52 protein-coding genes and 1 pseudogene (2 of these 53 running past the window's edge) are annotated in these 55,908 nt (G+C 66.1%); 29 read left to right on the top strand and 24 right to left on the bottom strand.

What is annotated here, in order from left to right; translation table 11 throughout:
- Positions 1-1,547, top strand: partial view of an inorganic phosphate transporter gene (locus CFE50_RS10490; protein WP_286733295.1) — the 3' portion only. The gene continues 64 nt to the left of window position 1, outside the view; the window shows 1,547 of its 1,611 coding nt (coding positions 65-1,611); its start codon lies beyond the left edge, outside the window; the stop codon is at positions 1,545-1,547.
- Here CFE50_RS10490 and CFE50_RS10485 read toward each other — a convergent pair.
- The gene (locus CFE50_RS10485) at positions 1,515-2,399 is read right to left on the bottom strand and encodes a LysR family transcriptional regulator (RefSeq protein WP_145152843.1); all 885 of its coding nucleotides are present in this window, start codon (positions 2,397-2,399) and stop codon (positions 1,515-1,517) included. The two genes, CFE50_RS10490 and CFE50_RS10485, sit on opposite strands and share 33 nt — an antisense overlap.
- Before the next feature lie 151 nt (positions 2,400-2,550).
- On the opposite strand from CFE50_RS10485, the gene CFE50_RS10480 reads away from it, so the two are divergent.
- On the top strand, positions 2,551-2,976 hold the full coding sequence (locus CFE50_RS10480; RefSeq protein ID WP_058790091.1) for a VOC family protein: 426 nt from the start codon (positions 2,551-2,553) through the stop codon (positions 2,974-2,976).
- Between the two features lie 280 nt (positions 2,977-3,256).
- Here the strand turns inward: CFE50_RS10480 and CFE50_RS10475 are convergent, their stop codons facing one another.
- On the bottom strand, positions 3,257-4,585 hold the full coding sequence (locus CFE50_RS10475) for a hypothetical protein (RefSeq protein ID WP_286733289.1): 1,329 nt from the start codon (positions 4,583-4,585) through the stop codon (positions 3,257-3,259).
- Between the two features lie 128 nt (positions 4,586-4,713).
- Between CFE50_RS10475 and CFE50_RS10470 the strand changes: the two genes are divergently transcribed.
- The 3 genes from CFE50_RS10470 to CFE50_RS10460 all read left to right on the top strand — a co-directional run bounded on the left by CFE50_RS10470 (position 4,714) and on the right by CFE50_RS10460 (position 8,729).
- A complete protein-coding gene (locus CFE50_RS10470) occupies positions 4,714-5,706 on the top strand; it encodes a helix-turn-helix transcriptional regulator (protein WP_286733287.1) in 993 nt (330 codons plus the stop codon).
- A 233-nt stretch (positions 5,707-5,939) separates the two neighbouring features.
- Complete coding sequence (locus CFE50_RS10465; RefSeq protein ID WP_286733284.1) at positions 5,940-6,635, top strand: hypothetical protein; 696 nt, start codon at positions 5,940-5,942, stop codon at positions 6,633-6,635.
- A gap of 795 nt (positions 6,636-7,430) precedes the next feature.
- Positions 7,431-8,729, top strand: a complete 1,299-nt coding sequence (locus tag CFE50_RS10460; RefSeq protein ID WP_007162583.1) for a flavohemoglobin expression-modulating QEGLA motif protein — start codon at positions 7,431-7,433, stop codon at positions 8,727-8,729.
- Between the two features lie 72 nt (positions 8,730-8,801).
- Here CFE50_RS10460 and CFE50_RS10455 read toward each other — a convergent pair whose 3' ends face one another.
- Entirely contained in the window at positions 8,802-10,724 is a 1,923-nt protein-coding gene (locus CFE50_RS10455; protein ID WP_286733281.1) for an AAA family ATPase, read from the bottom strand.
- 196 nt (positions 10,725-10,920) lie between these two features.
- Between CFE50_RS10455 and CFE50_RS10450 the strand changes: the two genes are divergently transcribed.
- Positions 10,921-11,694, top strand: coding sequence for an SIR2 family NAD-dependent protein deacylase (locus tag CFE50_RS10450; RefSeq protein ID WP_286733279.1), 774 nt, complete (start codon positions 10,921-10,923; stop codon positions 11,692-11,694).
- A 4-nt stretch (positions 11,695-11,698) separates the two neighbouring features.
- Here the strand turns inward: CFE50_RS10450 and CFE50_RS10445 are convergent, their stop codons facing one another.
- Entirely contained in the window at positions 11,699-12,466 is a 768-nt protein-coding gene (locus CFE50_RS10445) for a hypothetical protein (RefSeq protein WP_108582963.1), read from the bottom strand.
- A gap of 152 nt (positions 12,467-12,618) precedes the next feature.
- On the opposite strand from CFE50_RS10445, the gene CFE50_RS10440 reads away from it, so the two are divergent.
- Entirely contained in the window at positions 12,619-12,873 is a 255-nt protein-coding gene (locus tag CFE50_RS10440; protein ID WP_241809241.1) for a hypothetical protein, read from the top strand.
- Positions 12,874-12,940: 67 nt separating this feature from the next.
- Here the strand turns inward: CFE50_RS10440 and CFE50_RS10435 are convergent, their stop codons facing one another.
- Positions 12,941-13,213 (bottom strand): DUF1652 domain-containing protein, encoded by a 273-nt coding sequence (locus tag CFE50_RS10435; RefSeq protein ID WP_007162578.1) that lies wholly within the window; start codon positions 13,211-13,213, stop codon positions 12,941-12,943.
- A 124-nt stretch (positions 13,214-13,337) separates the two neighbouring features.
- Positions 13,338-14,150 (bottom strand): HDOD domain-containing protein, encoded by an 813-nt coding sequence (locus CFE50_RS10430; protein ID WP_241809254.1) that lies wholly within the window; start codon positions 14,148-14,150, stop codon positions 13,338-13,340.
- 341 nt (positions 14,151-14,491) lie between these two features.
- Between CFE50_RS10430 and CFE50_RS10425 the strand changes: the two genes are divergently transcribed.
- Positions 14,492-15,511, top strand: coding sequence for a GGDEF domain-containing protein (locus CFE50_RS10425; RefSeq protein ID WP_286733274.1), 1,020 nt, complete (start codon positions 14,492-14,494; stop codon positions 15,509-15,511).
- A gap of 6 nt (positions 15,512-15,517) precedes the next feature.
- Here CFE50_RS10425 and CFE50_RS10420 read toward each other — a convergent pair whose 3' ends face one another.
- A complete protein-coding gene (locus CFE50_RS10420; protein WP_286733273.1) occupies positions 15,518-17,053 on the bottom strand; it encodes a GGDEF domain-containing protein in 1,536 nt (511 codons plus the stop codon).
- Between the two features lie 205 nt (positions 17,054-17,258).
- On the opposite strand from CFE50_RS10420, the gene CFE50_RS10415 reads away from it, so the two are divergent.
- Positions 17,259-17,519 (top strand): hypothetical protein, encoded by a 261-nt coding sequence (locus CFE50_RS10415; RefSeq protein WP_007162574.1) that lies wholly within the window; start codon positions 17,259-17,261, stop codon positions 17,517-17,519.
- Positions 17,520-17,540: 21 nt separating this feature from the next.
- Here the strand turns inward: CFE50_RS10415 and CFE50_RS10410 are convergent, their stop codons facing one another.
- Together CFE50_RS10410 and betT are read right to left on the bottom strand one after the other, a co-directional pair.
- Positions 17,541-18,611, bottom strand: coding sequence for an AbrB family transcriptional regulator (locus tag CFE50_RS10410; protein WP_241809244.1), 1,071 nt, complete (start codon positions 18,609-18,611; stop codon positions 17,541-17,543).
- Positions 18,612-18,741: 130 nt separating this feature from the next.
- Complete coding sequence (gene betT / locus CFE50_RS10405) at positions 18,742-20,706, bottom strand: choline BCCT transporter BetT (protein ID WP_085982657.1); 1,965 nt, start codon at positions 20,704-20,706, stop codon at positions 18,742-18,744.
- Between the two features lie 247 nt (positions 20,707-20,953).
- On the opposite strand from betT, the gene CFE50_RS10400 reads away from it, so the two are divergent.
- The 3 genes from CFE50_RS10400 (at position 20,954) to CFE50_RS10390 (ending at position 22,060) form a co-directional block, all read left to right on the top strand.
- Positions 20,954-21,358, top strand: a complete 405-nt coding sequence (locus CFE50_RS10400) for a response regulator (RefSeq protein ID WP_286733271.1) — start codon at positions 20,954-20,956, stop codon at positions 21,356-21,358.
- A gap of 73 nt (positions 21,359-21,431) precedes the next feature.
- On the top strand, positions 21,432-21,722 hold the full coding sequence (locus CFE50_RS10395; RefSeq protein WP_145152867.1) for a nucleotidyltransferase family protein: 291 nt from the start codon (positions 21,432-21,434) through the stop codon (positions 21,720-21,722).
- Complete coding sequence (locus CFE50_RS10390; RefSeq protein WP_241809245.1) at positions 21,719-22,060, top strand: HepT-like ribonuclease domain-containing protein; 342 nt, start codon at positions 21,719-21,721, stop codon at positions 22,058-22,060. Before CFE50_RS10395 ends, CFE50_RS10390 begins: the two co-directional genes overlap by 4 nt.
- A 320-nt stretch (positions 22,061-22,380) precedes the next feature.
- Here the strand turns inward: CFE50_RS10390 and CFE50_RS10385 are convergent, their stop codons facing one another.
- The 5 genes and pseudogenes from CFE50_RS10385 to CFE50_RS10370 all read right to left on the bottom strand — a co-directional run bounded on the left by CFE50_RS10385 (position 22,381) and on the right by CFE50_RS10370 (position 28,096).
- Positions 22,381-24,210 (bottom strand): glycoside hydrolase family 15 protein, encoded by a 1,830-nt coding sequence (locus tag CFE50_RS10385; protein WP_077171752.1) that lies wholly within the window; start codon positions 24,208-24,210, stop codon positions 22,381-22,383.
- The gene (locus CFE50_RS10380) at positions 24,203-25,006 is read right to left on the bottom strand and encodes a glucose 1-dehydrogenase (RefSeq protein WP_077171753.1); all 804 of its coding nucleotides are present in this window, start codon (positions 25,004-25,006) and stop codon (positions 24,203-24,205) included. Before CFE50_RS10380 ends, CFE50_RS10385 begins: the two co-directional genes overlap by 8 nt.
- A gap of 85 nt (positions 25,007-25,091) precedes the next feature.
- Positions 25,092-25,826, bottom strand: coding sequence for a methyl-accepting chemotaxis protein (locus CFE50_RS22810; RefSeq protein WP_502694696.1), 735 nt, complete (start codon positions 25,824-25,826; stop codon positions 25,092-25,094).
- 390 nt (positions 25,827-26,216) lie between these two features.
- Positions 26,217-26,720: pseudogene (locus CFE50_RS22805) on the bottom strand (MCP four helix bundle domain-containing protein); the annotation flags it as partial.
- 146 nt (positions 26,721-26,866) lie between these two features.
- Entirely contained in the window at positions 26,867-28,096 is a 1,230-nt protein-coding gene (locus CFE50_RS10370) for an MFS transporter (RefSeq protein WP_286733261.1), read from the bottom strand.
- A gap of 303 nt (positions 28,097-28,399) precedes the next feature.
- Here CFE50_RS10370 and CFE50_RS10365 point away from each other — a divergent pair, with 303 nt between their 5' ends.
- From CFE50_RS10365 to CFE50_RS10350, 4 genes are all read left to right on the top strand, one after another.
- Positions 28,400-29,845: a cytochrome ubiquinol oxidase subunit I gene (locus CFE50_RS10365; protein WP_181086181.1), complete on the top strand. Its 1,446-nt coding sequence runs from the start codon at positions 28,400-28,402 to the stop codon at positions 29,843-29,845.
- Positions 29,842-30,864, top strand: a complete 1,023-nt coding sequence (gene cydB / locus CFE50_RS10360) for a cytochrome d ubiquinol oxidase subunit II (protein WP_007162565.1) — start codon at positions 29,842-29,844, stop codon at positions 30,862-30,864. Before CFE50_RS10365 ends, cydB begins: the two co-directional genes overlap by 4 nt.
- Complete coding sequence (locus CFE50_RS10355; RefSeq protein ID WP_017640936.1) at positions 30,864-31,025, top strand: DUF2474 domain-containing protein; 162 nt, start codon at positions 30,864-30,866, stop codon at positions 31,023-31,025. Before cydB ends, CFE50_RS10355 begins: the two co-directional genes overlap by 1 nt.
- 1,045 nt (positions 31,026-32,070) lie before the next feature.
- Entirely contained in the window at positions 32,071-32,964 is an 894-nt protein-coding gene (locus CFE50_RS10350) for a proline iminopeptidase-family hydrolase (protein ID WP_286733252.1), read from the top strand.
- Here the strand turns inward: CFE50_RS10350 and CFE50_RS10345 are convergent.
- Together CFE50_RS10345 and CFE50_RS10340 are read right to left on the bottom strand one after the other, a co-directional pair.
- Entirely contained in the window at positions 32,961-34,337 is a 1,377-nt protein-coding gene (locus CFE50_RS10345) for a GTPase/DUF3482 domain-containing protein (RefSeq protein ID WP_286733249.1), read from the bottom strand. The two genes, CFE50_RS10350 and CFE50_RS10345, sit on opposite strands and share 4 nt — an antisense overlap.
- Positions 34,334-35,722 carry a DUF2868 domain-containing protein gene (locus CFE50_RS10340; RefSeq protein WP_286733248.1) on the bottom strand — a complete coding sequence of 463 codons (1,389 nt, stop codon included), beginning with the start codon at positions 35,720-35,722 and terminating at the stop codon, positions 34,334-34,336. Before CFE50_RS10340 ends, CFE50_RS10345 begins: the two co-directional genes overlap by 4 nt.
- A gap of 81 nt (positions 35,723-35,803) precedes the next feature.
- Between CFE50_RS10340 and CFE50_RS10335 the strand changes: the two genes are divergently transcribed.
- Together CFE50_RS10335 and CFE50_RS10330 are read left to right on the top strand one after the other, a co-directional pair.
- Positions 35,804-36,319 (top strand): dihydrofolate reductase, encoded by a 516-nt coding sequence (locus CFE50_RS10335; RefSeq protein ID WP_027601329.1) that lies wholly within the window; start codon positions 35,804-35,806, stop codon positions 36,317-36,319.
- Positions 36,320-36,440: 121 nt separating this feature from the next.
- Positions 36,441-37,343, top strand: coding sequence for a hypothetical protein (locus CFE50_RS10330; RefSeq protein WP_286733365.1), 903 nt, complete (start codon positions 36,441-36,443; stop codon positions 37,341-37,343).
- A gap of 117 nt (positions 37,344-37,460) precedes the next feature.
- Here the strand turns inward: CFE50_RS10330 and CFE50_RS10325 are convergent, their stop codons facing one another.
- The 4 genes from CFE50_RS10325 to CFE50_RS10310 form a co-directional block, all read right to left on the bottom strand.
- Entirely contained in the window at positions 37,461-37,898 is a 438-nt protein-coding gene (locus tag CFE50_RS10325) for a hypothetical protein (RefSeq protein ID WP_007162558.1), read from the bottom strand.
- A 321-nt stretch (positions 37,899-38,219) separates the two neighbouring features.
- Positions 38,220-39,227: a nucleoid-associated protein YejK gene (gene yejK, locus CFE50_RS10320; RefSeq protein ID WP_286733243.1), complete on the bottom strand. Its 1,008-nt coding sequence runs from the start codon at positions 39,225-39,227 to the stop codon at positions 38,220-38,222.
- Between the two features lie 221 nt (positions 39,228-39,448).
- The gene (locus CFE50_RS10315) at positions 39,449-40,324 is read right to left on the bottom strand and encodes a GntR family transcriptional regulator (protein ID WP_027601326.1); all 876 of its coding nucleotides are present in this window, start codon (positions 40,322-40,324) and stop codon (positions 39,449-39,451) included.
- 88 nt (positions 40,325-40,412) lie between these two features.
- Positions 40,413-41,867 carry an amino acid permease gene (locus CFE50_RS10310; RefSeq protein ID WP_286733240.1) on the bottom strand — a complete coding sequence of 485 codons (1,455 nt, stop codon included), beginning with the start codon at positions 41,865-41,867 and terminating at the stop codon, positions 40,413-40,415.
- 218 nt (positions 41,868-42,085) lie between these two features.
- Here CFE50_RS10310 and CFE50_RS10305 point away from each other — a divergent pair, with 218 nt between their 5' ends.
- Positions 42,086-43,129, top strand: coding sequence for a GlxA family transcriptional regulator (locus CFE50_RS10305; protein ID WP_286733239.1), 1,044 nt, complete (start codon positions 42,086-42,088; stop codon positions 43,127-43,129).
- 22 nt (positions 43,130-43,151) lie between these two features.
- Here CFE50_RS10305 and CFE50_RS10300 read toward each other — a convergent pair whose 3' ends face one another.
- Genes CFE50_RS10300 through CFE50_RS10290 form a run of 3 tightly spaced genes read right to left on the bottom strand, consistent with a single transcriptional unit; the run spans position 43,152 to position 44,716 of the window.
- A complete protein-coding gene (locus tag CFE50_RS10300) occupies positions 43,152-43,454 on the bottom strand; it encodes an addiction module antidote protein (protein WP_286733237.1) in 303 nt (100 codons plus the stop codon).
- An 11-nt stretch (positions 43,455-43,465) separates the two neighbouring features.
- Positions 43,466-43,756, bottom strand: a complete 291-nt coding sequence (locus CFE50_RS10295; protein ID WP_278439185.1) for a type II toxin-antitoxin system RelE/ParE family toxin — start codon at positions 43,754-43,756, stop codon at positions 43,466-43,468.
- Between the two features lie 42 nt (positions 43,757-43,798).
- Positions 43,799-44,716: a DMT family transporter gene (locus CFE50_RS10290; RefSeq protein ID WP_286733235.1), complete on the bottom strand. Its 918-nt coding sequence runs from the start codon at positions 44,714-44,716 to the stop codon at positions 43,799-43,801.
- Between the two features lie 97 nt (positions 44,717-44,813).
- On the opposite strand from CFE50_RS10290, the gene CFE50_RS10285 reads away from it, so the two are divergent.
- The 9 genes from CFE50_RS10285 to CFE50_RS10245 all read left to right on the top strand — a co-directional run bounded on the left by CFE50_RS10285 (position 44,814) and on the right by CFE50_RS10245 (position 54,970).
- A complete protein-coding gene (locus tag CFE50_RS10285) occupies positions 44,814-45,674 on the top strand; it encodes a LysR family transcriptional regulator (protein WP_241809671.1) in 861 nt (286 codons plus the stop codon).
- 166 nt (positions 45,675-45,840) lie between these two features.
- Positions 45,841-47,031 (top strand): MFS transporter, encoded by a 1,191-nt coding sequence (locus tag CFE50_RS10280; RefSeq protein WP_144947192.1) that lies wholly within the window; start codon positions 45,841-45,843, stop codon positions 47,029-47,031.
- Between the two features lie 217 nt (positions 47,032-47,248).
- The gene (ugpB, locus tag CFE50_RS10275) at positions 47,249-48,565 is read left to right on the top strand and encodes a sn-glycerol-3-phosphate ABC transporter substrate-binding protein UgpB (RefSeq protein ID WP_241809670.1); all 1,317 of its coding nucleotides are present in this window, start codon (positions 47,249-47,251) and stop codon (positions 48,563-48,565) included.
- Positions 48,566-48,640: 75 nt separating this feature from the next.
- Positions 48,641-49,528 carry a sn-glycerol-3-phosphate ABC transporter permease UgpA gene (ugpA, locus tag CFE50_RS10270; protein WP_241809669.1) on the top strand — a complete coding sequence of 296 codons (888 nt, stop codon included), beginning with the start codon at positions 48,641-48,643 and terminating at the stop codon, positions 49,526-49,528.
- Entirely contained in the window at positions 49,525-50,370 is an 846-nt protein-coding gene (gene ugpE, locus CFE50_RS10265) for a sn-glycerol-3-phosphate ABC transporter permease UgpE (RefSeq protein ID WP_027601319.1), read from the top strand. The genes ugpA and ugpE overlap by 4 nt, the downstream gene beginning before the upstream one ends.
- Positions 50,371-50,372: 2 nt before the next feature.
- A complete protein-coding gene (locus CFE50_RS10260; protein ID WP_286733229.1) occupies positions 50,373-51,455 on the top strand; it encodes a sn-glycerol-3-phosphate import ATP-binding protein UgpC in 1,083 nt (360 codons plus the stop codon).
- A 194-nt stretch (positions 51,456-51,649) separates the two neighbouring features.
- On the top strand, positions 51,650-52,855 hold the full coding sequence (gene sbcD / locus CFE50_RS10255; protein ID WP_286733364.1) for an exonuclease subunit SbcD: 1,206 nt from the start codon (positions 51,650-51,652) through the stop codon (positions 52,853-52,855).
- A 100-nt stretch (positions 52,856-52,955) separates the two neighbouring features.
- The gene (locus CFE50_RS10250; protein ID WP_241809667.1) at positions 52,956-53,795 is read left to right on the top strand and encodes an SRPBCC family protein; all 840 of its coding nucleotides are present in this window, start codon (positions 52,956-52,958) and stop codon (positions 53,793-53,795) included.
- Positions 53,795-54,970, top strand: coding sequence for a zinc-dependent alcohol dehydrogenase (locus CFE50_RS10245; protein ID WP_286733228.1), 1,176 nt, complete (start codon positions 53,795-53,797; stop codon positions 54,968-54,970). Before CFE50_RS10250 ends, CFE50_RS10245 begins: the two co-directional genes overlap by 1 nt.
- Positions 54,971-55,012: 42 nt before the next feature.
- On the opposite strand, the gene CFE50_RS10240 is transcribed toward CFE50_RS10245, so the two are convergent.
- Entirely contained in the window at positions 55,013-55,150 is a 138-nt protein-coding gene (locus CFE50_RS10240) for a hypothetical protein (protein WP_241809665.1), read from the bottom strand.
- Positions 55,151-55,322: 172 nt separating this feature from the next.
- Here CFE50_RS10240 and CFE50_RS10235 point away from each other — a divergent pair, with 172 nt between their 5' ends.
- On the top strand, positions 55,323-55,908 hold the beginning of the coding sequence (locus CFE50_RS10235) for an AAA family ATPase (protein ID WP_286733226.1). It continues 2,840 nt past the right edge of the window; the window shows 586 of its 3,426 coding nt (coding positions 1-586); the start codon lies at positions 55,323-55,325; its stop codon lies off the right edge, out of view.

Here is a 55,908-nt window from a genome sequence, read left to right as displayed (position 1 = left end):
AACCCGGTCCGCTGCGGATCGTGCTGTTCATCGTGCTGCTGCTGACCGGTCTGGCGGTGACCCTCGGCGGTATCCACAACGACGTCAGCGACACCCAGTCCCCGCCCACCACCTGGCTGCCCTTCGCCGGGCTGGCGCTGGCGCTGGTGATCGCCCTCGGCTTCGAATTCGTCAACGGCTTCCACGACACCGCCAACGCCGTGGCCACGGTCATCTACACCCACTCGCTGCCGCCCAACGCGGCAGTGCTCTGGTCCGGCTTCTGCAACTTCCTCGGGGTGCTGTTCTCCAGCGGTGCGGTGGCCTTCAGCGTCATCGCCCTGCTGCCGGTGGACCTGGTGGTGGAGATGGGCGCGGGTAAGGGCTTCGCCATGATCTTCGCCCTGCTGATCGCCGCCATCATCTGGAATCTCGGCACCTGGTGGCTGGGCTTGCCGGCGTCCTCGTCCCATACCCTGATCGGCTCCATCATCGGCGTCGGCCTGATGCACGCCTGGCTCGGCGGCCTGGATGGCAGCAGTGGCGTAGACTGGGGCCAGGTGGCCAAGGTCGGCTATGCGCTGCTGTTCTCGCCACTGATCGGCTTCGTCTGCGCGGCACTGCTGCTGGTGCTGCTCAAGCGGATCGTGCGCGACCAGACGCTCTACCAGGAGCCGAAAAGCGCCGAGCCGCCGCCGCCGTGGATCCGCGGCCTGCTGATTCTGACCTGTACCGGGGTGTCCTTCGCCCATGGCTCCAACGACGGCCAGAAGGGCATGGGGCTGATCATGCTGATCCTGGTCGGCGCCCTGCCGACCGCCTATGCGCTCAATCGAGCCGTGCCCGCCACCGCGACGCCGGCTTTCGCCGCCGTGGCCGAGGTCACCGCCAGCGGGCTGCGCCAGGCGGCGCCCCAGACCGCGCCGGCCGATCCCCATGGGGTGCTGCTGGAGTTCGTGCGCAAGCGGCAGAGCAATCCCGAGGTGCTACCCGCGCTGGCGGCCATCACCGATGACATCGCCCACGAGGTGCGCCAGTACGGCGCCCTCAACAACGTGCCGGCGCAAAGCATGCCCAACGTGCGCAACGCCATGTACCTGGCTTCGGAATCCATCCGCCTGCTGGAAAAGGAGCACCTGCCGGGGCTGGCGCCCAAGGCGCAGGAGGACCTCAAGGAGTTCAAGCGGCAGATCGACCAGGCCACCCGTTTCATCCCGCTGTGGGTCAAGATGGCGGTGGCCATCGCCCTGGGCCTGGGCACCCTGGTCGGCTGGCGGCGCATCGTCGTCACCGTCGGCGAGCGCATCGGCAAGACCCACCTGACCTATGCCCAGGGCGCCTCGGCGGAACTGGTGGCCATGGGCACCATCGGCGCGGCGGACGCCTTCGGCCTGCCGGTCTCCACCACCCATGTGCTCTCGTCCGGGGTGGCCGGGACCATGGCCGTCAACGGTTCCGGACTGCAGTGGGCGACGGTGCGCAATCTGCTGCTGGCCTGGGTGCTCACCCTGCCGGTGGCCATGGCGCTGTCCGCTTTACTGTACTGGCTGCTGGTGCAGCTGTTCTGACACGGCTTCGGTCAGACAGCGGCGGAATAGCGCCACGGCGGGCAGATCGCGTCCCGCGTGGCGGGCGATGACCTGCAATTCACGGTGGAAGGTAAGGGCGCCCAGGGACAGCCGGCGCACCCGCGGATGCTCCAGCCAGAGGCCGGCGCAGGGCACCAGGGCCACGCCCAGGCCGTGCTCGACCATCTTGACGATGGCATCGAGTTCGTCGAGTTCGAGCACTTGGCGCACCGCCAGGCGCTGCTCGCGCAGAAAGGCGCTGACCCGCCGGCCGCCAAAGGAGTGGCGGTCGTAGCGGATGAAGGGCTGGGTTTCCAGCAGCAGGCGCGGATCGTCGCCGGGCAGGTCCGGCGGGGCGATGAGCACGAAGGGTTCCTGCAGCAGGGTGGTGGCGTGCAGCTCCTTGGGCAGTTCGAAGGGCGGGCGGATGAGGATGGCCAGATCCAGTTCGCCGGCATCCACCTGGCTGAGCAGGGCCAGCGAGACGCCGGGCACCAGCCGCGGCTCCAGGCGCGGCGCCTGCTGGCGCAGTCGCACCAGGGTGCCGGGCAGTAGGCCGGTCTGGACGCTGGCGATGGCGCCGATGCGCAACTCGCCCTGGATCTCCTCGCCGGCGCCCGCCATGCGCGCATAGGTGGCGAGCATCTCCTCGGCCAGCGGCAGGGCGCGACGCCCGGCGGCATTGAGCAGGGCGCTGCGGCCATTGCGGTCGAACAGCTTCACGCCCAGATGCTGCTCAAGGTTGCGGATCTGGGCGCTCACCGCCGAGGGCGTGAGGCCCACGTGCAACCCGGCCGCGGCAAAGCTGCCATGGCGGGCCACGGCGAGCAGGGTCTTGAATTCGCGAAGCATGGGGGTGGCCTGCAGTCCGGGGCGATCACTGTAGCGAGTCCGGCTGGCGAGCAACAAAATTTTTGTCGCTCGGAGGCAGGAAAATGCGCTTCATGCACATGAAAACCTGGGGTGAGAATGGCGGCATCCCCCCTCAACAGGATTTCCCCTCATGGCCCTGTCGCCCTTTCACCTCGCCATCCCCGTCTACGACCTGGCCGCCGCCCGGCATTTCTATGGCGACGTCTTCGGCCTCGCCGAGGGTCGCTCCAGTGACCACTGGGTCGACTTCGACTTCTATGGCCACCAGCTGGTGATCCATGAGCATCCCAAGACCGCGTCCCAGGAAGAGGCCCACACCAACGCCGTGGACGGCCACAACGTGCCGGTACCGCACTTCGGCATCGTGCTGGGCTGGGACGAATGGGAAGCCCTGGCCGATCGCCTGCGAGCGCGTGAAACCAAGTTCGTCATCGAGCCCTATATCCGCTTCCAGGGTCAGGTCGGCGAGCAGGCCACCATGTTTCTCTTCGACCCCTGCGGCAATGCCCTGGAGTTCAAGGCCTTCAAGGACATGAGCCAGCTGTTCGCCAAATAGCAGCTATGGCTACCGTTGTGCGATTGCTCGCTTGGTTTCATGGTCGACCGGTCCGCCGCCCGTCGGTGTTCTGCTATACGGAGGTATGGGCGAGGATCTAATAGCACTACCCCGTGGCGACTTGATTCCTAGTGAGGCCGCTGCTGTCTCTACTATCACGTCAGGTATAAAACGTCCTGCGCGGCTACATGCTTAACTAAGCGCCTATTGCTGTGCGGCAGCCTAGCGGCTCCTATACCAGAGCCGACCGCTCGAGCGGCCGGCTTACCAGCCGCCAATATCAGAGCTCACTTTCTACCTGCTGAAGCCGCGCTAGTACCGTACGCATGTCGATTGGGCTCGTCGGCGTATGGAACCCTAAGGCCCGATAATCCAGTCTCCAGTGCAAAGCATTCGTACCGGGCCGACGGTCACGAGTAAATAGCCCGAGTTCTTCCAAAATAGCCGCCAATTTGCTGCTGTGAGGCGCAGGCTTACCGGTGGCTTTGAAATAAGCGGTACCCAAACCCATACGCGCCTTTCCTGTAGCGACGGTGTCAGCCTGATTGGCAAGAGGGAAAGGCGTCTCGCCAAACTCATTACGCAGAATCGTCAGCGTGGCGTCAAGTTCATCTGCTCTGAAACGGACGCCTTGTTGGACGAGAATAGATTCCTTTTCGAGGCGATAATGAAAGGACTTGCTACGGCTCTTTGTGAAACATTCATTCCACGTCAACTCATCGCTTAGGGCTTCTTGCGGATGCATCGCATCAAGATCGCTATGGAGATCGTAACCTATCATGAACAGGGCAGCTTCTAGGGCACGCAGACGCTTAGCTAGCTGCCCGAGTTGATCAAATTTGCTGCTTCTACCAGCATCGCTCTCGAGCACTGCCAAGAGCAACCAACTTGCCTTGAGATTCCATTCGGCATAGGAGCGGCCGGACCTCAGACGCGGGAAGTGCAATGATCCGCGCGCGGGATCACGTAGCGTGGAGCTACGCGCTCCGATAGCAGTTTTGGCAGGGGCCCAAGGGAAACTCAGTTCAGCAGGAGTCTGCAATATGCCCTGCTGTTCACAGAACAGCGTGACTGCCAATCCGAGCGCTGCAGCGACGCGACTGTCGTATATGACCAGATCATCGCAGAGCAACGAATAAACTTTGCTCATGCCAGAATTGAAACGCAATGGTGCATTTGCTTCCAAAAACTGCAGTTGCTCAGTGTTAGCGGCGTTCAAGCCGTTGCGTACGCGAATGAGCGTATTGGCCAGCCCCTTTTCATTGGTCATCAGCCAACTGACGTTACCGTTCCGCACGCCACCCCATGCCATAACGTCTACCGCAGCAGAGCGAGCAAGGGTGTCGTCCGAGTGGAGGTCAATGGCATTCCGCAATGCCAGGCGCAAGCGGTCCAGAATTTGGACATTGGTAGAGAAGTCGGCAGCCAGCGCTCCAGATTGTGGCCAGCGGTATTGGCAATAAGCGTCGTAAAGGCTCATGCATTGCCAATGCGTTTTCGTCCGTCGCTGTAGATAGCTGCGGGCAAAGGTTTTGTTGTCGAGGTTGGTACCTAGCCACTCGACGAATCTCTGGATGACCGGCAACGCAAGGTAATCAGCTTTTTTCACTTGAAATTCCTTTTCCCGAACGGCTGACATCGAGCAGTAAATTTTGGCATAGATTGGTTCCGGGGGCTTGCTAAAACGTTGTCATTGTCTTCAATGTAGCGACATTTTCTGTCGTCGGGAATCAAGAGATGAATCTGCGCCAGCGTGGCGAATCGCTGCTCAAGATACTGCCGCCCAAGGCACAGGCATTGGAAACCACCACGCTCTATAAACGGCTATGCGAACAGGGTGCCAAGGTCAGCCTGCGGACTTTTCAGCGCAACCTTGAGCGCTTGGCGCAGGACTATCCTCACATTCACTGCGAAAGGGTGGGTAACAGCTATCGCTGGTGGGCGGACAAGTCCATCTCTCGTTGGACCTTGCTACCCACCGACGCCATGAATCTGGTCATGCTGATGGATCATGCGACGCGCTTCGGTATGCGGGCCCAAGTAGAAAAGCTGGCACCGCTATACGACTACGCTCAGTCAATCCTCAAAAATGCACGGCCGACGGCTGATTGGAGCAAAAAAGTTATCAGCACTACTCGCTTCATCACGCTACAGCCTGGGCGGATTGAACCTCAGGTGCTGATAGAGCTGCAAAAAGCCCTGCTTGATGACTATTCCGTAGAAGCGAGCTACCTAAAGCGAGGTGCGAGTGAGGCTAGGACGTATCGCCTAAAACCGTTGGGGTTGTCCTATCAGGACTCCAACCTATACCTGTCTTGTGTCTTTGAAGGGTATCGCTCTGGTGATCCGATCAGAGCTCTACCGCTACACCGCTTCGCCAGTGTCAAAACGATTCGACAGGAGATTCCCGGTCCTCTCTCGTTCGATATCGAATCGCTTCAAGCAAAACGCAGCCTGATAGATCTGAAGTCAAAGGAGCCGGTTTTTCTAAAGCTGAGGATCTCTCGAGAGCTTCATGAGCGCTTGAAGGAGAATCCGCTGACGACGGACCAGCAGCTATGGCAGGACGAAACCGAACGCCGCTACTGGAGTGGATCGTTGTACCTTTCCCAGGGACTCTCTCTGTGGTTACTAAGCCAAGGCGATGGCCTAGAGGTTTTGGAGCCTGAGGATCTTAGACGTGAGATGGCTCTAACTGCAGCACGCATGGCTGCACTTTATAGAACGTGAGGGTCACACGACAAAAAGTGTCGCGTATTGACGGAAAAATCCCCTTCATTCTTTAGGAGATTCGTCATGCGTCACTACCATGTCCGTCTGCAACGCGTCAAAGCTAATGCTGGCCCGAGTGCTGGATTCATCATCACAGTCGACGCGGTCAGCTCTGATATGGCCAGAATTACGGCAGAAGCCCGGTACCCAGGCTATCGCTGCCTAAGTACCCCCACCTTGGCGCGCTACCAATGATCCACGATCCTAACCAGCGCATGATGACAAAGACTCCCATATTGTTGATCTGGGTCGAAGGTATTGAGGACGTGCGTTGGTGGAAGCTGCGTCTAGGACAGGTAAGGATACCAGCTAAGGGTTTTAACTATCCAATGGTCGATGTTCGTTGCTGGAACACCGATCTGCCCGAAAGGGTTCAAGACATTCATGTTATCGATGCCCAGCGTCTTCCCGTGAATCGGAACGACCACTTGAGACAGTACTTCGCTCAGCCCAATTTACACACTTTTGGCGAGTCGGATATCAGCCACCCTCATCTCCAGAAATGGCCGAGCGAGGCGGCCCTCGCTGCATATTTGGAGCGACTCATTGCCAATTTTAAAGGCTTGGCGCTGTTTGGATTATCGTGGTCCGATTATCTGCTTCATCAACGGCAAAAGGGATATCGTCTCGGTGGACGTGCTCTTGGCAGCAGCTGGCAGGGATTACTGAAAATGCTGTGGCTCCACTGTAAACGGCCTCGCCAATTGACGTCGGTAATCCTGTTTCTCAAGGGGAACTCGACGCTCGGCGACTATGCTGTTGTCTGTCAACAGTTGGAGGAGCATCTTTCTAAACACTGTTTGACGACTGTTAGTATCTTAGCTAGCGAAGAGACTGAGTGCTCCATCGTTTACCAACTGACGATGGAGCAATACTCAGAGAACTAGAACGGTCGCCATGCCGGACAGCGCGACCTATCCAGGAACTGCAGGTCTCTATCAGGATAGCGCTGCCACTGACGTAGCAGGACATGGTTGATCAACCTCATACGGCGCTGCTCGGGACGACGAAATTTCCGCGGCGGCGGCTCTCGCCAAGTTCGGTAGTTATCTCCATGAAAACGCGCGAGACGTTTGCGTACATGGCTGGATTGATCGCACCATTCATTCGGATCTATGTCCCACAGCGCTTCGGCGTAGGCATAAAAGCAACGGCGCCTTCGACAAGTTCGGCTCATGTCATGACTCTCGATATCAGAAGAATGTCATGGCTACTCCTCGAAAATGGTCTGATTACCTCTAACAACGACTAGCTTTTCAAAAACAAGCGACGTTTTCTGTCGTGGAGCGTTGACCTTCGTTCAGCTGACGGTTAAATGGTTAGGGTAATGTGCCACCGGTTGCTGAGGCGTTTGGCATCACGAATGTGCATACGGACTTCCTCGTGGTTCCACTTTGGGTGTCGACGATGTACCGGTGCTCTAGGTCTGTGGCATAACGCCGTAACAGGTATCGTCGCGGTTGCGGCATCTACGCCATCTCTCACTATCCCGGACACATGCTGGTGATAGATCAATGTTCGGACGCCTTCGGCTAGCGCGGCGGCGCTTCGTGTGCCGTAGGATCTACGGCGGGCGCCAGTGAATTTAAGTCCTGTCGCCGGGAAGGTTGATGGCCGAAGCCTAGGCAAACGCTCGTCCAACCGCCATCCTTGAAGCCTTGCCCCGTCGCCCGGTTGCCGCCATGAATGCCCGCCAGCCCTTTCTCGATCCCTATCACCAGACCATCCGCCAGCTGTCCGATCGCATCGTCGCGGCCCAGGCGCCGATCCGCATCCTCGATGCGGTGAAGTGGGACGATGGGGTGCGCCAGGGTTTTCTGGAGGGCAAGGGCAAGCGCCTGCCGGCGGTGGATCGCGCCTTCTACGAGGGGCGGCCGCTGGGCTTCGACGGCGATGCGCTCAAGGGCGAATTCCAGAGCATCGAGCGCGAGGTCACCCGCCAGCTCGGCCAGTTCAATCCGGTCGGCCAGATCATGAGGCGCATGTGCCGCGAGTACCGCATGGTGATCCGCATGCTGCAGGCGCGCGGCACCCCGGACTTCGGCCTGATCTCCCAGGAGCTCTATGGCGCGGCCTCGGATGCCTTCCATGCTGGCGATCCGACCCTGGCCGACCTGGGCATGATGATGTCCAGCTACCTGGACAACATCGCCCATCGCGGCGCCCTGGAAGACGAACCCAAGACCCTTACCGCCAAGGACGCCGTGCCCATCCTGCAGGCGCGCCTCAATCGGGTCTTCGGTGAGACGGAAGGCACCATCCGGGTGTTCGAATCCGATGGCATCGTCGCCGATGCCGCGGCCGGCGCCGACTACATCAAGGTGCGCGCCGACGCCCTGTTCAACGAACGCGACGTTCGGGCGCTGGAGGTCCACGAGGGCCTGGTGCACGTCGGCACTACCCTCAATGGCCAGAACCAGCCGATCTGCACCTTTCTGGCCAAGGGCCCGCCATCCTCCACCGTGACCCAGGAAGGCCTGGCGATCCTCATGGAGGTGATCGCCTTCGCCTCCTATCCGACCCGGCTGCGCAAGCTGACCAATCGCACCCGCGCCATCCACCTGGCCGAGGACGGCGCCGATTTCCTCGAGGTCTTCCGCTTCTTCCAGGAACAGGGCTACGACCTGGAATCGGGCTACCAGAACGCCAGCCGGGTGTTTCGCGGCTCGACGCCCACGGGGCTGCCCTTCACCAAGGACCTGTCCTATCTCAAGGGTTTCATCCTGATCTACAACTACATCCAGCTGGCGGTGCGCAAGGGCAAGCTGGAGCAGATCCCGCTGCTGTTCTGCGGCAAGACCACCCTGGAAGACATGCGCATCCTGCGCCAGCTGGTGGACGAGGGCGTGGTGGTGCCGCCCAAGTACCTGCCGGCGCAATTCCAGGACCTCAACGCCCTGGCGGCCTGGATGTGCTTCTCCAACTTCCTCAACCACCTGAGTCTGGATCGGATCGAGGCGGACTACGCCAATATCCTCTGAGCGCCTATCCAGGCGCTGACATGAAAAAGCCCCGGCGGACCGGGGCTTTTTCGTTTTAGGGCTGCGCGGGTATCACTCGCCCTTGAAGGCTGCCGCGATGCTGCGTTCGCCGTCGCGCGGGTCATCCGATCGCTCCGGCACGAAGGCCAGGGCGCGATTGAGGGCGCCGCAGGCTTCCAGGCCGCTGGCGCGGGCGATGGCTTCGGCCACGGCGCTGCCGGGGATGGTCTCGTCGCGCAGCAGCTGGTCGGTGATGTCGTCCAGCGCCGGCTTGAGTTCGGTGATAAGCGCCAGGCAGCGATGATCCAGGCTGTGCAGCAGCTGATCGGCAGCGGCGATGCTGGGCGCGGCGTCGAAGTCGATACCGGCATCGCGCAGGGCCTGCAGGCTGAGCAGCGAGCCGCTCGGACCCATGCCCAGGGAAGCGACCATGGACAGCGCCAGCTTGGAGGCTTCCTGCAGATCCTGGGCGGCGCCCGAGGAGACCTCGTTGAAATACAGTTGCTCGGCGCAGCGACCGGCCAGCAGCATCTGGATGCGGCCTTCGAGTTCCGACTTCAGGTGCAGGCGCTTGTCTTCGGTGGGGGTGATCAGGGTCACGCCGAGGGCCTGGCCACGCGGCAGCAGGGTGACCTTTTCCACCCGACCGACGTTGAGCACCGCGGCGACCAGGGCATGACCGGCTTCGTGCACGGCGATGCGAGTGCGCTCGGCCGAACCCAGCGGGGTGACACCGACCGGTTGCTCGCCGATGCGGCAGGTCTCGATGGCTTCGACGAAGTGCGCCATGGTCACGGCGCTGGCGTTCTCGCGCGCGGCCAGCAAGGCGGCGTGGTTGCTGATATAGGCGATGGCCGCCGGGGTCAGGCCCACGGTGCCGCGGGAGAGGGCGGCCAGATCCAGTTCGCCCTGGCAGGGCAGCTTGCCGGCATAGAGTTCGAACAGCGCGCGGCGGTCTTCCAGGCTCGGCAGCGGCACGGCGATAGTGCGGTCGAAGCGACCTTCACGGCGCAGCGCCGGATCCAGCGAATCGGCGAAGTTGGTGGCACCCAGCACCAGCACGCCGCTGGTGCCGTCGAAGCCGTCCAGCTCGGTGAGGAACTGGTTGATGATGCGGTTGGCCTCGGCATCGCTGGAGCGCGACTGCTCGGCGCGGCGGCCGATGCCGTCGATCTCGTCGATGAAGATGATGCAGGGCGCCTTCTTGCGCGCGGTGCGGAACAGCGACTTGACCTTCTGGATGCCGACGCCGAAGAACATCGAGGAGAAGTCGCTGCCGGTCACCTGGATGAAGTGGGCGTTGCACTCGGTGGCCAGGGCCTTGGCCAGCTGGGTCTTGCCGGTGCCGGGTTCGCCGGTCAGCAGCACACCCTTGGGCGGACGGGCACCCAGGGCAGCGAAGGCCTTGGGATTGCGCAGGCAGGTGGTGACGTCTTCCAGCGCCCGCTTGGCTTCGGCGGCGCCGACCACGTCCTTGAAGGAGATGCCGGTGCCCTTGCGGTGCAGCTTGAAGGGGCTGGCGAAACGCAGCGCCAGGGGCACGGCGAGCAGCAGCAGGAGCAGATAGCCCGGCAGGTTGATCAGCAGGGCGTCCAGCCAGGGATGGCGCTGCCCGGATTCGCTCCAGGTGGCGACCGGGAACAGCGGCTCGGCCTGGGTGGCGTAGTCGGCCAGCAGGCGATCGGCGATGCGGCCGCCGTTGTCGGCCACGGCGTAGTGTTCGCCGCGGGTGGTGTCTATGTAGAGGGTGTGATCCCCGATCACGGCGCCGCTGATGGCCTGGGCGCGCAGATCGGCCAGCAGCACGGAGAGGTCACGTGGCTGCCCGGTCCAGTGTTCGGGCGCCTGCTGCACGCTGGCGAGCATGGCGGTGGCGGTCGGGGCCGGCGTGGCGGGCTTGAGCCACAGCCAGCTGGCCAGGCCGAGGACGGTGACGAGGGCCAGAGCGCCGGCGACGAGCAGGCGCGGATACTTGGAAACGACGGACTTCTTCATTCACATACCGTTAGGGTCGGAGCGACATCGGACGCGGACTCCCGGATTATCGGCCTGTGGCGAAAAGGGTGAACCTCAGTTCCCCGGAAAACGATGAGTGGACTCACCATCCGTCGAGTAGCGTCACACTTCTGGCCTTTTTCGCGGTCCGCAAGACCCTGTTGTTTTGCCGCAGATGTCAGGAGTCAACGCATCCATGCCCGATCCCATCGATTGTCGAAGCGGTCTTGCCGCCTTGCCGGCGGTGTTGCTCGACCGCCTGCGCCAGGCCGACGAGGTGCTGGTCCTGACCGGTGCCGGCGTGTCGGCGGAAAGCGGCATCGCCACCTTTCGCGAAGCCCTGACCGGGCTCTGGGCGCGCTTCGACCCGGCGCAACTGGCCACCGCCGAGGCCTTTATCGAGGATCCGGTGCGGGTCTGGAGCTGGTACGAGGGACGCCGCGCCCAGGTGCTGGCCGCCCAGCCCAACCCGGCCCACCGCGCCCTGGCGCAGTGGGGCGACAGGCACGGCCGCTTCCACCTGGTTACCCAGAATGTCGACGACCTGCACGAGCGCGCGGGCAGTCGCGCGGTGATCCACCTGCACGGCAGCCTGCACGCGCCGCGCTGCTTCGAGTGCGCGCGCTCGCTGACGGCGCCGGCGTTGCCGGAGGCGGCGGAGCAGCTCGTGGCGCCGCCGCGCTGTCCCGCCTGCGGCGGTCTGGCCCGGCCGGGCGTGGTCTGGTTCGGCGAGTCGCTACCGGCAGAGGCCCTGGCCAAGGCCTGGGCCCTGGCCGAGCGTTGCGACCTCTGTCTGGTGGTCGGCACCTCCGGCCTGGTGCAGCCGGCGGCCAGTCTGCCGGGGGTGGCGCGCCAGCAGGGCGCCACGGTGGTCCGCATCGATCCGCAGCCAGCGGCGGACTTCAGCGACGACTGGCAACTGCTGGGCGCGGCCGGGGTGATCCTGCCGGCGCTGCTGGAGCGCCTCTAGACCCTCAGTGCAGCGCCTGGCCACCGGTCCCCAGGGCATCCAGGGTGCGCTTGAGGGCGGTGTAGGCCTGGCGCTGGTCATCGTCTTCGGTCAGCAGGCCGTCGAACAGAGTGGCGACCAGCGCCGGATCCTGGGCGACGAAGCGATCGATGAGAACGTCGTTGTCCTGACGCCCGGCGGTGATCAGCAGCACGGCGAGCTGGGCGACATAGCGCGCCGCCAGCGGATAGGCCTTGAGAAAGACCTTGAAGGGCGCGTCGGCCAGCCCGGGGGCGAAGCCCTTGGCCAGGCCCTGCTGGGCGGCGGCGATGGCCTGGCGGACGGCGTCCTGCCAATTGCCGGCGGTCACCGCGCCCGCCGGCAGGGCGCGGCGCATCTGGCCGAGCAGGCTGTTGAGAAAGATACGGCGATTGGCCTGGTAGTCGTCATCGGTGTCGAGCAGTTCGCGGCGAATGCGGGTCAGCACGCGGTCGTCCTCGGCATCGGCGGTCACCGCCTGCTTGAAGGCCAGGGTCAGTTCGCGATCCAGCAGACCGGGCTTGCGGCCTTCCAGTTCGGCCTGCAGCAAGGGACCGCTGGAATCGGCGAAGAAGAAGCGCTCGGCGTGGGGCGCCAGGCGTTCGCGCAGGCGCGGCCAGAGCTCCGCCGCGAACAGTTGCTCGGCCGTGCCGCCGGAAACGATGACGCGGTGCTGCGGCGCCTCGGCCAGATAGTCGAACAGCGCGGGGGTATCGAGCGCGGTGCGATCGACGATGAGGTAACGGTGCTTCACGGCAACTCCTGAACGCGACGGCCGCACCTGTCGGGGTACGGCGGGGATGGCCATTAGTCTATAGGAAGGTGGGAACGCTTGGCCCGGCCTTTGGCCTAACCAGCAGGGTGCAGCCCGCGACACCCTTCCTTTCGCGGCCGGAGGACACCAAGATGCGCAAGACCCCGCTGATCCTTGCCCTGAGCGCTGCCCTGGCCCTGGTGGCCGGTCCCAGCCTGGCCGCCAGCAACAACAACGACGCCGGGGTGACTGGCAACGGCATCGGCGCGCCGGGCAGCTCCAACACCAGCAACAGAGACAGCGCGGACGACACCTCCACCGCCACGCCCTCGACCCAGAAAAAGGTCGACAGGACCCCGGCCACCAAGGCCCAGGGCAGTCAGCAGAAGCGCGTGCTCAACGATTGACGGTCAAGCAAAAGGCGCCTCGCGGGGCGCCTTTGGGCGGGTCGGCTTCTGACCGCAAAGAGCGGCTTCAGGAGGCGCGGGTGTAGCGCACCTGCCAGTCGAGTCGCTCATGGGTCGCCCGCTCGATACGGGCGCGACTGTCGCAGATGAAGGCTTCCAGCAGGGAGTTGTCCAGCAGATCGACCCGGGCGATGCGGCGTTGCAGGAGCGCCGTGCCGTTGGGCGCATAGACCTCGACGTTGAAGGTCGCTGGATCCTGGGCGGTCATGGCGCACAGCATCGGTTGAAAAGCGCCCTTGATAATGGTGTTCGCATCCGTGAACTTCAGCGGCTCGGCCATCGCAATCACTCCTGTCAGCTATAACGCTTCGACCGATTCTTGAGCTACCCGTTCGACTTTTGCCATGACCGGCTGGCAGATTTGTGATCCAGGCGGTAGCGCTGGCCTGGCAAAAGACGGCCGGTCAGTTGATCAGGGTGCCGAAAGCCTTGTCCGCCTCTATGACCTCAGGCAGCTCGCCCAGCAGCAGCTCCAGATCCACGCCTTCCAGCAGGGGATTGGCGAGGGCCGCCTTGGCCTGGTCGTTGATGCCGCCATGGCGACGCAGGACGAAGGAAATCAGGCGGGCCTGAGCGACCATGCGCGCCTGGGTGGAATCCTCCGGCGCATCCTGGGGGTGCAGCTGGTAGGCGATGGCATGCTGGATCACCACCGGCAGCTGCCAGCGACGGGCCAGCTCGGCGCCGACCTCTGGATAGCCGAAGCCGATGGCCTGGTCGGCAGGCACCGGAGCGCGCTGCTCGGCGTCGATGCGCACGGCGATATCGGGCGCCGCCGTCCTGATCAGCAGCTCACCGATGCTGTGCAGCATGCCGCAGGTGAAGGCGGTCTCGGGATCGGCACCGGCCTGGCGGGCGAGGACGCGGCAGATGCTGGCCACGTCGAAGCTGTGCTGCCAGAAATCCCGCGGATCGAAGCTGGGGTTGTGGCGGAAGGCGGCGGTCACCGCCGAAGCCAGGACCAGGGTGCGCAGGGCGTCGAAGCCCAGGCGGATGGCCGCGCCTTCGATGCTGGTCGAGGGGCGCACGCCGCGAAAGCGCACCGAATTGGCCAGGCGCAGGACCTTGGCGGAAAGCACCGGATCCAGCGCCAGATTGCGGGCGACGTCTTCGATGCTGCTGTCGGGATCGTCGAACTGCTGGATCAGCTCCTGAGCCACCTTGGGAATGCTGGGAAGGGTATGCAGGTGATCGAACAGAGCATCGATTTCCATGATGGCGCCTGGTTGGTTCTTTACCGATGGTGGGAGCTGATGAGTCGTCGAAAGCATGAACGACGGCCTGGGCACTGCCAAGCCTAGTCGAAGATCCCCGAGCGAAGAGCTTAGCGGGCCGGGCGAGCCGGTTTGCAGGGCGAGCTGACCGGTGGCGTCATTTCGCCGCCGTCCGTTTGCCTGGTCTGCTCGCGGCCGTGGTCCTATGCGGTCTTGTCCAAGGCGAAGCGATGACCAGACGTCTATTGTCTTTCTTGAGTCCGCTTTCCGCCGACGGCGGGCCACGAATGGGATAGCATCAGGTGATATCAGTTGGCCACCAAATTTGGCGTTCGAGTTGTGCAATGACTTACCAGACTCATATTCGCCAGATGCTGCAATTGCCCAATGTGCTGGCGCAGAGCACCGGCATCCTGGGCTGGTTGATCAGCGTGCTGATCAATCCCTTCCTGACCGCCGGGGTGCCGGCCTGGGGCTGGCTGGCCTTTGCCGGCATGATCGGCTCCTGCCTGGCCATGACCACCGCCCGGCGCTTTGCCGTCTGGCGCCTGTTCGCCCTGGTGTTCGTGCTGTTCGAGGCGCTGGCCTTTCGGTTCCAGATCCTCGGCATGGGCGAGGCCGGCTATGCCTGGATGATCCCCATGGCCATCGTCATCATCCTCGGCTCGACCATTCTGTTTTCCCATGTGCTCGACTATGGCATCGCGGCCGGCGCGGTCTGGCTGCTGCTGTTCTATGGCGAACTGGACACCATCACCGCCGCGTCCCTACCGCTGTTCTGGGTGATGCTGGGGGCCAGCCTGGCACTGGGGCTGCTGCTCAATGCCACCTTCGTACGCATCGTCGCCAGCACCTTGGAACTCAAGGAACGCTATCGGCTGCAGGCGGAAACCGATGCCCTTACCGGGATCAGCAACCGCAGGGCGCTGATGCTGGACATGGAGCAGGTCTGCCGGGAGGGCTCGCCGTCCTGGTATTTCGTCATGCTCGACATCGATGACTTCAAACGGATCAACGACAGATTCGGCCACGACGTGGGGGACCAGGTACTCCAGGAGATGGCCGGAATCCTGGTGAAGCACTTTCCGGGTGGACGCTTCGGGCGCCTGGGCGGCGAGGAATTCGGCGTGCTGCTCAAGTGTGAGGATGAGCGCCAGCTGGCGCAGCGACTGCAGGCGCTGCTGGACGATATCCGCAGCAACACCCGCACCGGCAGCTGTTTTTCCTTCAGTGCCGGGGTGGCGCGCCTCGCCCCGGGCTATCAGCCCTCGGATCTGCTCAAGCAGGCCGATGGCGAGCTCTATCAGGCCAAGCGCGCCGGCAAGGACCGGGTGCACCACCGCGGCGGCATGATCTGCGGTTGAGGGGGGCTAGCCGCCGTCCGCCGGCGGCGGATGGGAGCGATTGCGCCCCAGGTGCTTGGCCCGGTAGAGGGCGGCATCGGCGCTGGCCAGCAGGTCGGCGGGCTGGGGTGGTGGGGTCTGGCCAGGCGGCTGCACGGCGATGCCGAGACTGACGGTGATGCGACCGAAGGGACTGGTGGCATGGGCCACCTCCAGCACCTGCAGGCGCTCCTGAACCGTGGCGGCCACGCGCTGGGCGCCGTGCTCGTCGCAATTGGGCAGCAGCAGGACCATCTCCTCGCCGCCATAGCGCGCCGCCAGGTCGCCCGGACGCCGCGCCGCCGAGGCCACCACGCCGGCCACCGCCTGCAGGCAGCGATCCCCCGCCGGATGGCCATAGTGGTCGTTGTAGGCCTTGAAGTGATCGATGTCGATCATCAGCAGGCTGAGCGGCTGGCCATTGCGCTGCGCGCGCGCCAGCTCCACCGGCAGCAGGTTGTCGAACTGGCGGCGATTGCCCAACCCGGTGAGGCTGTCCTTGAGGGTCAGCAGGTGCAGCTCGTCATGGGCCTGGCGCAGGGCTGCCGCGCTGCGCTCTCCGGCGCGGATTTCGCGGAGCAGCCGGAAGCCGAAGACCAGCATGCCGGCGATGATCAGGCCGACCACCGTCACCGATCTCAGCATGTCCTGGCGCCAGCTGGCGAGGATGTCGCGTCGGGAAATACCGGCCAGGGCCACCAGCGGATAGCCCTCCAGGTGCTGGAAGGCATAGAGGCGTTCCTGACCATCGAGCAGGGCACGGACCAGGGCGGTACCGCTGGGCGCCTGGTTCACGTACTGGCGAAAGAGGTCACCATCGGCCAAGGGGGTGCCGACGTGCTCGGGCACATAGGGGCGGCGAACCATCAGGGTGCCGTCGTCCAGCGCCAGGGTGATGGCGCCCCGGGCATCCAGCTTGAAGCGCTCGTAGTAGTCGACGAAATACTGCAGGCGGATGGTGGCGAGCAGGACGCCGACAAAGCGCCCGTCGCGGTCTTCCAGGCGCCGCGACACCGGGATGATCAATTCGTGGGTGCTGCGGCTCTCGATCACCGCGCCGACGTGCAGCACGTCGGCCGGATGCTGGCGGTGGAACTGGAAATACTCGCGATCGGCATTGTTGGCCCGGGGCGGCTCGCTGCTCTTGTCGGTCACCCGCCATTCGCCGTCGCGATCGTAGACGAACAACCCGTGCAGTTGCGGCAGCAGGGCGGCCTGGCGCGCCAACAGACGATGCACCCGTAGGCGGTCTAGTTGCTCGAAGGGTTGATCCTCCAGGCGATCGCGAATGCTGACCAGCAGCGAATCGGCTTCCTTGATGGCGTCATCGGCGTGCTGGGCGGCGGCCACGGCGATGTTGCCGACGTCACTGCGAGCACTGGCGAAGGCATTCTGGTAGTTGCGCCACACCTGCCAGGATTCCAGTGCCAGGATTACCGCAACGGCGCAGACCAGCAGCCACAGCGCCCGGCGCTGGGTGGCCGGATTGCGCGGTGGCAGGGGGGTGTCGTCGGCGTCGACCATGGCGGGGCTGTTTCCTCGTCCTCGGTGTGCAGGAGACCGCGAGTCGACCGATTCACGCCACCGCACAGGGATAAAAGTCAGACAAGTCTACAGTTTCGTCGGAATCTTGCAGAGCATGCGAATCCCTGCGCCATCGCCGTGGTCACTAGCGATACAGCCGTCCCTGGGACGGCGCCCCGTCACTGCCCCGACCAGGAGGTCACAGATGTCGCAGATCGCCGAACAGATCGTCGAAGACGCCATGCAGCGCATCGAGGAAAACGAGTCGCAGCATGCCGCCGATCCCGTGCGCAATTTCTCCCTGACGCTGACCGATCCCGCGGAGATCCGGGTCGGCGCGGAGATCTACTTTCTCTTCGAACAGCGTCTCAAGGGTTTCTACCCGGATGCCCGGGTCGTGGTGCGCGGCCATGCCGCCGAAGGTTACAACATCACCGCCCAGGTCGAGCGCCGCCGCTCCGCCTGAGTGCGAGGCTTGCACCTCGGGTCAGGTGCGGGCCAGCTTCACCAGCTGCCGGGCCAGTAACGGCCCGGTCAGCACCACCCCGATCAGCCGCAAGGCCTGCATGGCCAGCACCAGGCCGACATCGGCGTGGGCGTCCACCGCGATGATGGCCATGGAATCCAGTCCGCCCGGACTGGTCGCCAGGTAGGCGGTGAGAAAGTCCACGTGCATCAGCCGCGCCATCAGCAGCGCCGACAGGGCGCAGAGCGCGATCAGCAGCAGCGAGGCGAAGATCATCTTGGGCAGGGCGCGCCAGACATAGGCGACCGTGGCCCGGTCGAATCTTAGGCCCACATAGCAGCCCATGGCGCCATAGGCCGCCGCCAGCAGCAGATGGGGCAGGGTGATGTCCAGCCAGCCATTGAGTTGCAGCAGGGTACCCAGGGCGATGGGCAGCAGCAGGGCACCGGCGGGAAACAAGCGACCGCCCAGCCAACTGCCGGCCAGGGCCACTGCCAGGGTCAGCGCCAGATTGACGGCGAAGTGGCCGTCCAGGCTGACCACGGTGGCCTGATGGCCGGTGCCGCTGCCTTCGGCGCCCAGCAACCGACCGACCAGCGCACTGATCAGCACCACGCAGACCACCCGCACATACTGCATGGTGGCGACGATGCGTGGATCGGCGCCGTATTCCTCGGCCATGGCCACCATGGCCGCAGCCGCGCCCGGCGTGGTGCCCCAGGCGGCGGTGCTGCCCGGCAGGCCACCGAAGCGCACCAGCAGGGCCCCGGTGAGCAGGCTGAGCAGTACGGTCAGGGCGGTGGCCAGGAGCATCACCGGCCAGTGCTCGGCGACGGTGAGCAGCACCGCGGCGGTCATGGCATGGGCGATCAGGCAGCCCACCACGCCCTGGCCGGTCTGGAACAGCCGGCGCGGCAGGCGGATGGTGGCGCCGCCGACGCCAAAGGCGATGGCCACCAGCATGGGACCGAGAAAGAGCGCCGCCGGCACCTGCAGCCAGCTGAGTCCACCGCCGACAAGGGCGGAGCAGAGGATCAGGGCCAGCCATTGCAAGAGGGGCGGATAGGGCGAGGGGACAGAAGGGGTGGACAAAGCGGTCTCCGGACGGCGGGGAGCCGGCGCGGCGTACCGACCCCGGGACCGGCTCGGGGCCGGCCCTGGAGGCGATTATACGACCTTTGCAGCTTTCAATGGCCTTTCAGTCGCTGAAAAAACCGTCCTGTCAGCGCACCAGGTGCAGGAACTGCAGGTGGCGCTCGTACTGGTCGAGCATATCGTTGAGGATCTGCTCGCGGTTGTAGCCCACCAGGTCATAGTCCTGGCTGCCCTCGGTCAGGTGCACCTCGGCGCGGTAGTAGCGCCGATTCTTCAGGTGCAGGCCGCCGATGCCGGCGCGGGCGAAGGAGGGCGTGAAATAGCCCTGCATGATCACCTGGTAGATGAAGGGGTGCTCTTCGCCGTGGCCGATGGTCAGCTGCAGATTGGCGTTGGTGGAATCGAACTGGGTCTCCACCACCAGGCCCTTCTCCCGCGAGACCTCGACCATCTCCTCCATAGCCGGGCGCACGGTGCTGTCCATGAAGCGATAGACCTCGTCCCGCGAAGGGAAGTACACCGCCTGGGACAGCCGCTGGCGCCAGCCGCCATGCCGGGCCTTGCCGTTGGTCGCCACCGGCGCGAGGGAGTGCAGCCGCGCCCGCTGGCGTTGGGACTCCAGGTGCAGCGCCTTGTGCAGGCCCCACATCATCAGCAGCACCACCACCGAGAAAGGCAGCGAGGTCAGCACCACCGCCGACTTCAGGGCATCCATGCTGCCGGCGAACAGCAGGCCGCCGGTGACCACGGCCACGGCCGCGCCCCAGAACACCCGCAGCCACTTGGGACCGTCTTCGTCGGCCTCACCGCCCTTGGACGACAGGGTCGAGAGCACCACGGTGCCGGAGTCGGCCGAGGTGACGAAGAAGACGAAGCTCACCAGCACGGCGACGCTGATCACCACGCGGCTGGCCGGATAGGTTTCCAGCACCTGGTAGAAGGCCATGGCCGGATCGGTGAGGGCGGTCTGCGCCAGGCCGGTCATGCCCTGGCCGAGGACCAGTTCCAGGGCGCTGTTGCCGAAGATCGACAGCCAGGCCAGGGTGAAGCCCAGTGGAATGAACAGCACGCCAAAGACGAATTCGCGGATGGTGCGGCCGCGCGAGATGCGCGCGATGAACAGCCCGACGAAGGGCGCCCAGGCGATCCACCAGGCCCAGTAGAACACCGTCCAGCCGCCCAGCCAGTCGGAGGGCTCGTCATAGGCGTAGAGGTCGAAGCTCTTGCCCGGTAGGGCCGAGAGGTAGTCGCCGATGTTCTGGATCAGGGTGTTGAGCAGGTGCTGGGTCGGCCCGGCGAACAGCACGAACAGTAGCAGGGCGACGGCCAGCACCATGTTGATGTCGGACATGATGCGCACGCCCTTGTCGACGCCGGACACGGCGACGGCGATGGCCGCGCCCATCATCAGCACGATGAGGATCAGTTGCACCCAGTGGCTGTGGCTGATGCCGAACAGGTAGTCCAGCCCGGCATTGAGGTGCAGCACGCCGAAACCGAGGTCCGCGCCCAGGCCGAAGATGGTGGCGATGATGCCGAAGGCGTCCACGGCGTGACCGATGGGCCCATTGATGCGCTTGCCGATCAGCGGATAGAGCGCCGAACGCAGGGCCAGCGGCAGATTGTGGCGGTAGGCGAAGTAGGCCAGCGCCATGGCCACCAGGGCGAACACGCCCCAGCCGTGCAGGCCCCAGTGCAGGAAGAGGATCTGCATGGCCTGGCGCGCGGCTGCCGGATTGCCCCCTTCGCCGGCCGGCGGCTGGGCGAAGTGGGTCAGGGGTTCGGAGACGCAAAAGAAGAACAGGGTGATGCTGATGCCGGCGGCGAACAGCATGCCGGCCCAGGACAGGTAGCTGAATTCGGGTTGGTCGTGGTCGGCACCGAGCTTGATCTTGCCGTAGCCGGACAGCGCGGTGACCACCACGAACACCAGATAGAGCGACATGGCCAGCAGGTAGTACCAGCCAACCGTATTGGCGGCCCAGGTCTGGGCCTGCAGCAACCAGGCGCCGGCCTGCTCGGGACGGCCGATGACGGCCAGGGAAAACAGCAGAATCACCGCGGCCGCACAGTAGAAGGCGGGGGGATTCAGTTTTACGGTGCCGGATGAGGGCGTCGCACTCATGAGGACTCCTTGCGCACTGCCAAAGGGAAGAATGCTTTTTTAATTGATCGTTCGATTAAAAAAGAATACCACAGGCGACCCCTGAGGTGAACGCTTCGAGTCGGCGCTGCGTTGAAAGTTGCCGTCTAGAGGTCTTGCCTATGCCGGTGGTCGACTTTGGTCGAGACCAGGCCGAACGGTCAGAACCGCGACCCCTTGGCAAAGTCTGTTGGTTATGACTCAGGTATCTTCTCCATTCGGCTCCTATCGTCCGCTACTGCTCCTGGTAGAGGATGAGCCGTTGCTGCGGGAACTGGCCACCGAGGCCCTGGAGTCGCTGGTGGACCTGCAGGTGGTGGCCGTGCCGACCGCCGATGCAGCCCTGAGCTACCTGGAGCAGACCGGTGCCCGCATCGACGTGCTCTTCACCGACGTGCGCATGCCGGGTCGCCTCGACGGCGAGGCCCTCGCCCAGCTGGTGTCCCAGCGCTGGCCGCACATCCCGGTGATCCTCACCTCCGGCGACCGCCTCACCGTGCCTCGCGGCGCCGGCCGCACTCGCTTCATGCCCAAACCCTGGCATATCGACGATATGGCCAACTGCGTCAACGAGGCGCTGGGGCAGAGTCGGGTGGCGTGAGGAGAGCTGGATCGGTTGTAAAGCCGGGATCTATGACCGACTATCCCAGGGCTGATCTGGCTGGAGTCATGCCATGCGACCTTCTCTTGTCTTGGACGTGAAACGTGCTGTCATACGGGACGTTGCGTCGCGTTTTCGAGTGGCCAATCCTCGGGTGTTCGGTTCAGTTCTCGAAGGTACCGATCAGGACGGCAGCGATCTGGATCTGTTGGTGGATGCCCTACCAGGGGCAACACTGTTCGACCTGGGAGGACTGCAGGACGAGCTCGAGGAATTGCTGGGCGTCCCAGTGGATCTGGTAACCCCCGCCGATTTACCCGGATCCTTTCGCGCACAGGTTCTACTGGCGGCACGACCGATATGAATCGCACGGCGGACTACCTGGCTCATATGCAACAGGCGGCCAGCGAGGCGCTGGGCTTTATCGAGGGTCTCACTCGGGAAGACTTCCTCGAAGACCGCCGGACACAGCAAGCGGTGGTCATGAGCCTGATCATCATCGGCGAAGCGGCGACCAAGCTCATGGCTGTGGACGAAGCCTTTACCCAGGCGCATCCACACATCCCGTGGCGCAGCATGAGAGGCATGCGCAATCGTATCGCCCACGGTTATTTCGACATCAACCTCGATGTGGTCTGGGAAACCGTCGTTACCGCCCTGCCCGAACTTCTGGAACAATTGCGTCTGTTATCGGGAAGGTAGCTTCGTACCACGCTGTGCCCTCACCCCAACCCTCTCCCAGGGGGAGAGGGGGTTATACGAGCGGGGCTCGACTTCATTCCTTCCGGCAAGTCCGCAATCTACCGTCACGCTCACTGGCGGGACTCATTATCGGTAGCACTGTAGCGTGGAAAACGGCGCAGCCTTTTCCACAGGTAGCTACATACCGCGCCGTGCCCTCACCCTAACCCTCTCCCAAGGGGAGAGGGTGCTATCCGAGCGGGTTTCTGGCTTTATCCGCTCCGGCAGGATCGCGATCAGCTATCGGGCTGCACCCGCAGGGGCGGCCGCATCGACTCACCCTACGGCTGCCACTGCGGATCCTTGCCGCTCAGCTTGCGATCTAGGAAGAAGGCGGTACTGATCAGTGCCAGGTGCGACAGCGCCTGGGGCAGGTTGCCGAGCGGGTAGCCGCGCTTGTCCAGTTCCTCGGCATAGAGACCCAGTGGATTGGCGTAGCCCAGCAGCTTTTCGAACTCCAGGTGGGCTTCGTCGACGCGACCGGCGCGGGCCAGGCATTCGACGTACCAGAAGGAGCAGGCGACAAAGGCGCCTTCTTCGCCCTTGAGGTTGTCCGCTGGCGTGTCCGCCGGGTTGTAGCGGCGGATCATGCCGTCGTAGGCCAGGTTGGTCTTGATGGCGTCCAGGGTGGACAGCCACATGGGATCGGTGGCGCTGACGAAGCGCACCAGCGGCATCAGCAGCAGGGCGGCGTCCAGGCTCTTGCCGTGACGGGTCGAGGTGAAATGACCCAGCTCGGCGTTCCAGAAGTTGTCCCAGATGTCTTCCTGGATGGCGGCGCGGGCGGCGTACCAGCGTTCGTAGGGCATCGGCAACGAGCGCTTGACCGACAGCCGCATGGCGCGGTCGATGGCCACCCAGCACATCAGCCGCGAATGCAGGAAGTGCTCGGGATCGCCGCGCATCTCCCAGATCCCGGCGTCGGGCTGGTTCCAGTGCTCGCAGACGTGGTCGATCATCCGCACCACCTCCTTCCAGCCCTGGTGGGAGATGGCTTCGCCATACTTGTTGGACAGGTAGATGGCGTCCATCAGCTCGCCATAGATGTCCAGCTGGATCTGCTTGTAGGCCTCATTGCCGATGCGCACCGGACTCGAGTCGGCATAGCCGGCCAGGTGGTCGAGGGTTTCCTCGGGCAGGTCCAGGCCGCCGTCCAGGCGATACATGATCTGCAGCTTTTCCGGGGCGCTGTGGCTGTTTTCCACGCACTGGCCCACCCAGTGGGTGAAATCCTTGGCCTCCTGGGTGTAGCCCAGGCGCATGAAGGCGTAGACGGTAAAGGAGGCGTCGCGGATCCAGGAGGCGCGATAGTCCCAGTTGCGTTCACCGCCCAGGGCTTCGGGCAGGCTGAAGGTGGCGGCCGCGGCGATGGAGCCGTGCTTGCAGGAGGTCAGCAGCTTCAGCGCCAGGGCCGAGCGGGTGACCATCTCGCGCCAGCGCCCCTGGTAGTGGCTCTTGGCGGCCCAGGAGGTCCAGTAGGTCAGGGTGTCCTCGAAGCAGAGATCGCTCTGGCCGGCGACGACCTTGTCGTCCTTCTCGCAGCCAAAGACGAAATCCAGCTGTTCGCCCTGTTCCAGTTCGAATTCGGCCAGGGCGGCGTTGCCGTCCACCTGCAGGGTGACGCTCGACGCCAGGCGCAGGGTCGGCTGGCCCGCGGCCTCGAACAGGGCGCCGCCGTCCACCAGGCGGGCGCGGGTCTCGGCGCGGGCATAGTCGTGGGCCGGGGCGCAGACCAGGCGGAAGCGGCAGCGTCCGGCCACCACCTGCACGCGGCGGACGATGCGCGGCTGGGTGTCCTCGCTGCTGCACACCGGCATCAGATCGGTGATCTCGGCGACGCCTTCCGCCGACAGCCAGCGGGTCTGCAGGATATTGGTGTCCGGCAGATAGAGCTGCTGCTCGCGGGCGTCTTCCCAGACCGGCGCCAGGCTGAAGTAGCCGGCCTTTTCCGAGTCGAGCAGGGCGGCGAATACCGAGGGGCTGTCCAGATTCGGCCAGCAGAAGTGGTCGATGGTGCCGTCGGTGGCGACCAGGGCGCAGGTGCGCAGGTCGCCGATGACACCGTGGGCGCCGATACTGCGGCGGGCGTGCACGGAGGTGGAATCAGCCATTGTCTTCGAATCCCGGATAGAGGCACATGCCGCCGTCGACGAACAGGGTGGTGCCGACGATGTAGTCGGCCAGGTCGCTGGCGAGAAAGACCGCCACATTGCCCACGTCATCGACGTGGCCGACGCGCTTGTAGGGGATCAGCTTGAGCAGTTCGCGGGCCTTGGCCTCGTCGCCGGTCACCTCTTCGTTGATGGCGGTGGCGATGGCGCCCGGGGCGATGCTGTTGACGCGAATGCCCTCGGCGGCCACTTCCTGGGCCAGGCTGCGCATCAGCAGATTGACCCCGCCCTTGGAGGCAGCGTAGTTGACGTGGCCAGCCCAGGGAATGACCTCGTGCACCGAGCTCATGTGGATGATCTTGCCCAGGGCGCGGGAGATGCTTTCGTCGCGGCCCTGCTGGCGGAACTGGCGGATCGCCGCCCGGGCGCAGAGGAACTGCCCGGTGAGGTTGGTGTTGATCACCGTGTTCCAGTCCTTGAGCGACATGTCGGCCACGGCCGCATCCTTTTGCAGGCCGGAATTGGCGACCAGGATGTCCAGGCGGCCGAAGGCTTCCAGGGTGCGATCGAACAGCGCCTGGACCTCGGCCTCGTCGCCGACGTCACCGCCAACGGCGATGGCGCGACCGCCGGCGTCCTGAATGCGCTTGGCCAGTTCCTCGGCCGGTTCGGCGCTGGAGTGGTAATTGATGGCGACGGCGGCACCGGCCTTGGCCAGGGCCTCGGCGACGGCGGCGCCGATCCCGGAGCTGCCGCCGGTGACCAGGGCGACCTGGCCGTTGAGGGAAAGCTGCATGTCCAGACTCCTGCACGGGAAAAGGTGTCTGACTGCTGACCGTCCCGCTCGCGTCTAGGTTCAGCCCGCGAGCGTTGCCGGATGTTCAGGCCGGGGTCGTGCGGAACAGGCTCATGCGGCGCTCCAGGTCCTCGGCCAATTCGGCCAGCTGGCGACTGGCGCCGGCGATCTGCTGCGAACCGCTGGCGGTTTCCAGGGTGGCCGAGTGGATGCGGTTGATGTTTTCGTTGACCTCTTCGGCCACGGCGGTCTGCTGGGCCGCGGCGGTGGCGATCTGGGCATTCATGGCGTTCACCGAGCCGACGTCCGCCTGGATGGCCGCCAGGGCCGCGACGGCGCGCTGGGTCAGTTCGGCGGTCTCGTGGGCCTGGCCGCGGCTCTCTTCCATCTGCGCCGCGGCGCGTCCGGCGCCTTCCTGGAGGGTGGCGATCATGGCGCGGATCTCGCGGGTCGATTCCTGGGTGCGGGTGGCCAGGTTGCGGACTTCGTCGGCGACCACGGCGAAGCCGCGGCCCTGCTCGCCGGCCCGGGCCGCCTCGATGGCGGCGTTCAGCGCCAGCAGGTTGGTCTGCTCGGCGATGCCGTTGATGACGGCGACGATGTTCTCGATGCTGGCGCTGTCGCTGGAGACCTGCTGCACGGTGACGCTGGCCTGTTCCAGGGCCTGCACCAGCTGGCCGATGGCCTGGCCGGAACTGGCGACCAGCCGGTTGCCGGTGTTCACCTGGGCACTGGCATTGCCGGTGGCCTGGGCGGCCTGGGCCGCGTAGCCGGCGACCTCGCCGATGGTGGTGGCCAGCTCGGTGACCGCGGCGGCCATGTGCTGGGCCTGGTTGGATTGCACATCGGTGTGGCGCTGGTTGGTCTGGGCGGTGCCTTGCAGCTGGGCCGCCGCCGCGGCGACCGAGCTGGCGGTATGGCGTACCTGGACGATGGTCTCGCCGAGGTGCGCGGTGGCGCTGCCCAGGGTGCCCATGACGCTGTTCGGATGGCGGGTGGCGGGGCGCTCGTCCAGGCGGCCCTCGGCCAGGCGGCGGATGGCGGCGGCCACGGCGTGGGGTTCGCCGCCCAGGGTGGCACCCATCTGGCGAATGATCAGGATGGAGACGGTGACGCTCAGCAGCAGGGCGAGGGCGCAGGTCACCAGCATCAGCCAGCGGAAGCCGCCGGCGATGCCGCGGACTTCGGCCAGGTGGCCGCTGGCGATGGCTTCTTCGTGATCGATGAGCGCATTGACGCGCTTGAGCCACTCGACATAGGCCGGCGAGACGCGCTCCAGCAGGAACACCCGGGCGCCATCCAGATCGCCGGCCTGGCGCAGCTGCAGCAGGCGCTCGGTCAGCGGCAGGGCGGTGCCTTCGATGTCCTTGATGGCCGCCAGCAGGCGCTGCTCCTCGGGCGTGGCGCCCTGGCTGGCGAACAGCTGATCCATGGGCTCGGCGGACTGGCGATAGAAGGCCTTGAGCCGATCGATGTCGGCCAGGCGACTGGCCAGGGGCGCGGCGTCGTGGATCAGCACGGTATCGCGGATGGCGATGGCGCGGTCGTGCACGCTGCCGCGGAAGTTGATGGCGTAGCGCTGCTTGAGGCTGGCGCCCTGGCTGACGGCGGTCAGGGTGTCATCGATGACGCCGACGCGCTGGACGCCGACGAGGGTGATCAGCAGCATCAGCACCAGGATCAGGCCGAAGCCCAGGCCCAGGCGGGCGGCCATGGAAAGAGGGGTACGCATGAAAACCTCAACGCTCCAAAGTATGTGACATGGATCACATTTTGCGGTAAAGGTTTGCGCGATAAGTTTGTTTCGGGCCGAGCGGTCATCCCCCGGGTATGAATGGCCCCTTGGCAGCAGGGCTGGATTCAACTGTACTGGCGCGGCTCCGTCAGCCGGTCGCGCTTGGCCAGACCCGGGAACAGCTTCATCCAGACCCCGGTGATCACCAGGGTGCCGACACCGCCCAGCACCACCGCCGGCACCGTGCCGAAGAAGTGCGCGGTGACCCCCGACTCGAATTCGCCGAGCTGGTTGGAGGCGCCGATGAACAGGCCGTTGACCGCACTGACCCGGCCGCGCATGGCATCCGGGGTCTCCAGCTGGACGAAGGAGCTGCGGATCACCACGCTGACCATGTCGGCGGCGCCCAGCACCACCAGGGTGGCCAGCGAGAACCATAGCGAGGTGGACAGCCCGAAGGCGATGGTGGCGACGCCGAACAACGCGACCGAACCGAACATGATGCGGCCCACGTGGCGATTGAGGCTGACGTAGGCGAGCAGGAAGGACATGCCCAGGGCGCCCACGGCCGGCGCTGAGCGCAACAGGCCCAGGCCCCAGGGACCGGTGAGCAGGATGTCGGCGGCGAACACTGGGAGCAGGGCGGTCGCGCCGCCCAGGAGCACGGCGAAGAGATCCAGGGAGATGGCGCCGAGCACGTCCGGGCGACTCTTGATGAAGCGGATGCCGGCCAGCAGGTTGTCCAGGGTCGGCTTTTCCTTCTGGCTGGGCGTCTGTCGCGCCGGCAGGCTGGAGACCAGCAGGATGGCGATGCCATAGAGCACCAGCGCCGGGCCATAGACCCAGGCGGCGCCCAGGGCATAGAGCAGGCCGCCCAGGGCGGGGGCGATGATGGTGGCGCCCTGCATGGCCGAGGCCGCGGCGGCGATGGCGCGGGGAAAGATCGCCGGCGGCACGATGTTGGGCAGCAGCGCCTGGGTGGTGGGCTGTTCGAAGGCGCGCGCGGTACCCAGGCAGAAGGCCAGGATGAAGATCAGTTCGCGGGTCACCGCCTGATTGAGGCTGCCCACCAGCAGCACCAGGGCGATCAGGCCCTGGCCGGTCTGGCAGAGGGCGGCGACCCGGCGGCGGTCGTAGCGATCGGCGACATGCCCGGTGTGCAGCATGAACAGTACCCGCGGCAGGAATTCCACCAGCCCCACCAGGCCGAGATCGAGCACGTTGCCGGTGAGGGAATAGAGGTGCCAGCCGATGGCGACGGTGAGCATCTGGAAACTGCCGGCGGTGCAGATGCGGGCGAACCAGAAGGCGACGAAGGGACGGTGGTGACGCAGCTGCAGGGTATCGCCGGACATGACTGGGGCTCGCGAGGGCAGAGGCGGCATCTTAAGCCACCCGGGGACTGATCGTCATACAACTGCGGGGTGCGACAGCCTGCCCGATGCGACATCCAACCACGTAAGCAAATGTATCGAGGAGGTCTATCCTAAAGCCTGACGTTGATCCACGTCAGCTTCCGACCTGGTCCAATGGGCTAGCGGCGGTGGCGCCTTTTTAGCGTCCCGCTAGAACCCCAGGCGACGCCGGAGGTTCGAACCTCGGTCAGCGTCAACTCGACCGGCTACCCTCGATGGCCGGCGTGCCTGAGAGGAAAAGCTATGTTCGGCCTCGAAGCCCTGGATCTCGCCCGGATCCAGTTCGCCTTCACCGTGTCCTTCCACATCGTCTTCCCGGCGCTGTCCATCGGTACCGCGAGCTTTCTCGCCGTGCTCGAAGGGCTGTGGCTGAAGACCGACAACCACGTCTACAAGGATCTGTATCACTTCTGGCTGAAGATCTTCGCGATCTTCTTTGGCATGGGCGTGGTGTCCGGTCTGGTGATGGCCTATGAGTTCGGCACCAACTGGAGCGGCTTCGCCGACTATGCCGGCGCCGTGACCGGTCCGCTGCTGACCTACGAGGTGCTCACCGCCTTCTTCATCGAAGCCGGCTTTCTCGGCGTCATGCTGTTCGGCTGGAATCGCGTGGGTCGCGGCCTGCACTTCTTCTCGACGGTGATGGTGGCCATCGGCACCCTGATGTCGACCTTCTGGATCCTGTCCTCCAACAGCTGGATGCACACCCCGAGCGGCTTCGAGATCGTCGATGGACGCATCGTTCCGGTGGACTGGCTGGCGGTGATCTTCAACCCGTCCTTTCCCTTCCGCTGGGCGCACATGACCATCGCCGCCTACCTGTCGGTGGCCTTCCTGGTCGGCGCCTCGGCGGCCTGGCACCTGCTGCGCGGCAACGACAACCCGGCCGTGCGCAAGATGTTTTCCATGGCCATGTGGATGGCCCTGCTGGTGGCCCCGGTACAGGCCTTCGTCGGCGACGCCCACGGCCTCAACACCCTGGAGCACCAGCCGGCCAAGATCGCCGCGATGGAAGGCCACTGGGAGAACCCCCCGGGCGAAGCGACCCCGCTGATCCTGTTCGGCTGGCCGGACATGGAGCGCGAGGAAACCCGCTTCAAGGTGGAAATCCCGGTGTTGGGCAGCCTGATCCTCAAGCACAGCCTCACCGAGCCGATCCCGGCGCTCAAGGACTTCCCCAAGGAAGACCGGCCGCCGGCCTATGTGGTGTTCTGGTCGTTCCGCATCATGGTCGCCCTGGGCATGCTGATGATCGCCGCCGGCCTGTGGAGCGCCTGGCTGCGCTGGCGCGGCAAGCTGTTCGAGACCCGCGCCTTCCTGCGCCTGGTCACCTGCATGGGGCCGGTCGGTCTCATCGCCCTGCTGGCCGGCTGGTTCACCACCGAGGTGGGCCGTCAGCCGTGGATCGTCTACGGCCTGTTGCGCACCAAGGACGGGGTGTCCAACCACAGCGTCACCCAGCTCAGCATCACCCTGGTGGCCTTCGTGGTGGTCTACTTCGCCGTGTTCGGCATCGGCACCCTCTATGCGCTGCGCATGATCGGCAAGGGTCCGCACACCGGTGAAGGCGACCTGCCCACCTCCGGCGGTCCGGGCACCGATCGTCATCCCAAGCGTCCGCTGTCCGGCGCCGATGGCGGCCTGGAAGAAGACAACCCCACCGACCAGCTGACCGGAGACCGCACATGAACGGCATCCCTGGCATCGACCTCCCGCTGATCTGGGCGATCATCATCATCTTCGGCCTCATGATGTACGTGGTCATGGACGGCTTCGACCTGGGCATCGGCATCCTCTTTCCCTTCGTCAAGGGCAAGGAAGACCGCGACGTCATGATGAACACCGTGGCGCCCATCTGGGACGGCAACGAGACCTGGCTGGTACTCGGCGGGGCGGGGCTCTATGGCGCCTTCCCGCTGGCCTACTCGATCATCCTGCCGGCGCTGTACCTGCCGCTGATCTTCATGCTGATCGGCCTGATCTTCCGCGGCGTGGCCTTCGAATTCCGCTTCAAGGTCCAGGAAGGCAAGGAAGCCCTGTGGGACAAGTCCTTCATCTTCGGCTCGCTGCTGGCCAGCTTCTGCCAGGGCGTGGCCCTGGGCGCCTTCATCGAAGGCTTCCCGGTGGAGAATCGCCAATACGTCGGCGGTCCGCTGGACTGGCTGACGCCCTTCTCGGTGTTCTGCGGCCTGGGCGTGATCGCCGCCTATGCGCTGCTGGGCAGCACCTGGCTGATCATGAAGACCGAGGGTCCGCTGCAGGCGACCATGCGCCGCCTGACCAAGCCGCTGCTGTTCCTGTTGCTGGCCTTTACCGCAGTGGTGAGCATCTGGACCCCGCTGAGCCAGGCGGCCATTTCCGCCCGCTGGTTCAGCATGCCCAACCTGGTCTGGTTCCTGCCGGTGCCGATCCTGGTCGGCGTGGTGACCCTGGCCCTGCTGCGCGCCATCCTGCGCGAGGATTCGCACCATGCGCCCTTCCTGCTGACCCTGGCGCTGATCTTCCTCGGCTACAGCGGTCTGGGCATCAGCCTCTGGCCGAACATCATCCCGCCGGCGGTTTCCATCTGGGAGGCCTCGTCGCCGCCGCAGAGCCAGCTGTTCCTGCTCATCGGCACCCTGTTCATCATCCCCATCACCCTGATGTACACCTTCTGGGGCTACTACGTGTTCCGCGGCAAGGTACGCGCGGGGGAGGGCTACCACTGATGGTCGGCCGCTCGCGCGAACCCAATCCCGCGGACAACAAGCCGCTCTGGCAGCGGCTGGCCTGGATGGCCGGCATCTGGGCCTGCAGCCTGGTGGCGCTGGGCGTGGTGGCCTGGGTGCTGCGCTTGGTGCTGACGGCGGCGGGGCTCAAGTCGCACTGACCCCTCGGGTGTTTCGGTGGATGAGGCTGCGCCGTCATCCACCCTACGCGGGGTTTGTCCTGGCGTAGGAAACCTATCCTGCACGCCGGATTGCTCCCTCTCCCGCTGGCGGGGGAGGGTTAGGGTGGGGGCGGTTAGCTTGGTCGCCAAGCTGATTTGCGGTGTGCTCGGTGAGCTTTTGTTCCGCCCCGCCGGGCGGGTCACTTTTGCCAGTCGCGGCAAAAGTAACCAAAAACGCTTGCCCTGGTCATCCGGCCCTACGCTGCGCTCCGGGTCCCCTCACTCCGCCGCCCTTCCGGCGGGCCAGCGTCGAAGGGCCGTCCTGGCCCTCGACGCCTTTCGCGGCCTCCTTGCCGCTCACCCACCTACAGAACGGCTGCGCTCGGCCTCCTGAACAGGGCGCTGGGTGCCGGCTGGAAGTGTCTTTTTAAAAGGCTGGTCAGTTCTTCTCTTCTCTTCTCTTCTCTTCTCTTCTCTTCTCTTCTCTTCTCATGTTTCTTGGCGGCACTAATTCAGTAGATCAGCAGGTTTGGAACGCAGGTCTGCTCTATGACGCCCAACTCTCAGCCGGCACCCCAGTGCCCCGTTTGGCCGGCCGAACGGCAGGGTCGAGGAGGCGGGTGAGCGGCATGGATGCCGCGAAAGGGGCCGAGGGCCAGGACGGCCCTTCGGCCCCGGCCCGCTGGAGCGGCGCTGACGTGAGGGCATCCTGCGCAACGCGCAGGAGCGGCCAGTCGGGGCGAGCGTTTTTGGTTACTTTTTGCGCGACTGCAAAAAGTGACCCGCCCGGCGAGGGCGGAACGGGAAGTATCAGCAGACACCTAAAATCAGCTTAGCGAGCAGCGCCCCCCCCACCCCAGCCCTCCCCCGCAAGCGGGAGAGGGGGTTGTTCGGCGTGAAGGGGACGAACGACGCGAATCAGCCCGGCTCCTGACTCAGTCATCTATGAGAGCCCAACTCCCCAAACCTACAACTTTTCCCAGTTATCCCCCTCCCACCCGCCCGTTAGCCTGACCCCGTTCCCATCGAGACGAGGAAGGCATCCATGCAGGTTCAAGAAGGCTACGCCGGTTTCCAGGGCCACCAGACCTGGTATCGGGTCACCGGTGATCTGACCACAGGCCGGCTGCCGCTGGTAGTGGCCCATGGCGGGCCAGGTTGCACCCACGACTACGTCGACAGCTTCAAGGACCTGGCCGAGCACGGCTGGCCGGTGGTCCATTACGATCAGCTCGGCAATGGCCGCTCCACGCACCTGCGGGGAATCGATCCCGGCTTCTGGACGGTGGAGCTGTTCCTCGCGGAACTGAACAACCTGCTGCGCCATCTGGGCATCGCCGAGTACGTGCTGCTCGGCCAATCCTGGGGTGGGATGCTGGGGGCCGAGCATGGTGTCCGTCAGCCAGAAGGGCTGCGCGGTCTGATCATCGCCAACTCGCCCGCCTCCATGGCGCTCTGGCGCGAGGCCGCGGCCGGGTTGCGGGCCGAATTGCCGCCCGAGGTGCAGGCCACCCTGGATCGGCACGAGGCCGCGGGTACCACCGACTCGGCCGACTACCGCGCCGCCAGCCAGGTCTTCTATGCTCGCCACGTCTGCCGGGTGCAGCCGCTGCCCGCCGAGGTGGCGCGGACCTTCGCTGCCATTGATGCCGATCCCACCGTCTACCACGCCATGAACGGTCCCACCGAATTCCATGTGATCGGCAGTCTCAAGGACTGGAGTGTGATCGACCGGCTGGAGCGGATTCAGGTGCCGACGCTGTTGCTCTCCGGGCGTCATGACGAGGCCACGCCGGCCTGCGTGGAGCCCTTCGACCGGCTCATCCCGGACGTGCGCTGGCGTATTTTCGAAGCCTCTAGCCACATGCCCCATGTGGAAGAGCGCGAGGCCTGCATGGCGGTAGTGGCTGACTTTCTTGCCGAGGTGGAAGGCCGCTAGGTGTCCGCGTCCAGGGCGGCGGCGATCTCGTCGATGCGGCTCTGGCGATCATCGGCCTGCAAGCGCGGCCGTGGATTGAGCGCCGACCATTCCGGGTGAGCGCGGGCTACCTGCACCGCGGCCGGTAGCTTGCCCTCGCGCCAGCGTTGCTCGTCAGGGGCGGCCACCTCGATGGCGCCCTGGGCGGCATGGCCGCGGGTTTCCAGCGCCGCCAGCAATTGTCGCTGCCGGACGGCCAGCAGCCGCAGCACGGCATCGTCGATGGACAGTTCCCGTCCGCCGCGCAGCTTGCCGAACAGCCGCCGACCATAGTGGCCGCCGGTCTGCGCCAGGCCGCCGGCCAGGGCGCCCAGCACCGTCGCGGCGCCCAGGGTCAGGCCGCCCGCGAGCAGGTCTAGGCCCACTCCCGCCGCGGCGCCGGCCGCCACGCCGCCGCCCAGGCGGATGCCCAGCAGGCGCAGGGTTTCCGGATTGAAGAGATCGTCGCCCCAGCGCCCGTCCAGCAGCGGCAGGTCGCTGGCGTGGGCATCGCCCGGGCGAAAGCCGAACAGCCGCAGCAGGTCTTCCACGCAGCGCTGTTCGCGGGTGCGCAGGGCGTCGCGCAACTCGGCGGTCGCGGTATTCACCTCGGCTTCGCCAGGCGCCACGCTGCGCCGCGCGGCGGCGGCGTCCACCAGCAGTTCGGCGATCAGCCGCACCCCCTGCTGATGGCGGCGGCGGGCCTGCTCGGCGTGATCGGCGATCAGTCGTTGCAGCGCCGGGCGGCCGCTTTCCAGCAGCGTTGCCAGGCTTTCGTAGAGGCGCGCCTCGCCGTCCGCCGGCGGGGCGACGCTGTCGAAGCGCACCAGGGCGTGCAGGCCGAGGCGGGCCAGGGTGGCGCGCCAGTCGTCGGCGCGGTGGCCGTCGGCGGCGACGAAGTTGAGCACCGGCACCAGCGGGCGACCGCAACCGGCCAGCACCGCCAGTTCGTCGCGATACTTGGCCAGCACCGGCTCGCGGGCGTCGATCACATAGAGACCGGCATCGGAGGCGCGCAACTGACGAATCACCTTGGCCTCCTGCTCGAATCGCTGGCGGGCTTCCACGCTGTCGAGAAAGCGGTCGAGCAGGGTGGCGGCGTCCAGGCGTTCGCCGGGGCGCTCCAGTTGCTCGAGGTAGTCGCGCAGGGCGATGGCGTCTTCCAGGCCGGGGGTGTCGTAGAGTTCCAGCAGGGCTTCGCCATCCACCGACAGCCGCGCGCCCTCGACATGACGGGTGGTGCTGGGACGATGGGAGACCTCGCCGAAGTCGACGTCGCGGGTCAGGGTGCGCAGCAGCGAGGTCTTGCCGACATTGGTGTGACCGACCAGCGCCAGGCGCAGGGGGCCGCTCATGGATTCGTCTCCAGCCAGGCCAGTTCTTCGAGATCGCCGGTGCAGTGTGCCAGACGCAGGGTGTCCAGCGCCTGGCGCCAGTCGTCCAGGCGTACCGGATCGAGCTTGCCGCCCAGGGGCGCGGGCAACAGCCAGACGCGGGTGGCCGTGGCGCAGCGCGACAATTCAGCCAGCAGGGTCAGGGTACCGCGATCCGGCGAGCGGCGGGGATCGCAGGCGATCAGCAGGCGCCGGGCCGGATAGCGGGTCAGCTGTTCGAGCAGATGGCGCCGGCCCTGGCCGTCGTCGAGCACGCCGGCGTCACGCACGCCTTCGGGCAGCGGCGGCGGCCAGGTATGGTCGGTGAGTTCGATGCCCACCAGCAGCGCCTCGTCGCCGGTCCGGGCTAGGCCGCCGGCATCCTGCTGGGGCAGCTGCGCGGGCGCGGCGTCGTTGACGCCCAGGCGTTCGCTGGTGGGCAGCAGGCGTTCGCGCAGGTGCAGATAGCCGGGGCGCTCGACGTCCAGTCGCAGCCGCTGGCGACCGCGCCGCCAGCGCCATAGGCAGAGCAGGGTGAGCAGCAGCCGGGGCAGCAGGCCATAGACCAGCACCACGCCGAGCAGCCAGCCGGCCCAGGCCTGGCGTGCCGCGGCCAGGGGGCTGGCGGCATCGCCACTGGCGGCGATGCTGGCCGGGTCGGGCAGCGGAAAGCCTAGCAGCTGGGGCAGGGCGCCGAGGACCTGGGTCAGCAGCACGAAGGTGTCGCTGCCGAGCAGGGTGGTCTCCCAGACGAACAGATAGCTGCGTCCGGAGAGCAGCGCCAGCAGGGTCGCCAGGGCACTGCCGAGGATCAGCAGCCAGAGGCTGTGGACCAGACCGCCCAGCGCCCAGGGCAGCAGGCGGGCGCGACCGAGCAGCCCGACCAGCGCCGGACCCAGGTGCAGGGCGCGGGCGTCCCGCGCCAAGCGGCCGGAGAGCCACAGCCAGAGGCGCGCCAGCGGCGAGGCCAGCTGGCGGCCACCCCCCAGCAGGCCAAGGGCCCAGACCAGCAGGCTGAGGAGGTTGAGGCCGAGCAGACTGCCCATCGCCCAGAACACATTGACCGGACGACTGCCATCGCCCAGCGCCCCGGCGGCGAGCCCCGCGCCGCAAAACAACGCCACGATGCCCAGCAGCCAGGCGGCCAGCAGCGCGCCCTGGCGCCAGCGACGGCGTGCCGCCAGCAGCCCGTCGCGCTGACCGAGCAGACGGGCGCGCGTCACCAGTCGCGCCTCGAAGGGACCGCCGGCCGCGCGTGCCTGGCGATTGGCCTCGGCGTCTTCCAGCGGGCCGCTGTCTTCCTCGGTCAGGCGCAGGGCTTCGGTGAGCCAGAGATCCTCGAAGGCGGGGGAGGGGGTTGCGGTCACGCGTCGGCGCCCTTGCGGCAAAAACGCCGAGCATAGTCCCTGGCGCCCTGGCTGTTAACGCCTCTGTTATGCTCTGTCACCATGAAAACCTCTCTCCCCCTGAGCCTGATCGTCGCCGTGGCCGACAACGGCGTCATCGGCATCGACAATCGTCTCCCCTGGCACCTGCCGGCGGAGCTCAAATATTTCAAGGCCGTGACCCTCGGCAAGCCGCTGGTCATGGGTCGCAAGACCTGGGACTCCCTAGGCCGCCCGCTGCCGGGTCGGCTGAATCTGGTGGTCTCCCGTCAGACTGATCTGGTGGCCGAAGGTGCCGAGGTGCGGACGTCGCTGGCCGCTGCCGTGGAGCGTGCCGAGGCCTGGGCCCGGGAACGCGAGGCCAGCGAGATCATGCTGATCGGCGGCGCCCAGCTGTTCGCCGACGCCCTGCCGCTGGCCCAGCGGCTCTACCTGACCCGCGTCGCCCTGGCGCCGGACGGGGACGTGTTCTTTCCCGCCTGGAACGAGGCCGACTGGGAACTCGTCTCGCGGCAGCAGCATGCCGCCGAAGACGACCGTCCCGCCTATGCCTGCGAGGTCTGGGAGCGCCGGGCCTAGGGTCGGTCGTGACACCTGCGTGCTCTTGCCGATGTCTTCCGGTGCTAAGCAAAGCCTAAGGTTGCCCTGGCATAAAGGAGGCTGAGGCGAGCCGCCCGGGCGGCCGGAGGGTGCAGACGTGATGGCGATCGACAGCCAGATGCAGGCGACAACGGCAGGCACCCAACCTGCCCGTCCAGGCGCGACGGGCAATCCGACTACCTCGGCGGCCGACAGTGGCCAGACTGGTGCTGCGTCCAGTGGCAGCGCCGTCGCCGTGGACCTGTCGCCTGCCGCCCAGTTGATCGCCGGTCTGCTGCCGGGGCAATCGAACGGCAATGCCGATCTCGACGGCTTCATGCAGATTCTCCAGCAGCAGATCCGCAGCCAGGGTACCGATGCCGCCGTGCTCGGCGAGATGCCCGAGGGGGCCAGTCCCGACCGTATCCAGTTGGCGAAGCAGGCGGCCAATCACCTGCTGGTGAGCTATTACCATGACGACAGTCGCTATGCCGATGCCTCCACGCAGGATCCCTTCGCCAACCTGGACAGCAACAGCCTGGCGCGTATCGCCAGCGACGATTCCGGCACCTTCACCTCGGCTGAACGTCAGCTCGCCTATTTCGAGGGCGCGCAACGTGGCACCGATGCGGCCAACGTGGCCTTCTCCGGGCTCTCCCCGCAGAATCAGGGTGCCGCGTCCTGGAACTGGGCACCCGCCGCCACGGAAGACGCCGGCATCCTCGGTACGCTGAATCCCGGCATGCCGGATTGGCAACCCAATCAGTTGAGCAGTCAGCTCATCGATAGCCTGAGCCCCGGCGGCGTGGCGACCGCTGCCGCTCAGGAAACCGCCCAGCTATCGGCACCGACCTTTGGCGTCAGCACCAGGGCGGATGGCGCACCCCAATGGACGACGCAGCCGGCGGACGGGCAGGGCGCCGGCGCGAGCACCGCGCTGGATGGCAGTATCCTCACCCAGATGACCGGCACGACAGCCGCGCCGGCGCTGTCGCTCTATCGCCAGATCGCCGCGTTCGGTTGAGTAGGGTTGTTGGGCTCAGGTCTGCCTGTTGGGCTTCGACGATGAAGCTGTCTCAGTCCAACCTCCGGGGCGGTAGGTTGGGCTGAGCGCCAGCGAAGCCCAACATCGTGGCGTCGCTCAGATCGCCCGCAGCTTCTTGGCCGGCAGGTAGTCGCGGTGGACGCGCTCTTCCACCAAGTACAGCCAGCAGGGACCTTCCACCTGGGGAAAGAGGCGTACTTCCTGGATGCTGCTGGGCTTGGGTTCGCCATTGCCGACCTGCACGGCCACGCTCTGGCCGAGGCGGAAGCGCGGCACCACGCCGGCGTCCACCACGCTCTGCTCGGCCTTGGTCGCCGGACGGCCCAGGTATTCGCCCAGGTCCACCGGACCGGAGGGACCTTCGGCCACGGTGTCCACATGGAAGCTGTAGGCGGTGGCCAGGCCTTCGTCGCCACCGTGGATCTCGCCCTGCTTGATGCGCGACACGGCCTGGTCGAGGGCGGCGTCGAGCGTCAGTTCGTTGTTCGATTGCAGGGTGATGACGATGCGGCGTTCGAAGGGGTACTGGCTCATGATTTCGACTTTTTCGGCAGATAGGGAAAAGAAGGGACATCTTGTGCCCCCTTTGGCCGACCGCTGTCCAGCCGGGGGCGCCCGATCGGTGATCGCGTTTGCAACCCCGGGTGTCCAGGGGCCAGGCGGTCGCTAGGTTCTGTACCAAAAAGCGCCGAGCGAAGGTCAGGCGAGGCCTAGGCGGCCCCGCGAAAAAGGCTGAGGAAGCGGATCGGACTCGCGCTCGAGTTTACGAGCGGTAAATGAGCATTCCGATCGGACTGGCGATCCAGGCCTTTTTCAACGAAGCATCACCGAGCGCAGGCATTTTTCGTACAGAACCTAGTCCTTGCGCCGCTTGAGCTGGTCCTTCAGCTGGGTCGGCACCTCGCGAATGATCAGCAGATCCTGACCCTCGTCGTATTCGATGCGCGAGCCCAGCAGGTGCGCCTCGAAGCTGATCGACAGTCCTTCGGCACGCCCGGTGAAACGGCGGAATTGGTTGAGGGTGCGCTTGTCCGCCGGGATCTCCGGCGCCAGGCCGTAATCCTTGTTGCGGATGTAGTCGTAGAAGGCGCGTGGCGCCTCGTCGTCCATCAGTTCGGAGAGGGCATCGAGGGCCATGGGCTCGCCGCGCTTGGCCTGGCTGCTGGCGTAGTCCACCAGGGTGTCGGTCTTTTCCTTGGCAGCCTCTTCCGGCAGGTCCTCGCTCTCCACATAGTCGCTGAAGGCCTTGAGTAGGGTGCGGGTCTCGCCCTTGGCGTCGACGCCTTCCTGGCAGCCGATGAAGTCGCGGAAGTAGTCCGAGACCTTCTTGCCGCCCTTGCCGCGGATAAAGGAGATGTACTGGCGCGACTGCTTATTGTTGCGCCACTCCGAGAGGTTGATCCGCGCCGCCAGGTGCAACTGGCCCAGGTCCAGGTGCTTGGCGGGGGCCACTTCCAGACTCTCGGTGACGGTCACCCCCTCGCTGTGGTGCAGCAGGGCAATACTCAGGTAGTCGGTCATGCCCTGCTGGTACTGGGCGAACAGCACATGGCCGCCGGTGGAGAGGTTGCTGCTCTCCATCAGGCCCTTGAGGTGCTCCACCGCCTGGCGGCTGAAGGCGACGAAATCCTGTTCGCCTTCCAGATAGGCATGCAGCCAGCCGCTGAAGGGATAGGCGCCGGATTCCTCGTGGAACAGGCCCCAGGCCTTGTTGGGCTTGGCGTTGTAGCTGTCGTTGAGATCGGCCAGCAGATTCTCGATGGCCTGGGAGTCGGCCAGTTCGGCGTCCCGCGCGTGCAGGGTCGCGGGCTGGCCGTCGGGCTTCTTGTCGATCAGATGGACGATGGCGTGACGGATCGGCATGGCGGACTCGGTTAGCTGAGAGCCTGTTCAACGTCTCACGAGCTAGAGACAAACAAGGCGAAAATGGCTGAGGAAGCGGAGTTTACAGGTAGTAAATGAGCATTCCGAAGCCATTTTCAACGCCGTTTGGCCGACGCGCAGTAGACGTTGGATAGGCTCTGGGAAAGTCCGCCAGTCTAACGCTCCCGCGCCCTCGCGGGCAGGCCCCTGGCGCCGCAGGCTCAGCGCGCCGGCGCCGTCTGCTTTTCCTGCAGCGCATTGCCCAGGTGCCGGGTCATGAAGACCGCGGCCTCTTCACGGCGGTCCTCCAGCAGCAGATCGATCAGCTGCAGGTGCTCCTGGCAGCGGCGCTGGGCCTGCTCGCGATCCACCGACTTCTGGTATTCGATCAACCGACGCAGGCGATTGAGCCGGCGCAGCGCATCGAGGATGAAGGCATTGCCCGAGCAGCGGGCGATGGTCTCGTGCAGGCGGGTGTTGGCGTCGAAGATCTCTGCCGGCGAAGCCTCGAACACCCGGCCGGCGGCCAGCAGCGCCTGCTCGTCGCGGCAGCGCCGCAAGGCCTCGGCATCCAGGGTGAAGTCGGCTTCACGGATGCCGGCCGGCTCCAGCAGCAGGCGAAAGCGATAGCTCTGGGCATAGGCGTCGGGCGAGGTGAGGCCTTCGACGAAACTCCAGCCGTAGCCCGGCAAGCGCTCGGCCCAGCCTTCCTGGACGATGCGCCTGAGGATGTCGGCCAGTTGCCCGCGGGTGACCTGGTAGCGGCGGATCAGCTCGTTTTCCGTAACCTTGAGCGGCAACTCGCCTTCGATGCGATCGCGGGCGATGGTCAGGTACAGCCGCTCGCTGGCGGAGACCTCCTCGCGCGCCTGGGGTGTGGCGTCCAGGGCCGCGGCGGCCACGGCGAAACCGCCCTCGGGATGCCGCGCCAGCAGGCTCCGGTCGGCCATCTGCTGCAGGGCGCTGCGCACCGGCGAGCGCGACACCCGCAGGCGTTCGGCCAGGGCGCGCTCGGGCAGCCGGGTGCCCACCGCCAGCTGGTGCGAGGCGATGTAGGTGAGGATGTCGGGAATCAGTTGGGAGGCGAGGGTGCCCATGGCAGCGCTGGCGAATCGACCGGAAAGGTCAGGATGCTAGCACGGGACCCGCCGGGCGCAGCCGGCCCGGCGGGTTTCGCGGGGTCGTTCAGTCGCCGCTCGGGCTGACGTCCATGTCCTTGAGCTTCACCAGCCGGCTGCGGTGCTTGACGCGATAGCCGAGCCAGACGGCGAAAAACAGCGGCAGGCTGATGTAGGTGGCGGCCAGGCCGAGCCAGTCCACGCCGTTCGGTCCGAACAGGGCGGCGTAGTTCTGTCCCAGGGTGATCACCAGGCAGAGGGCGAAGGCCAGCAGCGGTCCGAAGGGAAACAGCTTGGCGCGATAGGGCAGGTCTTCCAGGCGGCGACCCTGGGCCAGATAGCCCTGGCGGAAGCGATAGTGGGACACGGCGATGCCCAGCCAGGCGATGAAGCCGCACATGCCCGAGGTGTTGAGCAGCCAGCCATAGAGCGCCTTGTCGCCCACCAGGGAGGTAAAGAAGCACAGGGCGCCCACCGCGGTGGTGGCGAGCAGGGCGTTGCGCGGTACGCCATTGCGCGCGACGCGGGCGAATAGGCGCGGCGCCTTGCCCTGTTCGGCCAGGCTGTGCAGCATCCGCGTCGAGGCGTACATGCCCGAGGTGCCGGCGGAGAGCACCGCCGAGAGGATCACCGCGTTCATCAGGCTGGCGGCGAAGGCCAGGCCGGCGCGCTCGAACAGCAGGGTGAACGGCGAGACCGAGACGTCGGTGGCGTCGTTCTGCAGCAGGCGCGGATCGGTGTAGGGGATCAGCATGCCGATGACGAAGATCGCCAGCACATAGAACATCAGGATGCGCCAGAACACCTGGCGGATGGCGATGGGCACGTTCTTGCGCGGATTTTCCGATTCACCGGCGGCGATGCCGATCAGCTCGGTGCCCTGGAAGGAGAAGCCGGCAATCATGGCCACCCCGACCATGGCCTGCAGACCGCCGACGAAGGGCGCCTCGCCCTGGGTGAAGATGGTCAGTCCTGGCGGTTCGATGCCGCTGAAGATGCCGAGGATGGCGGCCAGGCCCAGGCCGATGAAGACCACCACGGTGGTTACCTTGATCAGCGCGAACCAGAATTCGCTCTCGCCGAAGCCGCGCACCGACACCGCATTGAGCAGGAACATCAGGCCGAGGAACAGCGCGCTCCAGATCAGCCCCGGCACCTCGGGAAACCAGAAGCCCATCACCAGCTGCGCCGCCACCAGCTCGGCGGCGATGGTCACCGCCCAGTTGTACCAGTAGTTCCAGCCAAGGGCGAAGCCGAAGCCGTCTTCGACGAAACGACTGCCATAGATGGAGAAGGAACCCGACACCGGCTGGTAGGCGGCCATCTCGCCGAGGCTGGTCATGAGGAAATAGACCATCAGGCCGATCAGCGCATAGGCCGCCAGGGCGCCGCCCGGGCCGGCGGTGGCCACGGTGGCGCCGGAGGCGACGAACAGCCCGGTGCCGATGGAGCCGCCGATGGCGATCATGTTGAGGTGACGGGGCTTGAGCCGGCGCTGCAGACTCGGAGAGGCGGTGGACATGGGGTTTCCAGCTGGCAGTTGAAGGGGCCGGACGTTGGCTCTGGCGGCCATTCGCGGTCATGGGGCGCAGGGCGGTGCACCCACCGGCTGCGGCGACCTGCACGGGCAGGTGGCAAAAAAGCGGCGAAGCTTAGCAGGCTAAGGGCGTCAGGTGGGATGGCGGTCGTCGGTGCGCGGCTGTCGCAGTCCGATCATCGCCGGGCCGCGCTTCGGCTAGCATGGCCCAGGGTCCCAGCAGGCAGCGCAGCGTGATCGATTCAAGAACCTTTGGCAGCGGTATCCAGGGCAAGAACTACCTGCAGTTGCAGTCGATGCGACCGCGGCCGGAATTTTCCCGGCTGGTCGGCTTCGTCCTGCTCGATCATTTCTCCCTGCCGTCCTTTACCCAGGCGCTGGATACCCTGGTCACCGCCAACCTGCTGGCCGCCGGTACCTTCGCCACCCGCACCTATAGCCCGACCGGCGCCGAGGTGCTCAGCGACCTGGGCATCGTCATCCGCCCGGATGGTGACTACCGCGCGGCGGAGCAGGCCCGCTTCGACCTGCTGGTGGTCTGCGGCGGCCTGCGGACGCCGCTGGAGCTGGATCCACGGCTCAAGGCGCTGCTGGCGCGCGTGGCCCGGCAGCAGGTGACCCTCTGCGGCCTGTGGAACGGCGCCTGGCAACTGGGCCAGGCCGGGCTGCTGGATGGCTATCGCTGCGCCATCCATCCCGAACAGCGCAGCGCCTTCAGCGAACGGGTGCGCGGGTGCAAGACCTCGGCGGAAAGCCATGTGCTGGATCGCGATCGGCTCACCGCGGCCAGTCCCAGCGGCGCCTTCCACCTCTTTCTCGAATGGATCGGCGCCCAGTGCGGCAGCGCCCTGGCCGATGGCCTGGTCAACATCCTCGCCTTCGAGGAATCGCGCTTTCGCCAGGTCAATCCGACGCTCAAGGTGCAGATGACCCCGCCGCTGCGCGAGGTGGTGACCCTGATGGAGGCCAACATCGAGGAGCCCCTGACCATCGAGCAGCTGTGCGACTACGCCGGCCGTTCGCGACGCCAGGTCGAGCGGCTGTTTCGCGAGCAGCTCGATACCGCGCCCATGCGCTACTACCTGGAGCTGCGCATCACCGAGGGGCGCCGGCTGCTGCAGCATTCCACCCTGTCGGTGCTGGAGGTGGCGGTGGCCTGCGGCTTCACCTCGGTCACCCACTTCAGCAAGAGGTATTCGGCCTACTTCGGCTATCCGCCGTCCAAGGAGCGGCGGTTGAAGTATTGAACGCCCGGACCTGTCAGGGTGCTCAAGACAATGGCTGCAGGGTCAGGCGAAAGCCCAGGGCATGCGCCAGCTTGCTGATGGTGTCCAGGGTCGGATTACCTTCGCCACGGGTCACCTTGTACAGCGTCTCCCGGGCGATTCCAGTCTGACGGGACAACTCCGAGATATTGCGCGCTCGGGCCACGTCACCCAGGACCTTTGCCAGAAAGGCGGCATCATCAGGCGCCTCTTCCTGGGCGGCCTCGATGTATAGGCGGATGGCCTCTTCATCTCGCAGATGCTCGGCAGCGTCCCAGACGCGGGTCTCGATCTTGGTACTTGCCATGCGGGTCTCCTTCAAACGTGGTCAGCCAGAGACAGAGCGATTTCGATGTCTTTCTGTTGAGATTTCTTGTCCCCACCGCACAACAGGACGTAGGTCACGCCATCACGTTCTACATAGTAGAGACGGTATCCGGCGCCTGCGTCGATCTTGAGCTCCGACACACCCTTGGTCAGGTTGCGATGCTGGCCCGGATTGCCCTCTGCCAAACGGCCAATGCGTACGGCAATGCGTGCCTTGGCTTGGCGGTCGCGCAGGTGGCTGAACCAGGCATCAAAGATGGCGGTGGTTCGGATAGCTTTCATCTGTCCATTATAAGTGACAGTTGTTGAAGCACAAGAGGTTGATCAGGACGGGTGACCATAGCCATTCGGCACGGTCTGCCGCTGCTTTGCGTCGCGCTCCGCCGCATTCAGGCAGAGCAATCCCGCCAGGGCGAACAGCAGGCCGAGCAGCATGCCCGGCGCCAGGGGTTCGTCGAAGCAGGCCCAGGCCCAGAGCAGCGCCACCGGCGGACTCAGGTAGAGCGCGCCACTCACCGCCTGGGGGCTGCCCTGACGCAGGCACAGCCAGTAGAGGCCGAAGCCGAGCAGGGTCGGGATCAGCAGCCAGAGCACCGCCAGAGCGAAGCCGAGGGTCAGCGGCGGGGTCAGCGGTCCTTCCACCCCGGCCACCCCCAGCATCACCAGGCTGCTGGCCGCGAGCTGGATGAACAGTTGGGTCCGCAGCGCCAGTCGACTCGGCGGCAGGCGACTCTGCACCAGGGTCGCCAACGCCAGGGCCAGAGCGCTGCCCAGGGGCAGGGCATAGGCCCAGCCGGGGGCCACCCCCAGGCCCAGTCCCGCGCTGGTGGCCAGCAGGACGCCCGTCAGGCCCAGGCCCAAGCCGAGCCATTGGCGGCCGTTGGTGCGCTGGCCCGGCAGCAGGCAGCAGCCCAGCGCCACCAGCAGCGGCGACAGATCCGACAGCAGCGCCGCCAGCCCGGGTGAGACGCCCAGTTCGATGGCCTTGGCCGCCGGTCCTGCCGCGCCGGCAAAGGCCAGCACGCCGATGCCCGCCTGCTGACCGATGACCTTCAACGGCAAGCGGCGCACCTCGGCCCAGGCGAAGGGCAGCAGCAGCAGGGCGGCCAGCAGCAGGCGCCAGCAGGTCACCAGCAGGGTAGGGGCCTGATCCGCGGCATAGCGATAACCGACGAAGCCGGCGCTCCAGCAGAGCACCAGGGCGAGCTGGCGGAGCAGGGGGGAAGACAGGAGGGCAGGCATGCGCGGACTCCAGCTGACGGGATGCCTTGAGCCTGGCCCAGGGTGGTAATACACTCAAACGACATTATCGGTAGCTATGGTTCGATAAAAGCGCATCATGCCCGCACCTCTCGATATCGACGTCCTGCGCACCTTCCACACCATCGTGCGGCTGGGGCAGTTTCGCGCTGCCTCGCTGCAGCTCAACCGCAGCCCTTCGGCGGTGAGCAGCCAGATCCGCCGGCTAGAGGAGCAGACCGGCGGCCGGCTGTTCGAGCGCGACAACCAGGCCGTGACCCTGACCCCGCTCGGGCGCCGCGTGCTGCTGGAGACCGCCGACCTGTTGCAGACCCATGACCGCATCCTCGCCGGTCTCACCGGCCAGCCGGTGGTGGGGGAGGTGCGCCTGGGGGTGGCCGAGGATTATGCCGCGCGCCTGCTCAAGGCCGTCTTGCCGCGCTTGCAGGGCGAGCATCCCGGAATCGTCCTGGAGGTGCTCACCGGCAACAGCAGCCAATTGCGGCGCTGGCTCGGCCAGGGCCTGCTGGACCTGGCGCTGCTGGTGGGGCCGCCCCGCACCGACCGGGCGGACGGCGAGAGATTCGGCCATACCCAGCCGGTGTGGGTCGCCGGTCCCGGACTGCAGTTGAGCGCGGACGCCAGCGTGCCCCTGGCGCTGCACGGCGAGGGCTGCAGCTATCGCGAACTGGGCATCGACCTGCTGATCCGCCAGGGCCGGCGCTGGCATGCCGTGGTGACCAGCGCCGCCTCTTCGGCGCTGGAAGCGGCGGTCGAACTGGGGCAGGCGGTGGCCATCACCGACCGGGCACGCATGACCCCGCCGATGCGCGAACTGACGCCGGAAGAAGGCTTTCCCGCGTTGCCGGTGCACGAGTTGCGACTGGCCTCGCCACCGGGCGAGCGCAGCCCCGCCTGCGCCTCTCTGGCCGGGCTGATCGCCGAGGATTTCCGCATCTAGCCCGGCGGCCCGGCGTTTGACCGGGCCCTGGCCCAGCCACTAAGGTGGCCGCCTTGCCGCTCGACCCCTGGGCCTGCGCTCCCACCTCCGGCATGCGCGCCCCCTGTCCGCACGTCCGGTCCGCTACCGCCGCTCCTGTCCGCTGTTCTGGAATGTTTCGCCTGTCATGACTGCCTCACCCGCCATCCCCCGTCTCATCTATCTGCTGGCCCTGACCATCTTCGCGCTGACCACCGCCGAATTCATGGTGGCCGGCATGATGCCGGCGCTGGCCGCCGATCTCGGTGTCTCCCTCGGCCAGATCGGCTATCTGATCTCCTGGTATGCCCTGGGCATGGCCCTGGGCGGCCCGCCGCTGACCCTGTTGCTGCTGGCCCTGCGCCTGGCGGAAAAGTCGGCGCTGCTGTGGCTGCTGGCGCTCTATCTGGTCGGCGCCGTGGTGGCCGCGCTGGCGGTCAGCTATCCGGTGATGGCGGCGGGGAGGGTGCTCATGGGCATCGCCAGCTCCGCCAGCATCGGCCTCTGTCTGACCCTGGGCGCCAACCTGGTCACGCCGGATCGCCGCGGCCGGGCGGCCTCGCTGATCCTGTCCGGACTCATGCTGGCGCCGGTGTTCGGGGTGCCGGGTACGGTACTGATCGAGCAACTGGCCGGCTGGCGCGCCAGCTTCTGGGCGGTTGCCCTGCTGGCGGCCTGCTGCACCCTGCTGGTCGGCCTCTGCGTGCCGCGGGCGCCAGCGCGCGCGGCCGGGCAGTTGGGCGGGGAGCTGCGGACCCTGGTCAGTGGCAGACTCTGGGCGGCCTACCTCACCAGCGGCCTGATCATCGGCGCGACCTTTGCCGGCTTCAGCTACTTCTCGCCCATCCTCATCCAGGTGACGGGTTTCGCGGCCACCACCATTCCCTGGTTGCTGATGGGGTATGGCCTCGCCAACGTGCTGGGCAATCTGCTGGTGGGGCGCCTGGCCGATCGCTACACCCTCAAGGTGCAGGGTGTCGGTCTGGCGGTGCTGGCGCTGGGCTTCGCCCTCTTCGTCAGCTGCGCCGACAGCGCCGCGGCCAGCCTGCTGGCCCTGGTGCTGATCGGCCTGACCGGGGTGGCCCTCAACCCGGCCATGGTCGCCCGGGTCATGGCCGCGGCCACGCCGGGCCCGCTGGTCAACACCCTGCACACCTCGGTGATCACCGCGGGCCTGGCGGTGGGCGCCTGGGCCGGCGGCGCGGCCATCGATGCCGGCCAGGGCCTGCGCGCACCCCTATGGGTCGGTCTGGGCATGGCGCTGCTGGGCGTGCTGAGCCTGGTGCCCAGCCTGGTGCAGCGACTGGCGCTGGCGTCATCGCCAGCGGGTCGTTGCTAGTACCTGGCAGCTGGGGCGACCTGGTCGCGTCGGGCTGCCGCCGCGCGCGCCCGGGTTTCGTCGCTGAATGGCTCTACGGCGCAGCTTTCAGAGGGATTGCGTGTGCCGCCTTCACTGTAGCCTGACTGTCATCTTTCCCTGGCATGTTGCCTTCCGAACACGGGAGGCGCGTTTTCGCGCTTTCGATTCCTGGACCTTCGACAAGGGCGGTACGGACATGCAGGCTTCGCTTCGCGGTATGACGTTGGGTGTGGTGCTCGGGCTGCTGAGCGGCGGCCCGGTTTGGGCGGCCACGCCCATTCCCTTCTGGCATTCGATGGATGCGGAGCTTGGCAAGGAGGTCGACTCCCTGGCCCAGCGCTTCAACCAGGCGCACCCGGAATTCCAGGTGCAGCCGGTGTACAAGGGCAACTACGAGCAGAATCTGGCGGCCGGCATCGCCGCCTTCCGGACCGGCAAGCCGCCGGCCATCCTGCAGGTCTACGAAGTGGGCACCGCGACCATGATGGCGTCCAACGCCATCGAGCCGGTCTACCAGGTGTTCAAGGATGCGGGTGTGAAGCTGGATGAAGCGGGCTTCGTACCCACCGTCGCCAGCTACTACAGCGACGCCAAGACCGGTCAACTGCTGTCCATGCCGTTCAACAGTTCCACCCCGGTGCTCTACTACAACAAGGCGGCCTTCAAGCAGGCCGGCCTCGATCCGGAAGCGCCACCCAAGACCTGGAAGGAGCTCGCCGACGACAGCGCCAAGCTGCGCGCCGCCGGCCTGAAGTGCGGCTATACCAGCGGCTGGCAGAGCTGGGTCCAGCTGGAAAACTTCAGCGCCTGGAACGGCCTGCCCTTCGCCAGCCAGGACAACGGCTACCTGGGCAGCGACGCGGTGCTGGAGTTCAACCAGGCGCCGCAGGTCAGGCACATCGCCCTGTTGCAGGCGATGGGCAAGCGCGGCGACTTCACCTACGTCGGTCGCAAGGACGAACCCACGGAGAAGTTCTACAACGGCGACTGCGCCATGCTGACCACCTCGTCCGGCTCGCTGGCCAACATCCGCCACTACGCCAAATTCGACTTCGGTGTGGCCATGATGCCCTATGACGGCGACCTCAAGAGCGCTCCCCAGAACGCCATCATCGGCGGCGCCAGCCTCTGGGTATTCAAGGGCCAGGATGCCGCGGTGAAGCGCGGCGTGACTGAATTCCTCGCCTTCCTGGCGCAGCCGGCGATCGCCGCCGAATGGCACCAGCTGACCGGCTACCTGCCGATCACCAAGGCGGCCTACGACCTGACCCGCGAGCAGGGCTTCTACAGCAAGAATCCGGGAGCCGACATCGCCACCCGGCAGATGCTGAACAAGCCGCCGTTGGCCTTCACCAAGGGCCTGCGCCTGGGCAACATGCCGCAGATCCGCGCGGTGATCGACGAAGAGCTGGAAAGCGTCTGGACCGGCAAGCAGGCTCCGCAACAGGCACTGGATACCGCCGTGCAGCGCGGCAACGTGCTGTTGCGCCGCTTCGAGAAGTCCACCCAGTAAGCCCGGGGTCCGCCCTGGCGGCGCCGGCCGACGACTGCCGGCGCCGCTTCTCTTTTCGCGACGATGCGTGCGCCCATGTCCACATCCCGTCAGGTCTTTCCCTCCGGCTGGCTGCCCTATGCGCTGCTGGCGCCCCAGCTGGCGATCACCGCCGTGTTCTTTCTCTGGCCCGCTGGCAAGACGCTCTGGTATTCGCTGCAGAGCGTCGATCCCTTCGGCCTGTCCAGCCAGTTCGTCGGTCTCGACAACTTCCGTCAGCTGTTCCAGGACCCGCTGTATCTGGCCTCCTTCTGGACCACCCTGACCTTCAGCGCCCTGGTGACCGGCTGCGGCCTGCTGGTGTCCCTGGTGCTGGCGGCCCTGGTCGATCTGGTGGTGCGCGGCAGCCGGATTTACCAGACCCTGCTGCTGCTGCCCTATGCGGTAGCACCGGCCATCGCCGCGGTGCTGTGGATCTTTCTGTTCAACCCCGGTCTCGGTCTGCTCACCCTGCTGCTGGAACGCTATGGCTATCACTGGAACCACGCCCAGAACGCCGGCCAGGCGCTGTTCCTGGTGGTGCTCGCCTCGGTGTGGAAGCAGATCAGCTACAACTTCCTGTTCTTCTTCGCCGCGCTGCAAGCCATCCCGCGCTCGCTCTTGGAAGCTGCCGCCATCGACGGCGCCGGGCCACTGCGCCGCTTCCTGCAGCTGTCGCTGCCGCTGATCGCGCCGGTCAGCTTCTTCCTGCTGGTGGTCAACCTGGTCTACGCCTTCTTCGACACCTTTCCGGTGATCGACGCCGCCACCGGCGGCGGTCCGGTGCAGGCCACCACCACCCTCATCTACAAGATCTACCGCGAGGGCTACACCGGGCTCGACCTCTCCGCCTCCGCCGCCCAGTCGGTGGTGCTGATGCTGCTGGTCATCGTGCTCACCGTGGTGCAGTTCCGCTACGTCGAACGCCGGGTACGCTATCAATGATCGAGAATCGCCGCGGACTGACGCTGCTGTGCCACCTGATGCTGGTGCTGGGCATCGGCGTCATCCTCTTTCCGCTCTATGTGGCCTTCGTGGCCGCCACCCTCGACGACCGGGCGGTGTTCGCCACGCCCATGAGCCTGATCCCGGGGCGCCATCTCTGGGACAACCTCAGCCTGATCTGGACCCAGGGCGTGGGCAACAGCACCGCGCCGTTCTGGCGGCTGCTGCTCAACAGCTTCCTGATGGCGCTGGGCATCACCCTGGGCAAGCTGTCGGTGTCCATCCTCTCGGCCTTCGCCATCGTCTGGTTCCGCTTTCCCCTGCGCACCCTGGCCTTCTGGCTGATCTTCATCACCCTGATGCTGCCGGTGGAGGTGCGCATCTTTCCCACCGTGGACACCATCGGCCACCTGGGAATGATGGACAGCTACGCCGGCCTGACCCTGCCGCTGATGGCCTCGGCCACCGCCACCTTCCTGTTCCGCCAGTTCTTTCTGACGCTGCCCGACGAGTTGCTGGAAGCGGCGCGCATCGATGGCGCCTCGCCGCTGCGCTTCTTTCGCGACATCGTCCTGCCGCTGTCGCGGACCAACCTGGCGGCGCTGTTCGTCATCACCTTCATCTACGGCTGGAACCAGTACCTCTGGCCGCTGCTGATCGTCAGCAACCCCGATCTCGGCACCGCCGTGGCCGGCATTCGCGGCATGCTCTCGCTCGGCGAGCGGGCGCCGCAGTGGAACCAGGTGATGGCGGCCATGCTGCTCACCCTGATCCCGCCGGTGGCGGTGGTGCTGGTCATGCAACGCGCCTTCGTGCGCGGTCTGGTGGATAGCGAAAAGTAACCATGGCAAACCTCGAACTCAGGGCCGTCTCCAAGCGCTGGAACGGCAAGACCCAGGTCATCCAGCCGCTGGATCTTCAGGTGGCGGATGGCGAATTCATCGTGCTGGTGGGCCCTTCGGGCTGCGGCAAGTCCACCCTGCTGCGGCTGGTGGCCGGGCTGGAGCGGGTCAGCGCCGGCAGCATCCACATCGGCGGCCGGGACGTCACCGCGCTGGAACCCAAGGCGCGCGGCATCGCCATGGTGTTCCAGAACTATGCCCTCTATCCGCACATGAGCGTGGCCGAGAATCTGGCCTGGGGCCTCAAGATCGCCGGTCTCGGCCGCGCCGAGATCGCCAGCCGGGTCAAGGAGGCGGCGCGCATCCTGGAACTGGATGGCCTGCTCGAACGACGACCGCGAGAGCTGTCCGGTGGCCAGCGCCAGCGGGTGGCCATGGGCCGCGCCCTGGTGCGCGATCCGGCGGTGTTCCTGTTCGACGAGCCGCTGTCCAACCTGGACGCCAAGCTGCGGGTGCAGATGCGCCTGGAGTTGCAGCAACTGCACCAGCGACTCGCGACCACCAGCCTCTATGTGACACACGACCAGGTGGAGGCCATGACCCTGGCCCAGCGGGTGGTGGTGATGCAGGCAGGGGTGGTCGAACAGCTCGGCACCCCGGTGGAGGTCTACGAACGTCCGGCGACGCGCTTCGTCGCCAGCTTCATCGGCAGTCCGGCGATGAATCTGCTGGACGGCCAGGTCGACGCCGCGGGCAGTCACTGCGACGTGCCGGGCGGTCAGCGGCTGCCCCTCGGGCCGGGCTATCGCCACCTGGCCGGACGCCCGGTCTGCCTGGGCATCCGGCCCGAGCACCTGCAACCCTGCAGCGACCCCGAGCAGGGCCTGCCGCTGGTGGTCCGCACCCTGGAGATCCTCGGCGCCGACAACCTGGCCCATGGGCGCTGGGGCGAACAGTCGCTGGTGGTGCGCCTGCCGCATCAACAGCGCCCGGCACCGGGTCACGTCCTGCAGCTGCGCGCGCCAGCGGAGCACCTGCATCTGTTCGATGCCGCCTCCGGCCAGCGCCTCGAGCCGCGGCACTAGGCATCAGGCATTAGGCACGCCGGTCCGGTCGGGGCGCGGGGCGGTTTCCCTCCGGCGCCGCGGAGAGGATACTGCGCCCTTTGCCGCGCTGACCGCCGATACCCATGGAAAACCTCCCGCTGTTCGATCTGCCCGCCGCCCCCGAGGAAAAACCCAAGCCCAGGCGCGCCCGCAAGGCTTCGTCCGCCAGCGGCCTGCGCCTGCTGCACACCTCCGACTGGCACCTGGGGCAGCATTTCCTCGGGCGCACCCGCGAGGCCGAGCATCGCGCCTTTCTCGCCTGGCTGGTCGACCAGGTGGCGGAGCAGCAGGTGGACGTGGTGCTGGTGGCGGGGGACATCTTCGACACCGCCACGCCGCCGAGCTATGCCCGCGAGCTGTACAACGGCTTCATCGTCGGCCTACGCGCCACCGGCGCCAGCCTGGTAGTACTCGGCGGCAACCATGATTCCGCCGCGGTACTGGCCGAGTCCCGCGAATTGCTGGCCTGTCTGGACACCCGGGTGATCCCCTGCGTCAGCGCGACGCCGGCCGACCAGCTGCTGGAATTGCGTAGGCGCGACGGCGAGATCGGCGCGCTGCTCTGCGGCATTCCCTTCGTGCGGCCGCGTGACGTGCTGCAGAGCCAGGCCGGGCAGAGCGCCGACGATAAGCGCCAGGCGCTGCAGCAGGCCATCCAGGGCCACTACGCCGAGCTCTACGCCCTGGCCGAGGCGCGCCGCGCGGAACTGGGCGCGGCCCTGCCGATCATCGCCACCGGCCACCTGACCACCGTGGGCGCCAGCGCCAGCGAGTCGGTGCGGGAGATCTATGTCGGCAGTCTCGACGCCTTTCCCACCAGCGCCTTTCCGCCGGCGGACTACATCGCCCTCGGCCATATCCACCGACCCCAGCGGGTCGGCGGCCTGGAGCAGGTGCGCTACAGCGGCTCGCCGCTGTGCCTGAGTTTCGACGAGCAGCGCGACAAGGAAGTCCTGCTGGTGGAGTTCGGCAGTGCCCTGGAGCGGGTCACGCCCCTGGCGGTGCCCTGTTTCCAGCCCCTGGCCGTGGTGCAGGGCACCCTCGAGACCCTGGGTGCCGCTCTGCTCGAGGCGGCGGCCGATGGCAGCCCCGCGTGCCCGGTGTGGGCCGAGGTGGTGGTGGCCGGAGACGACTACCTGGCCGATCTGCAGCCGCGCATCTCGGCACTGGTGGCCGACCTGCCCTTGGAGGTGCTGCGGGTAAGGCGTGCGCGCAGCCTGGTAGCGCCTACCCTGCAGGGCAATCCGCGCGAGACCCTGGAGGAACTCAGCCCAGTGGACGTCTTCAGCCAGCGTCTGGCCGCCGAGACCCTGGACGACGAGCTGCGCACTCGTCTGGAAGGCCTTTATCGCGAGGTTCTCGGCGAATTGCCTGCCTGATCGCAGCGTAACGCTTCCATCGGACCGGATTTTTCGTCCGGAACAAGGCCCGTTTGCCCGGGGTCACCCTCTCTATGTAGCCCATACCGGAGGAGATCCCATGCACGACCTATCGCAACCCCTCGCTGCCACGCGCCACGAGCGCACCGACAACCAGGTGCCCAACGTCCAGGGCACCGAACGCCTGGTGTCCCTGCTGGGCGGCGGCCTGCTGATCCTTGGCGGTCTGCGCCGCGGCGGCCTGACCGGCTGCGTGAAGCTGGCGCTAGGCGCCATGGCACTTAGCCGCGGGGTCCGGCAGCGGTGCGAGCTCAAGGCCGCCTTGCAGCCTTCGCCCTTCGAGCAGGCCCTGGCCGAGCGCTGGGGCTGGCGCAATCCCACCGCCATCCAGCGCAGCGTCACCATCGCCAAGCCGCGTGAAGAGGTGTTCGCCTACTGCACCGATCTGCAGCACCTGCGCGAGCTGCTGCCCTTCGTCGACCGCATCGAGCTGGGCGCCGATGGCGACAGCCACTGGCATGCCTCCGGTCCCCTGGGGCGCACCCTGAGCTGGACCCTGGAGCAGAGCGAGCGCCGCGAGAACGAATTCCTGCTCTGGAGCACCGTGCCCGGCACGGTCATGGCGCACAAGGCCAGCCTGACCTTCAGCGACGCGCCCCAGGGCCGCGGCACCCTGGTCCAGGCGGTACTGGCCTGCGAAGCCCCGGCCGGCCTGCTCGGCCATGCCGTCACCGAAGGCATCAGCCGCTTCACCGGCAAGGCGGTCAACCTGGGTCTGCGGCGCCTCAAGCAGCAACTGGAGACCGGCGAGATCGCCACCCCCGACGTCTCGCGCAGCGGTCGTCCGCTGGCGCCGCCCCATCCGCCGGTGAGCCGGCCGGCCGACGAACCCCAGGCCGATCTCGACGCCGGCCTGGGCACCCAAGCAAGGACCGAATGATGCGCGCCCTGACCTGGCAAGCCCCCAATCGTCTGCAGGTGGAAACCGTCCCGGATCCGGAGATCCTCAACCCGCGCGACGCCATCGTGCGCGTCATCATGTCCTCGGTGTGCGGCTCGGACCTGCACCTGCTGGGTGGCTATGTGCCGGCGATGAAGCCCGGCGACATCATCGGTCATGAATTCCTCGGCGAGATCGTCGAACTGGGCAGCGGCCTGCGTAAGCAGGGCCTGGCCATCGGCGACCGGGTGGTGACCGTCTCCATCATCGGCTGCGGTGACTGCGAGCACTGCCAGCGCGAGGATTTCAACTGCTGCGACAACAGCAATCCCAAGCCCGCATTGACCGAGCTGGCCTATGGGCAGCCCTGTTCCGGCATCTTCGGCTACAGCCACGCCTTCGGCGGCTATGCCGGCAGCCACGCCACCTACGTGCGGGTACCCTACGCCGACGTCAACCTGTTCAAGGTGCCTGATGGCGTCACGGACGCCCAGGCGGTGTTCGTCTCCGACGCCGTGCCCACCGGCTACTACGCCGCCGACATCGCCGACATCCAGCCCGGCGACACCGTGGCGGTCTGGGGCTGCGGCGGGGTCGGGCAGATGGCCATTCGCAGCGCCTACCTGCTGGGCGCCGAACGGGTCATCGCCATCGACCGCTTCAGCGATCGCCTGCAACTGGCCGCCGAGAAGGCCGGCGCCATCGTCCTCGACTACGAGACCACCAACATCCATGAGGCGCTGCTCGAACTGACCGGTGGCCGCGGCCCGGATCGCTGCATCGACTGCGTCGGCATGGAGGCCCATGGCACCCAGGTCGACTACGCCTACGACAAGACCAAGCAACTGCTGCGCCTGCACACCGAGCGCGGCTCGGCGCTGCGCCAGGCCATCCGTGCCTGTCGCAAGGGTGGCACGGTCTCGGTGATCGGGGTCTATGGCGGGGTGATCGACAAATTCCCCATGGGCGCCATCGTCAACAAGGCCCTGATCCTGAGATCGGGCCAGCAACCGGGCCAGCGCTATGTGCAGCGGCTGTTCGAACACATCCAGAAGGGCGAACTGGATCCGTCCTATCTGCTCACCCATCCGATGAGCCTGGAAGAGTCGCCCTACGGCTACGAGCTGTTCAAGTCCAAGGACAAGAACTGCGTGAGGGCGGTGTTCATGCCGTGAGGGGTCGCCCGGTGATCTCAGGATCGCCGGGCGTGCCGGCGGCTAGACCAGCCAGGTCGTCAGCGGCTGCCACAGCGCGGCGACCTTGTGGCCACCACTGCAGCTGACCAGTGCCAGGGTGCCCACACCGACCAGCAGGGGCATGCCGAGAAAATCGAAGGGAGACAGGGGCGAGCGCACGACGGATCCTCCGGGGAAACGTGGTTGCAGAACGATACCTTGCAGTTGAGAGCGGCGGCCGGAGCAAGTTCAGCGGTGGGCACGACCACAGGTCGAGTGGTCGGTTGGCATGGGCGAGCGCGCCCAACAATGCCAGAATCGGCGGTTCGCCGAGTCGTCCTGGAAAAGCCCGATGAAGATCCTCACCCTGCGCCTGAAGAACCTCAATTCCCTCAAGGGTGAGTGGAAGATCGACTTCACCGCCGAACCCTTCGCCAGCAGCGGCCTGTTCGCCATCACCGGGCCCACCGGGGCGGGCAAGACCACCCTGCTGGACGCCATCTGCCTGGCGCTCTATCACCGCACGCCGCGTATGAGCAAGGTGGGCGGCGAGAGCAACGAACTCATGACCCGCCACACCGGCGACTGCCTCGCCGAGGTGGAATTCGCCGTGCGTGGCGAACGCTATCGGGCCTTCTGGAGCCAGAGACGCGCCCGCGACCGCGCCGATGGCGCCCTGCAGCCACCCAAGGTGGAGCTGGCCAGGCTCGACGGCACCATCCTCGCCGAAAAGACCGGCGACAAGCTCAGACTCACCGAAGAACTCACCGGCCTCGACTTCGAGCGCTTCACCCGCTCCATGCTTTTGGCCCAGGGGGGCTTCGCCGCCTTCCTGGAAGCCAGCGCCAGCCAGCGCGCCGAATTGCTGGAAGAGCTGACCGGGACCGCGGTGTACGGGCAGATCTCCCAGCGGGTCTTCGAACGCGCGCGCGAGGCCA

The sequence above is a fragment of the Pseudomonas sp. PGPPP4 genome, from assembly GCF_002256045.1.
Lineage (GTDB): Bacteria > Pseudomonadota > Gammaproteobacteria > Pseudomonadales > Pseudomonadaceae > Chryseomonas > Chryseomonas oryzihabitans.
Note: the sequence above shows the minus strand (reverse complement) of the source record. Positions and strands in the feature narration are given on the sequence as shown.

Coding starts and splice junctions, on each gene's coding strand:
- CFE50_RS10250 (WP_241809667.1), top strand. CDS start 52,956: ATGCACGACCTATCGCAACCCCTCGCTGCCACGCGCCACGAGCGCACC.
- CFE50_RS10305 (WP_286733239.1), top strand. CDS start 42,086: ATGGCCCAGGGTCCCAGCAGGCAGCGCAGCGTGATCGATTCAAGAACC.
- yejK (WP_286733243.1), bottom strand. CDS start 39,227: ATGCCGATCCGTCACGCCATCGTCCATCTGATCGACAAGAAGCCCGAC.
- CFE50_RS10355 (WP_017640936.1), top strand. CDS start 30,864: ATGGTCGGCCGCTCGCGCGAACCCAATCCCGCGGACAACAAGCCGCTC.
- CFE50_RS10485 (WP_145152843.1), bottom strand. CDS start 2,399: ATGCTTCGCGAATTCAAGACCCTGCTCGCCGTGGCCCGCCATGGCAGC.
- ugpA (WP_241809669.1), top strand. CDS start 48,641: ATGTCCACATCCCGTCAGGTCTTTCCCTCCGGCTGGCTGCCCTATGCG.
- CFE50_RS10325 (WP_007162558.1), bottom strand. CDS start 37,898: ATGAGCCAGTACCCCTTCGAACGCCGCATCGTCATCACCCTGCAATCG.
- cydB (WP_007162565.1), top strand. CDS start 29,842: ATGAACGGCATCCCTGGCATCGACCTCCCGCTGATCTGGGCGATCATC.
- CFE50_RS10365 (WP_181086181.1), top strand. CDS start 28,400: ATGTTCGGCCTCGAAGCCCTGGATCTCGCCCGGATCCAGTTCGCCTTC.
- CFE50_RS10300 (WP_286733237.1), bottom strand. CDS start 43,454: ATGGCAAGTACCAAGATCGAGACCCGCGTCTGGGACGCTGCCGAGCAT.
- CFE50_RS10285 (WP_241809671.1), top strand. CDS start 44,814: ATGCCCGCACCTCTCGATATCGACGTCCTGCGCACCTTCCACACCATC.
- CFE50_RS10470 (WP_286733287.1), top strand. CDS start 4,714: ATGAATCTGCGCCAGCGTGGCGAATCGCTGCTCAAGATACTGCCGCCC.
- CFE50_RS10395 (WP_145152867.1), top strand. CDS start 21,432: ATGCGACCTTCTCTTGTCTTGGACGTGAAACGTGCTGTCATACGGGAC.
- CFE50_RS10460 (WP_007162583.1), top strand. CDS start 7,431: ATGAATGCCCGCCAGCCCTTTCTCGATCCCTATCACCAGACCATCCGC.
- CFE50_RS10425 (WP_286733274.1), top strand. CDS start 14,492: ATGACTTACCAGACTCATATTCGCCAGATGCTGCAATTGCCCAATGTG.
- CFE50_RS10370 (WP_286733261.1), bottom strand. CDS start 28,096: ATGTCCGGCGATACCCTGCAGCTGCGTCACCACCGTCCCTTCGTCGCC.
- CFE50_RS10380 (WP_077171753.1), bottom strand. CDS start 25,006: ATGCAGCTTTCCCTCAACGGCCAGGTCGCCCTGGTCACCGGCGGCAGC.
- CFE50_RS10295 (WP_278439185.1), bottom strand. CDS start 43,756: ATGAAAGCTATCCGAACCACCGCCATCTTTGATGCCTGGTTCAGCCAC.
- CFE50_RS10455 (WP_286733281.1), bottom strand. CDS start 10,724: ATGAAGAAGTCCGTCGTTTCCAAGTATCCGCGCCTGCTCGTCGCCGGC.
- CFE50_RS10350 (WP_286733252.1), top strand. CDS start 32,071: ATGCAGGTTCAAGAAGGCTACGCCGGTTTCCAGGGCCACCAGACCTGG.
- CFE50_RS10290 (WP_286733235.1), bottom strand. CDS start 44,716: ATGCCTGCCCTCCTGTCTTCCCCCCTGCTCCGCCAGCTCGCCCTGGTG.
- CFE50_RS10415 (WP_007162574.1), top strand. CDS start 17,259: ATGTCGCAGATCGCCGAACAGATCGTCGAAGACGCCATGCAGCGCATC.
- CFE50_RS10345 (WP_286733249.1), bottom strand. CDS start 34,337: ATGAGCGGCCCCCTGCGCCTGGCGCTGGTCGGTCACACCAATGTCGGC.
- CFE50_RS10260 (WP_286733229.1), top strand. CDS start 50,373: ATGGCAAACCTCGAACTCAGGGCCGTCTCCAAGCGCTGGAACGGCAAG.
- CFE50_RS10390 (WP_241809245.1), top strand. CDS start 21,719: ATGAATCGCACGGCGGACTACCTGGCTCATATGCAACAGGCGGCCAGC.
- CFE50_RS10450 (WP_286733279.1), top strand. CDS start 10,921: ATGCCCGATCCCATCGATTGTCGAAGCGGTCTTGCCGCCTTGCCGGCG.
- CFE50_RS10330 (WP_286733365.1), top strand. CDS start 36,441: ATGGCGATCGACAGCCAGATGCAGGCGACAACGGCAGGCACCCAACCT.
- ugpB (WP_241809670.1), top strand. CDS start 47,249: ATGCAGGCTTCGCTTCGCGGTATGACGTTGGGTGTGGTGCTCGGGCTG.
- CFE50_RS10335 (WP_027601329.1), top strand. CDS start 35,804: ATGAAAACCTCTCTCCCCCTGAGCCTGATCGTCGCCGTGGCCGACAAC.
- CFE50_RS10435 (WP_007162578.1), bottom strand. CDS start 13,213: ATGGCCGAGCCGCTGAAGTTCACGGATGCGAACACCATTATCAAGGGC.
- CFE50_RS10385 (WP_077171752.1), bottom strand. CDS start 24,210: ATGGCTGATTCCACCTCCGTGCACGCCCGCCGCAGTATCGGCGCCCAC.
- CFE50_RS10420 (WP_286733273.1), bottom strand. CDS start 17,053: ATGGTCGACGCCGACGACACCCCCCTGCCACCGCGCAATCCGGCCACC.
- CFE50_RS10245 (WP_286733228.1), top strand. CDS start 53,795: ATGCGCGCCCTGACCTGGCAAGCCCCCAATCGTCTGCAGGTGGAAACC.
- CFE50_RS22810 (WP_502694696.1), bottom strand. CDS start 25,826: ATGGCCGCCGCGGTCACCGAGCTGGCCACCACCATCGGCGAGGTCGCC.
- ugpE (WP_027601319.1), top strand. CDS start 49,525: ATGATCGAGAATCGCCGCGGACTGACGCTGCTGTGCCACCTGATGCTG.
- CFE50_RS10400 (WP_286733271.1), top strand. CDS start 20,954: ATGACTCAGGTATCTTCTCCATTCGGCTCCTATCGTCCGCTACTGCTC.
- CFE50_RS10280 (WP_144947192.1), top strand. CDS start 45,841: ATGACTGCCTCACCCGCCATCCCCCGTCTCATCTATCTGCTGGCCCTG.
- CFE50_RS10315 (WP_027601326.1), bottom strand. CDS start 40,324: ATGGGCACCCTCGCCTCCCAACTGATTCCCGACATCCTCACCTACATC.
- CFE50_RS10440 (WP_241809241.1), top strand. CDS start 12,619: ATGCGCAAGACCCCGCTGATCCTTGCCCTGAGCGCTGCCCTGGCCCTG.
- CFE50_RS10310 (WP_286733240.1), bottom strand. CDS start 41,867: ATGTCCACCGCCTCTCCGAGTCTGCAGCGCCGGCTCAAGCCCCGTCAC.
- CFE50_RS10480 (WP_058790091.1), top strand. CDS start 2,551: ATGGCCCTGTCGCCCTTTCACCTCGCCATCCCCGTCTACGACCTGGCC.
- CFE50_RS10465 (WP_286733284.1), top strand. CDS start 5,940: ATGATCCACGATCCTAACCAGCGCATGATGACAAAGACTCCCATATTG.